Origin of the sequence: Allofournierella massiliensis (assembly GCF_964241245.1) — a bacterium.
Classification (GTDB): Bacteria; Bacillota; Clostridia; order Oscillospirales; family Ruminococcaceae; genus Allofournierella; species Allofournierella massiliensis.
This window is the reverse complement of sequence record NZ_CAXSWZ010000004.1, coordinates 55,098-111,946: the sequence shown is the minus strand read 5'-3', so window position 1 is coordinate 111,946 and position 56,849 is coordinate 55,098. Positions and strand designations below refer to the sequence as shown.

56 protein-coding genes, 1 tRNA gene and 1 riboswitch (1 of these 58 only partly in view) are annotated in these 56,849 nt (G+C 55.5%); of the genes, 14 read left to right on the top strand and 43 right to left on the bottom strand.

Annotation, left to right across the window (positions count from 1 at the left end; genetic code table 11):
• Positions 1-159 precede the first annotated feature (159 nt).
• The 7 genes from ACESYO_RS03730 to ACESYO_RS03700 all read right to left on the bottom strand — a co-directional run bounded on the left by ACESYO_RS03730 (position 160) and on the right by ACESYO_RS03700 (position 10,786).
• Positions 160-2,721: an ABC transporter permease gene (locus ACESYO_RS03730; protein ID WP_373209534.1), complete on the bottom strand. Its 2,562-nt coding sequence runs from the start codon at positions 2,719-2,721 to the stop codon at positions 160-162.
• Positions 2,722-2,727: 6 nt separating this feature from the next.
• Positions 2,728-3,399 (bottom strand): ABC transporter ATP-binding protein, encoded by a 672-nt coding sequence (locus tag ACESYO_RS03725; RefSeq protein ID WP_373209535.1) that lies wholly within the window; start codon positions 3,397-3,399, stop codon positions 2,728-2,730.
• Positions 3,400-3,532: 133 nt separating this feature from the next.
• Entirely contained in the window at positions 3,533-4,480 is a 948-nt protein-coding gene (locus ACESYO_RS03720; protein ID WP_058962931.1) for a sensor histidine kinase, read from the bottom strand.
• Positions 4,473-5,159 carry a response regulator transcription factor gene (locus ACESYO_RS03715; RefSeq protein ID WP_058962930.1) on the bottom strand — a complete coding sequence of 229 codons (687 nt, stop codon included), beginning with the start codon at positions 5,157-5,159 and terminating at the stop codon, positions 4,473-4,475. Before ACESYO_RS03715 ends, ACESYO_RS03720 begins: the two co-directional genes overlap by 8 nt.
• Before the next feature lie 19 nt (positions 5,160-5,178).
• Positions 5,179-8,019, bottom strand: a complete 2,841-nt coding sequence (uvrA, locus tag ACESYO_RS03710) for an excinuclease ABC subunit UvrA (protein ID WP_373209536.1) — start codon at positions 8,017-8,019, stop codon at positions 5,179-5,181.
• 3 nt (positions 8,020-8,022) lie between these two features.
• Complete coding sequence (uvrB, locus tag ACESYO_RS03705; RefSeq protein ID WP_058962928.1) at positions 8,023-10,038, bottom strand: excinuclease ABC subunit UvrB; 2,016 nt, start codon at positions 10,036-10,038, stop codon at positions 8,023-8,025.
• A gap of 52 nt (positions 10,039-10,090) precedes the next feature.
• Positions 10,091-10,786 (bottom strand): JAB domain-containing protein, encoded by a 696-nt coding sequence (locus tag ACESYO_RS03700; RefSeq protein WP_270913181.1) that lies wholly within the window; start codon positions 10,784-10,786, stop codon positions 10,091-10,093.
• A gap of 95 nt (positions 10,787-10,881) precedes the next feature.
• Here ACESYO_RS03700 and ACESYO_RS03695 point away from each other — a divergent pair, with 95 nt between their 5' ends.
• Positions 10,882-11,847 (top strand): RluA family pseudouridine synthase, encoded by a 966-nt coding sequence (locus tag ACESYO_RS03695; protein WP_058962926.1) that lies wholly within the window; start codon positions 10,882-10,884, stop codon positions 11,845-11,847.
• Positions 11,848-12,124: 277 nt separating this feature from the next.
• Here ACESYO_RS03695 and ACESYO_RS03690 read toward each other — a convergent pair whose 3' ends face one another.
• From ACESYO_RS03690 to ACESYO_RS03645, 10 genes are all read right to left on the bottom strand, one after another.
• Positions 12,125-16,411 (bottom strand): PolC-type DNA polymerase III, encoded by a 4,287-nt coding sequence (locus ACESYO_RS03690; protein ID WP_373209537.1) that lies wholly within the window; start codon positions 16,409-16,411, stop codon positions 12,125-12,127.
• Between the two features lie 326 nt (positions 16,412-16,737).
• Entirely contained in the window at positions 16,738-17,781 is a 1,044-nt protein-coding gene (ispG, locus tag ACESYO_RS03685) for a flavodoxin-dependent (E)-4-hydroxy-3-methylbut-2-enyl-diphosphate synthase (RefSeq protein WP_270913184.1), read from the bottom strand.
• A 20-nt stretch (positions 17,782-17,801) separates the two neighbouring features.
• Positions 17,802-18,881 (bottom strand): RIP metalloprotease RseP, encoded by a 1,080-nt coding sequence (gene rseP / locus ACESYO_RS03680; RefSeq protein WP_373209538.1) that lies wholly within the window; start codon positions 18,879-18,881, stop codon positions 17,802-17,804.
• A gap of 23 nt (positions 18,882-18,904) precedes the next feature.
• Positions 18,905-20,056 (bottom strand): 1-deoxy-D-xylulose-5-phosphate reductoisomerase, encoded by a 1,152-nt coding sequence (locus ACESYO_RS03675; protein ID WP_373209539.1) that lies wholly within the window; start codon positions 20,054-20,056, stop codon positions 18,905-18,907.
• A 17-nt stretch (positions 20,057-20,073) separates the two neighbouring features.
• A complete protein-coding gene (locus tag ACESYO_RS03670; RefSeq protein ID WP_276871970.1) occupies positions 20,074-20,946 on the bottom strand; it encodes a phosphatidate cytidylyltransferase in 873 nt (290 codons plus the stop codon).
• Positions 20,947-20,975: 29 nt separating this feature from the next.
• Positions 20,976-21,689, bottom strand: a complete 714-nt coding sequence (gene uppS, locus ACESYO_RS03665) for a polyprenyl diphosphate synthase (protein WP_317407186.1) — start codon at positions 21,687-21,689, stop codon at positions 20,976-20,978.
• A gap of 78 nt (positions 21,690-21,767) precedes the next feature.
• Complete coding sequence (gene frr / locus ACESYO_RS03660) at positions 21,768-22,322, bottom strand: ribosome recycling factor (protein WP_373209540.1); 555 nt, start codon at positions 22,320-22,322, stop codon at positions 21,768-21,770.
• A 108-nt stretch (positions 22,323-22,430) separates the two neighbouring features.
• Positions 22,431-23,141: a UMP kinase gene (gene pyrH, locus ACESYO_RS03655; protein ID WP_373209541.1), complete on the bottom strand. Its 711-nt coding sequence runs from the start codon at positions 23,139-23,141 to the stop codon at positions 22,431-22,433.
• Between the two features lie 116 nt (positions 23,142-23,257).
• Positions 23,258-24,139: a sensor histidine kinase gene (locus tag ACESYO_RS03650; protein WP_373209542.1), complete on the bottom strand. Its 882-nt coding sequence runs from the start codon at positions 24,137-24,139 to the stop codon at positions 23,258-23,260.
• Positions 24,108-24,896, bottom strand: coding sequence for a response regulator (locus ACESYO_RS03645; RefSeq protein ID WP_373209543.1), 789 nt, complete (start codon positions 24,894-24,896; stop codon positions 24,108-24,110). Before ACESYO_RS03645 ends, ACESYO_RS03650 begins: the two co-directional genes overlap by 32 nt.
• Before the next feature lie 258 nt (positions 24,897-25,154).
• On the opposite strand from ACESYO_RS03645, the gene ACESYO_RS03640 reads away from it, so the two are divergent.
• The gene (locus ACESYO_RS03640; protein ID WP_058962917.1) at positions 25,155-25,988 is read left to right on the top strand and encodes a TrmH family RNA methyltransferase; all 834 of its coding nucleotides are present in this window, start codon (positions 25,155-25,157) and stop codon (positions 25,986-25,988) included.
• A gap of 20 nt (positions 25,989-26,008) precedes the next feature.
• On the opposite strand, the gene ACESYO_RS03635 is transcribed toward ACESYO_RS03640, so the two are convergent.
• Positions 26,009-26,179: a hypothetical protein gene (locus ACESYO_RS03635; protein ID WP_373209544.1), complete on the bottom strand. Its 171-nt coding sequence runs from the start codon at positions 26,177-26,179 to the stop codon at positions 26,009-26,011.
• A gap of 53 nt (positions 26,180-26,232) precedes the next feature.
• Between ACESYO_RS03635 and ACESYO_RS03630 the strand changes: the two genes are divergently transcribed.
• Positions 26,233-26,309, top strand: a tRNA-Ala gene (locus ACESYO_RS03630).
• A 46-nt stretch (positions 26,310-26,355) separates the two neighbouring features.
• Here the strand turns inward: ACESYO_RS03630 and ACESYO_RS03625 are convergent.
• From ACESYO_RS03625 to ACESYO_RS03605, 5 genes are all read right to left on the bottom strand, one after another.
• The gene (locus ACESYO_RS03625; protein ID WP_373209545.1) at positions 26,356-27,879 is read right to left on the bottom strand and encodes a recombinase family protein; all 1,524 of its coding nucleotides are present in this window, start codon (positions 27,877-27,879) and stop codon (positions 26,356-26,358) included.
• A 193-nt stretch (positions 27,880-28,072) separates the two neighbouring features.
• Positions 28,073-28,270 (bottom strand): hypothetical protein, encoded by a 198-nt coding sequence (locus tag ACESYO_RS03620; protein WP_373209546.1) that lies wholly within the window; start codon positions 28,268-28,270, stop codon positions 28,073-28,075.
• Between the two features lie 14 nt (positions 28,271-28,284).
• Positions 28,285-29,649: a relaxase/mobilization nuclease domain-containing protein gene (locus ACESYO_RS03615; protein WP_373209547.1), complete on the bottom strand. Its 1,365-nt coding sequence runs from the start codon at positions 29,647-29,649 to the stop codon at positions 28,285-28,287.
• Positions 29,650-29,652: 3 nt separating this feature from the next.
• Entirely contained in the window at positions 29,653-29,964 is a 312-nt protein-coding gene (locus ACESYO_RS03610; RefSeq protein ID WP_373209548.1) for a plasmid mobilization protein, read from the bottom strand.
• A gap of 201 nt (positions 29,965-30,165) precedes the next feature.
• Positions 30,166-31,242, bottom strand: coding sequence for an AAA family ATPase (locus ACESYO_RS03605; RefSeq protein ID WP_373209549.1), 1,077 nt, complete (start codon positions 31,240-31,242; stop codon positions 30,166-30,168).
• Between the two features lie 122 nt (positions 31,243-31,364).
• Here ACESYO_RS03605 and ACESYO_RS03600 point away from each other — a divergent pair, with 122 nt between their 5' ends.
• Together ACESYO_RS03600 and ACESYO_RS03595 are read left to right on the top strand one after the other, a co-directional pair.
• Positions 31,365-34,394, top strand: a complete 3,030-nt coding sequence (locus tag ACESYO_RS03600; RefSeq protein ID WP_373209550.1) for an RNA dependent RNA polymerase — start codon at positions 31,365-31,367, stop codon at positions 34,392-34,394.
• Positions 34,384-35,256, top strand: a complete 873-nt coding sequence (locus tag ACESYO_RS03595; RefSeq protein ID WP_373209551.1) for a hypothetical protein — start codon at positions 34,384-34,386, stop codon at positions 35,254-35,256. Before ACESYO_RS03600 ends, ACESYO_RS03595 begins: the two co-directional genes overlap by 11 nt.
• A gap of 8 nt (positions 35,257-35,264) precedes the next feature.
• Here ACESYO_RS03595 and ACESYO_RS03590 read toward each other — a convergent pair whose 3' ends face one another.
• The 11 genes from ACESYO_RS03590 to ACESYO_RS03540 all read right to left on the bottom strand — a co-directional run bounded on the left by ACESYO_RS03590 (position 35,265) and on the right by ACESYO_RS03540 (position 42,791).
• Positions 35,265-35,555 (bottom strand): DUF6809 family protein, encoded by a 291-nt coding sequence (locus ACESYO_RS03590; protein ID WP_337944597.1) that lies wholly within the window; start codon positions 35,553-35,555, stop codon positions 35,265-35,267.
• A 91-nt stretch (positions 35,556-35,646) separates the two neighbouring features.
• On the bottom strand, positions 35,647-36,327 hold the full coding sequence (locus ACESYO_RS03585) for an MAE_28990/MAE_18760 family HEPN-like nuclease (RefSeq protein ID WP_373209552.1): 681 nt from the start codon (positions 36,325-36,327) through the stop codon (positions 35,647-35,649).
• A complete protein-coding gene (locus tag ACESYO_RS03580) occupies positions 36,327-37,376 on the bottom strand; it encodes a DUF262 domain-containing protein (RefSeq protein ID WP_373209553.1) in 1,050 nt (349 codons plus the stop codon). Before ACESYO_RS03580 ends, ACESYO_RS03585 begins: the two co-directional genes overlap by 1 nt.
• Positions 37,376-38,425 carry a DNA cytosine methyltransferase gene (locus ACESYO_RS03575; RefSeq protein WP_373209554.1) on the bottom strand — a complete coding sequence of 350 codons (1,050 nt, stop codon included), beginning with the start codon at positions 38,423-38,425 and terminating at the stop codon, positions 37,376-37,378. The genes ACESYO_RS03580 and ACESYO_RS03575 overlap by 1 nt, the downstream gene beginning before the upstream one ends.
• Positions 38,426-38,427: 2 nt before the next feature.
• The gene (locus ACESYO_RS03570; protein ID WP_373209555.1) at positions 38,428-38,871 is read right to left on the bottom strand and encodes a very short patch repair endonuclease; all 444 of its coding nucleotides are present in this window, start codon (positions 38,869-38,871) and stop codon (positions 38,428-38,430) included.
• Positions 38,872-38,877: 6 nt separating this feature from the next.
• Positions 38,878-39,813, bottom strand: a complete 936-nt coding sequence (locus ACESYO_RS03565) for a DUF4928 family protein (RefSeq protein WP_087181409.1) — start codon at positions 39,811-39,813, stop codon at positions 38,878-38,880.
• A complete protein-coding gene (locus ACESYO_RS03560) occupies positions 39,806-40,894 on the bottom strand; it encodes a DNA cytosine methyltransferase (RefSeq protein WP_373209556.1) in 1,089 nt (362 codons plus the stop codon). The genes ACESYO_RS03565 and ACESYO_RS03560 overlap by 8 nt, the downstream gene beginning before the upstream one ends.
• Positions 40,872-41,081 carry a DNA-binding protein gene (locus ACESYO_RS03555; RefSeq protein WP_082382827.1) on the bottom strand — a complete coding sequence of 70 codons (210 nt, stop codon included), beginning with the start codon at positions 41,079-41,081 and terminating at the stop codon, positions 40,872-40,874. The genes ACESYO_RS03560 and ACESYO_RS03555 overlap by 23 nt, the downstream gene beginning before the upstream one ends.
• A gap of 147 nt (positions 41,082-41,228) precedes the next feature.
• Positions 41,229-41,438, bottom strand: a complete 210-nt coding sequence (locus ACESYO_RS03550; protein WP_373211198.1) for a hypothetical protein — start codon at positions 41,436-41,438, stop codon at positions 41,229-41,231.
• A gap of 35 nt (positions 41,439-41,473) precedes the next feature.
• On the bottom strand, positions 41,474-41,665 hold the full coding sequence (locus ACESYO_RS03545; protein ID WP_373209557.1) for a PF20097 family protein: 192 nt from the start codon (positions 41,663-41,665) through the stop codon (positions 41,474-41,476).
• A gap of 256 nt (positions 41,666-41,921) precedes the next feature.
• Positions 41,922-42,791, bottom strand: a complete 870-nt coding sequence (locus ACESYO_RS03540) for a LysR family transcriptional regulator (RefSeq protein ID WP_373209558.1) — start codon at positions 42,789-42,791, stop codon at positions 41,922-41,924.
• Positions 42,792-42,962: 171 nt separating this feature from the next.
• On the opposite strand from ACESYO_RS03540, the gene ACESYO_RS03535 reads away from it, so the two are divergent.
• A complete protein-coding gene (locus ACESYO_RS03535) occupies positions 42,963-43,814 on the top strand; it encodes an aldo/keto reductase (RefSeq protein WP_373209559.1) in 852 nt (283 codons plus the stop codon).
• 49 nt (positions 43,815-43,863) lie between these two features.
• On the opposite strand, the gene ACESYO_RS03530 is transcribed toward ACESYO_RS03535, so the two are convergent.
• From ACESYO_RS03530 to ACESYO_RS03515, 4 genes are all read right to left on the bottom strand, one after another.
• Positions 43,864-44,745, bottom strand: a complete 882-nt coding sequence (locus ACESYO_RS03530; protein WP_373209560.1) for a GNAT family N-acetyltransferase — start codon at positions 44,743-44,745, stop codon at positions 43,864-43,866.
• Positions 44,746-44,808: 63 nt separating this feature from the next.
• Positions 44,809-45,111, bottom strand: coding sequence for a hypothetical protein (locus tag ACESYO_RS03525; protein ID WP_373209561.1), 303 nt, complete (start codon positions 45,109-45,111; stop codon positions 44,809-44,811).
• Entirely contained in the window at positions 45,108-45,392 is a 285-nt protein-coding gene (locus ACESYO_RS03520) for a hypothetical protein (protein ID WP_132587331.1), read from the bottom strand. Before ACESYO_RS03520 ends, ACESYO_RS03525 begins: the two co-directional genes overlap by 4 nt.
• 57 nt (positions 45,393-45,449) lie before the next feature.
• Positions 45,450-46,220 (bottom strand): SDR family NAD(P)-dependent oxidoreductase, encoded by a 771-nt coding sequence (locus tag ACESYO_RS03515; protein WP_087183955.1) that lies wholly within the window; start codon positions 46,218-46,220, stop codon positions 45,450-45,452.
• A 143-nt stretch (positions 46,221-46,363) separates the two neighbouring features.
• Between ACESYO_RS03515 and ACESYO_RS03510 the strand changes: the two genes are divergently transcribed.
• Complete coding sequence (locus ACESYO_RS03510; protein ID WP_373209562.1) at positions 46,364-47,266, top strand: LysR family transcriptional regulator; 903 nt, start codon at positions 46,364-46,366, stop codon at positions 47,264-47,266.
• A 65-nt stretch (positions 47,267-47,331) separates the two neighbouring features.
• On the opposite strand, the gene ACESYO_RS03505 is transcribed toward ACESYO_RS03510, so the two are convergent.
• From ACESYO_RS03505 to ACESYO_RS03490, 4 genes are all read right to left on the bottom strand, one after another.
• Positions 47,332-48,423, bottom strand: coding sequence for an aldo/keto reductase (locus ACESYO_RS03505; RefSeq protein WP_058962910.1), 1,092 nt, complete (start codon positions 48,421-48,423; stop codon positions 47,332-47,334).
• A 69-nt stretch (positions 48,424-48,492) separates the two neighbouring features.
• On the bottom strand, positions 48,493-49,215 hold the full coding sequence (locus tag ACESYO_RS03500; RefSeq protein WP_373209563.1) for a carboxymuconolactone decarboxylase family protein: 723 nt from the start codon (positions 49,213-49,215) through the stop codon (positions 48,493-48,495).
• 3 nt (positions 49,216-49,218) lie between these two features.
• Entirely contained in the window at positions 49,219-49,584 is a 366-nt protein-coding gene (locus ACESYO_RS03495; RefSeq protein WP_058963080.1) for a MerR family transcriptional regulator, read from the bottom strand.
• An 82-nt stretch (positions 49,585-49,666) separates the two neighbouring features.
• Positions 49,667-50,554: a LysR family transcriptional regulator gene (locus ACESYO_RS03490; protein WP_058962908.1), complete on the bottom strand. Its 888-nt coding sequence runs from the start codon at positions 50,552-50,554 to the stop codon at positions 49,667-49,669.
• A 160-nt stretch (positions 50,555-50,714) separates the two neighbouring features.
• Between ACESYO_RS03490 and ACESYO_RS03485 the strand changes: the two genes are divergently transcribed.
• The 7 genes from ACESYO_RS03485 (at position 50,715) to ACESYO_RS03455 (ending at position 56,616) form a co-directional block, all read left to right on the top strand.
• Positions 50,715-51,173 carry a low molecular weight protein-tyrosine-phosphatase gene (locus ACESYO_RS03485; RefSeq protein ID WP_373209564.1) on the top strand — a complete coding sequence of 153 codons (459 nt, stop codon included), beginning with the start codon at positions 50,715-50,717 and terminating at the stop codon, positions 51,171-51,173.
• A gap of 61 nt (positions 51,174-51,234) precedes the next feature.
• A riboswitch (TPP riboswitch) is annotated at positions 51,235-51,334 on the top strand.
• 117 nt (positions 51,335-51,451) lie between these two features.
• The gene (locus tag ACESYO_RS03480) at positions 51,452-52,084 is read left to right on the top strand and encodes a YkoF family thiamine/hydroxymethylpyrimidine-binding protein (protein ID WP_058962906.1); all 633 of its coding nucleotides are present in this window, start codon (positions 51,452-51,454) and stop codon (positions 52,082-52,084) included.
• 44 nt (positions 52,085-52,128) lie between these two features.
• On the top strand, positions 52,129-52,731 hold the full coding sequence (locus tag ACESYO_RS03475; RefSeq protein ID WP_058962905.1) for an ECF transporter S component: 603 nt from the start codon (positions 52,129-52,131) through the stop codon (positions 52,729-52,731).
• On the top strand, positions 52,724-54,181 hold the full coding sequence (locus ACESYO_RS03470) for an ABC transporter ATP-binding protein (RefSeq protein WP_373209565.1): 1,458 nt from the start codon (positions 52,724-52,726) through the stop codon (positions 54,179-54,181). Before ACESYO_RS03475 ends, ACESYO_RS03470 begins: the two co-directional genes overlap by 8 nt.
• A complete protein-coding gene (locus tag ACESYO_RS03465; protein WP_058962903.1) occupies positions 54,169-54,885 on the top strand; it encodes an energy-coupling factor transporter transmembrane component T family protein in 717 nt (238 codons plus the stop codon). Before ACESYO_RS03470 ends, ACESYO_RS03465 begins: the two co-directional genes overlap by 13 nt.
• A 16-nt stretch (positions 54,886-54,901) precedes the next feature.
• Positions 54,902-56,128 carry a radical SAM protein gene (locus ACESYO_RS03460; protein ID WP_058962902.1) on the top strand — a complete coding sequence of 409 codons (1,227 nt, stop codon included), beginning with the start codon at positions 54,902-54,904 and terminating at the stop codon, positions 56,126-56,128.
• Between the two features lie 2 nt (positions 56,129-56,130).
• Positions 56,131-56,616, top strand: a complete 486-nt coding sequence (locus ACESYO_RS03455) for a hypothetical protein (RefSeq protein ID WP_058962901.1) — start codon at positions 56,131-56,133, stop codon at positions 56,614-56,616.
• Between the two features lie 106 nt (positions 56,617-56,722).
• On the opposite strand, the gene ACESYO_RS03450 is transcribed toward ACESYO_RS03455, so the two are convergent.
• Positions 56,723-56,849, bottom strand: the 3' portion of a protein-coding gene (locus ACESYO_RS03450; protein ID WP_132587330.1) for a hypothetical protein. The gene runs 68 nt beyond the window's last position; only the last 127 of its 195 coding nucleotides appear in the window; its start codon lies beyond the right edge, outside the window; the stop codon is at positions 56,723-56,725.

Genomic DNA, 56,849 nt, shown 5'->3' with positions numbered 1-56,849 from the left:
TGGTTTTGGGATTTTGCTCGTTTACGAGCCGTAGGGCAAGAAATGCAGATGGCAGAATTTTTCGTGGCCCCTTAAGGGGCTTTGCTAGTATAATGCCCTTATAGGGCTTACTCAAACCACCGGCTAAGCCGGTGGTTTTGATTTCTATGGTGATTTTGATCATTCCGCCTGTCGCATCCGCTCCACCACCGGCTGCCCGGCGCCGAAGTGCAGGGCCAGCCGCGGAACCGCGATTCCCAGCAGCACCAGCACAGGAATCGCAGCTAAAAGCGGCCAGATCACAAACCGATAGCTGGTGAAGAACAGGCCGTCCACCAGGGGCTTTACGCACAGCAGTGAGACTCCGACCCCCACGGCCAGACTGCAAAGGATCGTGAACAGGGCATAACAGCTGCCCTCCAGTGCAACCATCGTCTGAAGCTGTCGCCTGGTCATACCGATGGCCTCCAGCATGGCAAATTCCCGCCTGCGGGTCACAATGCCCGTGAGGATAGAGTTAATAAAATTCAACACACCGATCAGCCCGATCACCAGCGAGAGCGAGCCGCCCACCGCCATGAACAGGAACCGTATTCCAGAGTATTCCTGAATGTACCCGTCCCGGGAACGGTAATCCATCAGCGGGTCAATCTGCGTGGTGTAGAGGTTCAGGTATTGCTCCATGGCGTCCACCGATTCCGGCTCCACCGCAAAGGCATAGTTCATCTTGTTGGCGGTGTTGCACATTCCCGCATACACATCCGCTGTGGTGTAATAGACAAATTCGGAAAAGCTGGCCTGCGCCGTCTCGCAGTAATAGGCGGGGTTGATCACCGAAAGAATGGTGAAGGTATGCCGTGCGCCGTCTGCATCGTACAGAGTGACCACGTCACCCACTTTGTGGCGCTGGTCCGGCTCCAGTTTGCCCTCGTCGTTCACCTGTCCAGCAAACAGAATGTATTCGCCGGTGGAGAGCTTCTGCCGGATCGTTTCCGGGTCGCGCTCCCCTTCCATTATCTGCAGATTATCCAGAATGAAATCATCCGCCCCGTAGATCACCGTGAAGGGATTTTTCGCATCGTCCACTGCCTGCGGCCGGTTTCTCCCGTCATTCCGGCAGGGTTTTCCTTCTGCATCCCAGATGGTATCCTCCGGCCACTGATACTCCTCCGCCCAGGAATAGATGTCGCACCAGATCGCGCCGCCCTGCACAAAGCCCTCCTGCGCCTGCACATTGGCGATCAGTGCATCGCTCACCGCGTCTTCGCCGTCCAGCGCCCGGAAGGAGTCGATTCCCCAATAGCGGGCGTTGGCCACAACAAAATCTGTTTTGATAAAACGGGCCAGATATTTGTCCATGTCAAAGCTGCCTGTCAGCGTGAACACACTGTTCATGAGCACCAGCGAAAGACTCATGGATAGAATGACCAACACAGCTCGGCGCTTGTTGCGCCCCACATTGGACAGGGCCATCCGCCAGAGCTTTCCCCCGCTGGTAGAACGCTTTGCCTTTTTCGCCGTTTTCCCGTTTCCTTCGGTATAGCGGGCAGCCTCCACCGGGGAAACCTTTGCGGCAAGCCGGGCAGGCTTGCGCATACTCAGCAGCACGGTGATCACCGAAAAGGCCGCAGCCCCCAGAAAGACCGCCGGGTTCAGGGCCAGCTTGACCTCGTCCACCGTGTTGGTCATCTGCAAAATGAGCGGTGTGAATGCCGTGCCCAGCAAAAAGCCCAGTACCAGCCCCACGGGGATGCCAAACCCGCACATCACAAGCGCCTGACGGCGCAGAATCCGCCGGATCTGTTTTGCGGTGGTCCCGATGGTTTTCAGCAGGCCATAGTAGCGGATGTCCTGCATGACGGAAATCTGAAAGATGTTATAAATGATCAGATACCCGGTGAGCATGATCAGCAGAAGAAGCCCCGCAACCGCGCCGATGCTGGTCCAGTCGGTGATTCCGGCGCCCACATAGGCCCAGTTCTCGTTCCATTCCACCTCTTCGGCAAGGCCCGCCTTTTCGGCCATGGCCCGCAGCTTGCCGCTGATGTTAATACCATTGGAAAAGGTCACATCACACTGGATGAGCCCCACCTGACTGCCGATCTGCTCGCTTGCCTCGGCCAGTTCATCGGCATGCTCCGTGAGATAGGCCTCACTCACAATTCCGAAGCCCGTGTTCATGATGTCACTGTATCCGAACCAGCCCACCAGTGTGAACTGGCGCTCGATCACCGGCTGATCGTAGCCCATCTTCAGCTGCAGCGTGATGGTCTGCCCCTCCTCCGGGGTGATTCCCAACAGCTCCAGACTGCGCTCGTCCATGGCAATCTCATTCGCTGCCTGAGGCGCGCGGCCGCCGGTCAGCTGGCAGAACCGGCGCTCGTAGGCATCCGGCTGCTGATACCACAGCTCCAGATGACGCTTTAAAAACTCCGAATTTTCCACCTCATAGGCACAGATGATGTTCCGATCCAGAATGATTCCCGCCGGGGCTGCCTGCTTAAGCCGGTCGAACTGTTCCTGGGTAAGATCCTTGAAGGTACCGTGGGCGCTGCCGCCGGACTGAAGCATGGTACTGTACTGGAACGAAGTGATCAGATTGCCGCCGATGGAAAACACACTGGTGAACAGAACGGTGGTGAGCATAATCGCCAGAATGGCAATCAGATTGCGGCCCCGGTTTGCCCGGAAGCTCTTGTCCGCCAGGCGATGCAGGGCCTTTCGATTGTTGATCTTCAGCACGGCTCATCACCGCCCTTCCCGGATGCGGCCATCCTCAATGCGCACAATCCGGTCCGCCAGCTGGGCAATCTCCTCGTTGTGGGTGATCATTACAATGGTCTGCCCGAACCGCTCACTGGTCACCCGAAGCAGGCTCAGCACATCCTGGCTGGTTTTGGAATCCAGATTGCCGGTGGGCTCATCCGCCAAAAGAATGGCAGGCTTCGTGGCCAGCGCCCGGGCAATGGCCACCCGCTGCTGCTGGCCGCCGGAAAGCTGGCCGGGCAGGCTTTGGAGCTTGTTTTCCAGCCCCAGTGTGGCGATGATCCGGCTCACGAAGGCCCGGTCCACCCGGTTTCCGTCCAGCTCGATGGGCAGCACGATGTTCTCGTATACGTTCAGTACCGGCACCAGATTGTAGCTTTGAAATACAAAGCCGATCTTCCTGCGGCGGAAGATGGTAAGCGCATCCTTTTTCAGCTGGAAGATATCCTTGCCCTCCACCAGCACCTTGCCGCTGGTGGGTTCATCCAGCCCGCCCAGCATGTGCAGCAGGGTGGATTTTCCGCTGCCGCTGGTGCCCACAATGGCCACGAACTCCCCTTCCGCCACGGTCAGGTCCACTCCGTCCAGGGCGCGCACCTGGGTTTCGCCCTCGCCGTAGTATTTTTTCAGCGCTCTTGTTTCCAGAACGTTCATTCCTCCAAAACCTCCCGATAAAAATAGTCTGTGCGGCAAAGAATGCGCAAGCGCGCTTTTCTTTACAGCACAGACTATACCAGACGATGCTTACCGCACCCTTACAAACAGCGGAGCAAATCGAACAGTTCTGTCACATTTGCGCTTCCAGAGGCAGATACAGCGAAAATTCGCTGCCCCTGCCCGGCTCCGACGCCAGTTTGATGTAGCCACCCTGTTGGGCGGCAATCTGCCTTGCCAGTGCAAGGCCTACCCCGACTCCAGGGCTCTTTGCCGCAGCATGGCCCCGGTAAAACCGCTGGAATACTGCTGCCTGCTCTTTCTCCGGAATGCCGGGGCCGTCGTCTTTCACTGCGATGCGGCAGAACATGGCATACTGCTCACAGGCAATGGAAACATGCCCGCCCGCCGGGGTGTACTTGATGGCGTTATCCACCAGATTGCCCACTGCTTCCTGCGTCCACTTTCGGTCAAAGCAGGCCGAAACGCCGGCAGGCTCAATGTGCAGTGACACTCCCTTTTGCTCTGCCGCAGGCCGGAAGGAATGTTCCAGCGCCCGCAGCAATGGTTCCAGAGGTTGAACCTCGGCCACAGGCTGAACGACCCCGCTTTCCAGCCGGGACAGCTTGACCAGCGCCTCGATCAGAAACCGGAGCTTTTCCGCCTCGGTATTGATCTGGCCCAGCATGGGGCGGGCAGCGGCAGGCAGCGGCTGCTCGTCCAGCAGCTGCCCATAGAGCAGGATATTTGCCAGCGGGGTTTTGGTCTGATGGGAAATATCCCCAATCAGAGATTTGATGCGCCCCCGATCCTCCTCGATTGACTTGCGGGAGAGCTGACTGGAGCGGAGAAAGCGGCTCAGCTTTTCCTCCAGCCGGGAAAGCCGGGCTTCGCTGTAATTTCTCTGCTCAAAGCTGCCCGCAATGGCCTGCTCCAGCATCTGCTCCAAACGACGCATGGTGCGCCGGGTGTACCAGCCATAGACGGCCACACAAATACCGGCTGCCACAACTATAAGCGCGCACAATCCCAGCAGCAGAGCCAGCTGCCCGGGAGTGACGCCGAAAAGCCAGTCATTCATCACCGTTCCCCTTCCAGATATAGCCCACACCGTAGACCGTCTGGATATAACGGGGGCTGCGCGGGTCATCCTCCAGCTTGGCGCGCAGGCGGCGCACCGCTACCGACAGGGTGTTTTCGTCCACAAATTCGCCGCCGTCCCATACCTGATCCAGCAGAGTGTCCCGGGGAACAATCTGCCCCCGGTTTTTCACCAGCAGCTGCAACAGACGCTGTTCCGTGCGGCTGAGCACAACTTCAACACCCTGCTTTTCAAACCGGAGCCGGGCGAAATCAAACCGGAAGGGACCGATCTCCACCAGCTCCGGCCCGGCAGGCACGCGGCGGCGCAGCGCGGCGGTAACCCTTGCCCGCAGTACTGCAAGGCTGAAGGGCTTGGTGATATAGTCATCGCCACCTGCTTCCAGCGCCGCCACCTCGCTGTATTCGGTATCGTTGGCAGTGAGAAAAAGCACCGGAACCGGATCCCGCCGGTCGCGCAGCTGGCGGCAAAGCTCCAGCCCATTGCCGTCCGGCAGACCCAGATCCAGAAGAATCAGGGAGAACACCCTCGTCTGTAATGCCCGCCGGGCCTCGGCCAGCGTGGCGCAGCGAACAAACTCATAGGGCTGCTGGCTGAATGCGAGAGCAATGCCCTCGCTCAGCGCCGCATCGTCCTCCACCAACAGAATGGTTTCCATGGAATTCCTCTTTGCTTTCTTATTCGGTCACCCGGTCCCGCTCCAGAATGGGGCCCAGGTAGTTACCGGTGTAGGAGGCAGGCACCTTGGCCACCTCTTCCGGGGTGCCGGTGGCCACGATGGTGCCGCCCTCGTCGCCGCCTTCGGGGCCCAGATCAATGATATAATCTGCCCGCTTGATGATGTCCAGATTGTGCTCGATGATGACCACGGTGTTGCCCGCGTCCACCAGACGATCCAGTACGGTGATGAGCTTGTGCACGTCCGCCACATGCAGGCCGGTGCTGGGCTCGTCCAGTACATACACAGTCTGGCCGGTCTCCCGCTTGGCCAGCTCCAGCGCCAGCTTTACACGCTGAGCCTCGCCGCCAGACAGAGTGGTGGCACTCTGGCCCAGCTTGATATAGCCCAGGCCCACGTCCAGCAGGGTCTGCAGCTTGCGGTGAATGCGGGGAATGTTGGCAAAGAAGGTGCAGGCCTCCTCCACCGTCATGTCCAGCACATCGGCAATGCTCTTGTCCTTGTATTTTACCTCAAGGGTTTCCCGGTTGTAGCGGGCGCCCTTACACACCTCACAGGGCACGAAGATATCCGGCAAAAAGTGCATCTCGATCTGCACAATGCCGTCGCCCTCACAGGCTTCGCAGCGGCCGCCCTTCACGTTGAAGCTGAACCGGCCGGGGCCGTAGCCGCGCATCTTGGCGTCCTGGGTCTGGGCAAACACGTTGCGGATATCGGTGAACACGCCGGTGTAGGTGGCCGGGTTAGAACGGGGTGTGCGGCCGATGGGTGCCTGGTCGATGCCGATGACCTTATCCACGTTTTCCAGGCCCTTGATCTCCTTGTATTTGCCGGGGCGGCGCTTGGCGCCGTTCAGCTCCATGGCCAGGGCCTTGTAGAAGATCTCGTTGATCAGGCTGGACTTGCCGCTGCCGGATACACCGGTCACGCAGATCATCTTGCCCAGCGGGATATCCACATTCACATTTTTCAGGTTGTTCTCGGCCGCGCCCACGATGCGCAGCTTTTTGCCGTTACCCTTACGGCGGGTGGCAGGCACCTCGATTCGTTTACGGCCGGACAGATACGCGCCGGTGATGCTGCGGGGGGCTTTGCAGATATCCTCCACCGAACCCTCGGCCACAACCTCGCCGCCGTGTACGCCTGCGCCGGGGCCAATATCCACGATATAGTCTGCCTGGCGCATGGTGTCCTCATCGTGCTCCACCACCACCAGTGTGTTGCCCAGATCCCGCAGACGCTTGAGGGTGGCAATCAGCTTGTCGTTGTCCCGCTGGTGCAGACCGATGCTGGGCTCGTCCAGCACATAGAGCACGCCGGTGAGGGCGCTGCCGATCTGGGTGGCCAGCCGGATGCGCTGGCTCTCGCCGCCGGACAAACCGGACGCACCACGGGAAAGGGTCAGGTAATCCAGACCCACGCTCTGCAAAAAGCCCAACCGCTCACGCACCTCTTTCAGGATGCCGTCGCCGATGCGGTGCTCCTGATCGGTCAACTGGATGTCGTTGATGAAGTTCAGCTCCTGACGCACACTCATCTCGCACAGGTCGCTGATGTTCACCCCGCCCACGGTAACCGCCAGACTGGTGGGCTTGAGCCGCTTGCCGTGGCAGTCCGGGCATTCCACGCCGTTCATCACGGTGGCGATCTCTTCCTTCATCCACTCGCTGCTGGTCTCCCGGAAGCGGCGTTCCAGATTGTTCACAATGCCCTCGAATTCGTTCAGGTAACGGCCGGAACCGAACTCGTTTTCCCGGTGCATCTCGATGCGTTCACCGCCGGTGCCGTAAAGAATGGCATTCACCGCCTCGGCGCTCATTTCCTTGATGGGGGTATCCAGCGTGAAGCCGTACTTTTTGCCCAGGCCCTTGTAATACATCTCGCTGATCGAACCCTCAGCGTAGTACCAGCCGCTGGCCTTGATGGCGCCCTCCCGGATGGACAGGTCCTTGTTGGGGATGATCAGCTCCGGGTCCACCCGCATGAAGGTGCCCAGACCGGTGCAGCGTTCGCAGGCGCCGAAGGGGTTGTTGAAGCTGAACATGCGGGGCTCCAGCTCGTCGATGGAGATACCGTGGTCCGGGCAGGCATAGCTCTGGCTGAACTGCATCTCTTCCCCGCCGCTCACGTCGATGGTCACCAGACCACCGGTGAGGGCGATGGCCGTTTCCAGCGAATCCGCCAGTCGGCTCTGCACGGTGTCGTTGATGACCAGACGGTCCACCACGATCTCCACCGTGTGCTTTTTGTTCTTTTCCAAACTGATCTCTTCGTCCAGATCATAGAGGTTGCCGTCGATGCGTACGCGGGCGTAGCCGCCCCGCCGGGCGGCCTCCAGCTCCTTCTGCTGGGTGCCCTTGCGGCCCCGTACCACCGGGGCCAGCACCTGGAACTTGGTGCCCTTGGGCAGCGCCAGAATGGCGTCCACCATCTGATCCACCGTCTGCTGGCTGATCACCCGGCCGCAGATGGGGCAATGAGGCACGCCGATGCGGGCGTACAAAAGGCGCAGATAGTCGTAAATTTCGGTTACGGTACCCACGGTGGACCGGGGGTTCCGGTTGGTGGTTTTCTGGTCGATGGAGATGGCCGGCGAAAGGCCCTGAATGTCGTCCACATCCGGCTTTTCCATCTGGCCCAGGAACTGACGGGCGTAGCTGGAAAGACTCTCCATATAACGGCGCTGGCCGTCCGCATAAATGGTATCGAAGGCCAGGCTGGACTTGCCGCTGCCGGACAGGCCGGTCATCACGATCAGCTTGTCCCGCGGGATGGTCAGGTTTACATTTTTCAGGTTGTGCTCGCGGGCACCCTTGATGACGATCTTATCGTTATTCAATGCTCAGAACTTTCCTTTCCTCTTTTTCGGCTTTGCTTCCGGGGTATCATCACTGGGATTCTCGCCCCGGCGCAGCTTTTCAATGCGGTCACGCAGGAAGGCCGCGTGCTCGAATTCCAGCAGCTTGGCCGCCTCCTTCATCTCGCGGGTCAGGCGGGTGATCAGCTGCTCCCGCTCCGCCTTGCTCATGCGGCGGGTACCAAGCTTCGCGTTCTCCTTGTGGTCGCTGATTTCAATGCTGTCACGGATGCTCTTCACGATGGTTTTCGGAGTGATACCGTGGGCCTCGTTGTAGGCCATCTGGATAGAGCGGCGGCGCTCGGTCTCGGTGATGGCCTTCTCCATGCTGGGAGTGACCTCATCCGCATACATGATTACGATGCCTTCCGCATTTCGGGCGGCACGGCCGATGGTCTGCACCAGACTGGTCTCGCTGCGCAAAAAGCCTTCCTTGTCCGCGTCCAGAATCGCCACCAGCGATACCTCCGGCAGGTCCAGGCCCTCGCGCAGCAGGTTGATGCCCACGATCACGTCGATGGTGCCGGTACGCAGGTCCTTGATCAGCTCCATCCGCTCGAAGGTATCCACCTCGTGGTGCATATATTTGACCTTGACCCCGTGCTCGGTGAGGAAGTCGGTCAGGTCCTCAGCCATCTTCTTGGTCAGGGTAGTCACCAGCACCCGCTCGTTCCGGGCGGTGCGCTGGTTGATCTCGCCCAGCAGATCCTCGATCTGGCCCTCCACCGGCTTGACGATGATCTGGGGGTCCAACAGGCCGGTGGGGCGGATCACCTGCTCGGCCACCCGCACGCTGTGCTCCCGCTCATATTCGCCGGGCGTTGCACTCACGAACACGATCTGGTTCAGCTTGCTTTCCACCTCCTCGAATTTGAGGGGGCGGTTGTCAAAGGCGGAAGGCAGACGGAAACCGAAATCCACCAGAGTTTTCTTGCGGGCATAGTCACCGCCGTACATGGCCCGCAGCTGGGGCAGCATCACATGGCTCTCGTCCACAAACAGCAAAAAGTCCTTGGGGAAATAGTCCAGCAGCGTGGTGGGGGTGGAGCCGGGCGCACGGCCGGAAAGCACCGCGGAATAGTTCTCGATGCCCTTGCACATGCCCACTTCCTGCAGCATCTCCATATCATAGTTGGTGCGCTGGGCAATGCGCTGGGCCTCCAGCAGCTTGCCCTCCTCGGTGAACTTCTTCACCTGCCGGTCCATCTCTTCCCGGATGCTCACAAGGCCCGCCTGCATCTTTTCCGGGGAAACGATGTAATGGCTGGCCGGGAAGATGGCCACGTGCTTGACCACGTTTTTTCGCTCGCCGGTGAGGGGGTTCATCTCGCTGATGCGATCGATCTCGTCCCCGAAGAATTCCACCCGGATGGCCACGTCGTTCATATAGGCTAGGTTGATCTCCACCGTGTCGCCCCGAACCCGGAACTTGTTGCGCACGAAGTTGATGTCGTTGCGCTCGTATTGCAGCTTCACCAGCCGTTTGCACAGCTCGTCCCGGTCCATCTGCATGCCGGGGCGCAGGCTGATGACCATGCTCCGGTAGTCGATGGGGTCGCCCAGGCTGTAGATGCAGGACACACTGGCCACGATGATCACATCCCGCCGCTCGGACAAAGCCGCTGTGGCGGAATGGCGCAGCCGGTCGATTTCGTCATTGATGGCGCTGTCCTTTTCGATGTAGGTATCGGTGGACGGGATATACGCCTCGGGCTGGTAGTAGTCGTAGTAGGAGACGAAATATTCCACCGCGTTCTCCGGGAAGAACTCCCGGAACTCGGTGCAAAGCTGGGCCGCCAGGGTCTTGTTATGGGCCAGCACCAGTGTGGGCCGGTTGACCTTGGCAATCACGTTGGCCATGGTAAAAGTTTTGCCGCTGCCGGTCACACCCAGCAGGGTCTGGGCCTTATCGCCGTTCAGGATGCCTTGGGCCAGTGTTTCAATGGCCTGGGGCTGGTCGCCCGTTGGCTGATAGGGTGCTACAAGTTTAAACTGATCCATTCGATCATCCTTTCTGTTCGCGGGTAGAACCGCGGGTTTTCTGCCGGCCGCCTCAGGTAAACAGGCTCTGGAATCGGTCGCTCTGCCGCAGGGAAATATACCCATCCGGCGCAACGATCACATGGTCCACCAGCTTCAGACCCAGTGTCCCCAGCTTCTGGCGGATCTGGCTGGTCAGATTCATATCTTCCCGGGAGGGCAGCGCAAAGCCTCTGGGATGGTTGTGAGCCAGCACCAATTGGGTGGCCCCCAGGGTGATCATCCGGCTGCTGAGTACGTTCACAAACACCGACGAGGCGTTCACCGTGCCCTCAAAACACTTTTCCACCTTGAGAATATGATTGCGGTCGTCCAGATACATGGCGTAGACCTGCTCCACCCGAGCGCCGTAAAACAGCGACTCCATGTGTTCGCCGATCTCTTCCAGGCTTTTCACGGTGCGCACCGGACGGGTTTTGTGCTGGTGGTAGCGCCGGTCCACCGCCAGAAACAGGCGGATCAGCCGGGCGGTAGCCGGGCCCACGCCCTCCACCTGAGTGAGTTCCTGCTCACTGGCCTCCAGCACCCGGTCCAGCCCACCGAAATGATCCATCAGCGCGTGGGCAATCGGGTTCACATCCTTGCGGGGAATGGCATGAAACAGGATGTATTCCAGCACCTCATGATCGGAAAAGCCATCGAAGCCGGTCTCTTCAAACCGCTTACGCATCCGCTGGCGGTGGTTTGCGTGAATCTGCTGCTGCGCCATTCCCTGTTCCCCGTTCCCTTCAAAGTTACGCTTTACGCGCTATTCTTTATATTATATACTATTTACAGGTTATTGGAAAGAGAGGAACCTTTTGAATGAAACGCTTTACCGCGGGCACCAATGAGGAAGGCGTGCGCCTTTCCCGTTTTGTGCAAAACGTTACTGTTAATCTGCCCAACAGCTTGCTGTACAAGAGCTTTCGGAACAAACGCATCAAGGTAAACGGCAAAAAAGCCGACGCAGATTACCGCATTCATGCCGGGGATGTGCTGGAGCTTTATATCAACGACGAGTTCTTTTCCGCTGCTCCTGCGCCCAAGGCACCGGCCCGCCGTCAGCCGCCGGTTCAGGTGGTCTACGAGGACGAGAATCTGGCGGTGCTGTACAAGCCCGCTCACCTGCTCTGCCACTCGGATCGCACCGGCGACGCCAATCTGGTGGATGCCTTCACCGCTTATCTTACCCAGAAAGGCGAATATATTGCCGGGCAGGAGCACACCTTTGCCCCTGCGCTGTGCAACCGGCTGGACCGGGGCACCGAGGGTCTGGTGGTGGCCGCAAAGAATTACGCCGCTTTGCGGGACATGAACGAGATCATCCGCACCGATCTGGTGCGCAAGGAGTACCTGACCATCACTTTCGGCAAGCCGCCCAAGGGCCGCCACACCGCCTGGCTGCGCCACAATGAATCCAACAACAAGGTGCAGGTCCGTGCCGACGCTGCCGAGGGCTTCAAAGAGATCATCACCGAGGTGACTCCGGAAAAGGTAATTGGCCCCTTCACCCTCTGTCGCATCGGGCTGGTGACCGGCCGCACCCATCAGATTCGCGCTCATCTGGCGTTTCTGGGTGCACCAGTGCTGGGCGACATCAAATACGGCAACCGGAAGTGGAACGAAAAGGCCGGCCTGAAGACCCAGGCCCTGTGTGCAGTACAACTGACTTTCGGCCAGATCCCGGAGGAAAGCTTGCTGCATTACCTGAGCGGCAAGCAGATCCGTTTGGAGCAGCCTCAGATCCTGACCACCTTCAACGACCTGGCCAAGCTGGGGCCCCGGTGAATTCTTTCGGCAGTCAGGCTGCATATTCTTGCATTTTGCCTGTTCTGGCCACTGTTTTCCCCTGCTTTGCAGAGAATAAGGCTTCTTGATATTCGATTTTTGAAAAAGATTTTCACGCCCGTCACATTTGGTGTCGGGCGTTTTGTTTTTCCTCTTTCCTTTAAGACATAAGAAAAAGAGCGAAACACGTTCGTGAAACGCGTTTCGCTCTTTTGTTTGAACTGCCTTCCCCGGCATACACGCATCAAAGAAAGCGCAGACCGCAGGAAGTAAAGAATCAGAAGAAGCTCACCTGGCTTGTATCCGGCAGGCCGCCCAGAGCACCTACATTTTTCAGGTTCTCCATCACAGCGCTGGAAACGCCGGTGGCCTGCTGAAGCTCCTCGATGGACAGGTATTCCTGCCCGTTGATGGTGGCCCTCTCCAGCGCAACGGCAGCGGACTCACCCACGCCCTTCAGAGAGGCGAAGGGCAGACGGACCTTGTCATCCTCCACCACATACTGGGTGGCCCGACTCTTGCCCAGCTGAATGGGCAAAAACTCATAGCCGCGGGCCAGCATCTCGTTCACCAATTGCAGCGAAACCTGAATGTCTTCGTCCTTGGCTTTCCGCTCTTCCCGCAGGCGGGCGTTTACTTCTTTCAAATGCTGCTGGGCTACCTTCACACCACCCACCGCAGCTTCGTAGTCGATGTCGTCGCCGCGGACGGTGAAGTAGGTGGCGTAAAATGCCTGGGGATGGTACACCTTGAACCACATCAGCCGGATGGCCGCAATCAGATAGGCCACGGCGTGAGCCTTGGGGAACATGTACTTGATCTTGCGGCAGGAATCCATGTACCAGTCCGGCACACCGCACTCCTTCATGGTCTCCTCTGCCCCCGGCGGGAAGCCGCCCTTTGCCACCTTGCCCTTTCGGGTCAGCTCCATGATGTTGAAGGCCAGTTTGGGCTCCAGACCCTTGTGCAACAGGTAGGTCATGATGCTGTCACGACAGCCGATCACGTCGGAAATGGTGCACACGCCGTCCTTGATCAGGTCCTGGGCGTTGCCGTTCCAAACGTCGGTGCCGTGGGATAGGCCGGAAATCTGAATCAGGTCGCTGAAGTTCTTCGGCTGGGCTTCAATGAGCATCTGCCGCACGAAGGGGGTGCCCAGCTCCGGAATGCCGAAGGTACCGGTCTGGCTGTCGATCTGCTCCGGGGTGACCCCCAGTGCTTCGGTGGATACCAGCAGGCTGATCACCTTGGTATCGTTCATGGGCACCTTTTCCATGGGGATGCCGGTCATGTTCTCCAGATACTTGTACATAGTGGGAACATCGTGACCCAGCTCGTCCAGCTTGAGCAAGGTATCATGGAGGTATTTGAATTCGAAGTGGGTGGTAAGCACACCCTTTTCCTTATCGTCGGCGGGATGCTGGATGGGACAGAAGTCCTGGATCTCGTGCACATCCGGCACGACCACCATGCCGCCCGGGTGCTGGCCGGTGGTACGCTTTACGCCGGTGCAGCCCTGGTTGAGCCGGTTCTCCTCCGCACGGTTCACAATGCGGCCCCGCTCCTCCAGATATTTTTTCACATAACCGTAGGCAGTCTTATCCTGCAGACCGGACACAGTGCCCGCCTTGAACACGAACTCCTTGCCGAACAGCTCCTCGGTATACCGGTGCACATAGCTCTGGTACTCGCCGGAGAAGTTCAGGTCGATATCAGGCTCCTTGTCGCCGTCGAAGCCCAGGAAGGTCTCGAAGGGAATGTCATGGCCGTCCACGATCAGAGGCGCGCCGCAGCAGGGGCAGTTTTTGTCCGGCAGGTCGAAGCCGTCGGCCACGCTGCCATCGGTGATAAACTCGCTGTACTGGCAGTTGGGGCACAGGTAATGGGGCGGCAAGCTGTTCACCTCGGAAATTCCCGAGAAATGGGCCACCGCAGAGGAGCCAACCGAACCACGGCTGCCCACCTGGTACCCATTTTGGTTTGAAAAGGCAACCAGCTTTACAGCAATTACATACAGAACCGCAAAGCCGTGGCCGCAAATGGAATCCAGTTCCCGCTGCAAACGAGCCCGCACCAGCTCCGGCAAGGGGTCGCCGTAATGCTTTTTGGCGGTGTTCCAGGTGGCGTCGCGCAGCTGCTGCTCGGCGCCCTCGATGGAAGGCGGGAAGGTCCCTTTGGGAATGGCCCGCACTCCCCCGTCCACCATATCGGCAATCTTGTTGGGGTTGGTTACCACGATCTCAAAGGCCTTTTCCTTGGGCAGATAGTTGAACTGATTGAGCATATCCTCGGTGGTGCGATAGTACAGCGGCGCCTGATTATCCGCATCCTTGAAGCCGTTGCCGGCCTGCAACACCGCCCGGTAGACCGAGTCCTCCGGGTCCTGGAAATGAACGTCGCCGGTAGCCACCACCGGCTTGTTCAGCACCTCGCCCAGCTTGATGATGGTGCGGTTGAAATCCTGAATCTTGTCCATGGAGTCCACCAGATGCTCCCGCACCATGTATTCGTTGTTGCCCAGAGGCTGAACCTCCAGAAAATCGTAATATTCCGCGATCTGGCACAGCTTTTCGAAGCTCTGACCCTCCACAACAGCTCTGTAAAGCTCACCAGCTTCACAGGCAGAGCCAATCAAAAGTCCGTCCCGATACTTGTTCAGAATGCTGCGCGGAACGCGGGGCTTCTTGAAGAAGTAGTTGGTGTGGGCCTCGCTGACGATCTTGTACAGGTTTTTCAGGCCCACCTGATTGCGCACCAGAATAATCAGGTGGTAATACTTCTTTTTGATTACCTCTTTGTTGCCGCCGCCCAGACCAATGTTAATATCCTCCAGCCGCTCGATCTTCTTTTCTACCAGATCCTCCAGCATCTTGCAGAAGATTTTGGCAAGGGCCATGGCATCGTCCACCGCCCGGTGATGATTGAAAGGCTCGATCTCCAGATGGTCGTTGATGGTATCCAGCTTATAGTTACGCAGGCCCGGATACAGATTCTGGGCCATGGGCAGGGTATCGATGTAGGCGTTGTCCAGCTCGATGCCCGCCCGCTTTGCTGCAATGTGCATGAAGCGCATGTCGAACTTGTGGGCGTTGTGTGCGATGAGCACCCGGCCCTTTGCAAATTCCGCAAACATACGCACCGCCTCGTCCGGCGTGGGAGCATCCGCCACCATGCTGTCGTTGATGCCGGTGAGCTCCACGATCTTGGGCGGGATGGGCTTGCCCGGATTTACAAAGGTTCCGAACGTCTCGGTAATCTGACCGTTCTCCACCACTACCGCGCCGATCTCGGTGAGGAACTCGGTGTTGGGGTCCAGACCGGTGGTTTCGGTATCATACACCACAAAGCTGCCACTCATGGGGCCGGTTGCCTCGCCGTACAGCACCGGGATCATGTCGTCCACAAAGTAGGCTTCCACGCCGTAGATCACCTTGAAATCCGGATCACTTTTGCGGATGGCATCCGCTGCCAGCATCGCTTCCGGGAAGCCCTGCACCACACCGTGATCAGTGATGGCAATGGCCCGGTGACCCATGCGGTGTGCGGTGCGTACGATCTCGCCCGGGTCACAGAAGCCGTCCATGCTGCTGAGCTTGGTGTGCAGATGCAGCTCCACCCGCTTCTGGGGAGCGTTGTCCTCCCGCTTGCGGCGCTCCACCTGAAGCACATCGTAGGGATAGACCACATAATCGTGCTCGTATTTATCATAGGTGCATTCGCCCTTAAGCACCAGGGTAGTGCCCTTTTTCAGCTCCTCCCACTTGCTGAAGTCCTCCCCTTCCCGACTGCGAAGCTTCAGGTTGATGGAGCCGGTGTAGTCGGTGATGGAAACGATGTAGCTCTTCTGGAAGTTGCCTTTGACCTCCACCGCGAACACGTCGCCCCAGATCATCACGCGGCCACCATCGCCGCCCAGATCTTTCAGCGGGGTCAGTTCACCGGGCTTGAAGTTTTTGCCGTGGAACAGCTTGACCGGCTTGTCGGTCAGATCCAGGCCGGGGATCTTGATGGGCGGCAGGCCCTTCTTCTCCTCGAACTTCACGGTGGGCACCTTCTTCAGTACCTTCTTCTCCCATTCCTCCACGGTGGCAGTCTTACCGGTCTGGGCAAGCTCCACCCGAGGCAGAGTTCCGGTGCGCTGCTCGATGCGCTGAGCCAGCGCCTGGGGGAATTGAATTTCCTCCAGAATCTTTTTGCCCACCTTGATGTGCAGCCGGATGGTCTGGCCCTCAATGTCAATGGCGGCATGGTCCAGAAAGCCGTTGACCGGATAATCCTCGTCCCGCAGTTCACCGATCAGCTTCTGGATACTCTCCGGCGTGATGGTCTCGTAGGGGAAACTGTTCTGGATCTCCACCTGAAAGCCATCGAACAAAGGGATGAGCGAGGTGCACAGGCGGTCACACAGGCTCACCGGCAACGGCGCACCGCTGCGTAGGTGGATTCGGATCTTCCGGCTCAGGCGCAGCATCTCCACATGCTCCACCAGCACCCCTGCAAAACAGCGGGCAAAGGTCTCGTCCACCGTGAACTGGGGCCACAGTTGTGTTACCAAAGGTTTCAATGGAATTTGTCTCCTTATTTCAACAATCAAAACCACCGGCTTAGCCGGTGGTTTGAGTAAGCCCTATAAGGGCATTATACTAGCAAAGCCCCTTAAGGGGCCACGAAAAATTCTGCCATCTGCATTTCTTGCCCTACGGCTCGTAAACGAGCAAAATCCCAAAACCATATTTTCTCTCTATATGGTAGGCAATTAGTTTGTCATCTCGCTTCGCTCGCAAACTAAATGCTAAAGCAAGTAATTCGCACCAGCGTAGCTGGTGGTTGCTTTACACTCAAAGCAATGCCTGCGGGCAGGAAACTCCCGCCCGCAGGCTCAAATAAGCATCACAGCTTATAGATCTCGTCCACCAGCTGTCCCACGATGTCGCCCCGCAGCATCCGGATCTTTTCGCCCCGGATGAACAGCAGCGCCTCGTCCTTGCCGCCGGCAATGCCGATATCCGCCTCCCGGGCCTCACCGGGGCCGTTTACCACGCAGCCCATCACGGCCACCTTGATGGGCTTTTTGTAGCCCTTCAGGCGCTTCTCCACCTCGTCGGCAATCTTGGCCACCTGAATGTTGGTGCGGCCGCAGGTGGGGCAGCTTATGATTTCCGGGCCGCCCACCGCATGACCGGCAGCACGCAAAATATCGTAACCAGCCTGCACTTCCTTCTCCGGGTCATCGGTCAGGGAAACGCGCAGGGTATCACCGATGCCCTCCAGCAGCAGGCCGCCAATACCCATACCGGACTTGATCAGGCCCATGCGGTAGGTACCGGCCTCGGTAACACCCACATGCAGCGGATAATCGCACTTCTCACTGAGCAGACGGTAGGCCTGCATCATGGTGGGCACATTGCTGGATTTAATGGAGATTACAATGTTGTTGAAATCGTGCTTTTCCAGCAGGGCCACATGATACATAGCGCTTTCCACCAGAGCCTCCGGCACCGGCGCACCATACTTGGCCAGAATCTCCTTTTCCAGGCTGCCCGCATTCACGCCGATGCGGATGGGGATGTTCTTAGCATTGCAGGCCCGGGCCACCGCGCGCACATTTTCGTCCGCACCGATGTTGCCGGGATTAATGCGAATCTTGTCCACGCCCGCGTCCACGCAAGCCAGCGCAATCTTGTAGTTGAAATGGATATCTGCCACAAAAGGCACATCCACCGCATTTTTCACTGCTTCTACAATGCGCACGTCCTCCAGACTGGGAACGCTGGCACGCAGAATCTGGCAGCCGGCTTCCACCACCCGCTTTGCCTGGGCCACGTTGCCCGGGATATCCGCCACGGGCACGTTCAGCATAGTCTGAACTGCCACCGGATTGTGGCCGCCGATCACCAGGTTGCCGATTTTCACTTCACGTTTGACCTTACGCATGATTGATTATCCTCCTGCTTTTAAAACAGACGAACGATATCGTTGAATGTGGCAAAAATCATAATCCCGAACAAGAAGCACATGCCTGCCGCATTCACCAGAATTTCGAATTTCTTGGGCACCGGCCGCCGGAAAATCCCCTCCAGCGCCAGGAAAACCAGCTTGCCGCCGTCCAGAGCGGGCACCGGCAGCAGGTTGAATACACCCAGGTTTACGGTGAGCAATGCCAGCATGGACAACACCTCGGCCACGCCCATGCTTGCTGCCTGCCCGATGGCGGATGCAATGCCCACCGGGCCGGAAAGCTCATTCACACTCACCCGGCCTACCACCAGGTCGATCAGTGAACGGAAGACCAGCCGAGCATAGAACAGGGTGTAATTGAAGGCCTGCGACACCACGGTTTTCACATTCTTTTCCAGGGCGTAGACCTTGAAGCCGATGTTCATGGTAACGGAATCGCCGTTTTCCACCAGCTCAAAGCCCACGTTATCCAGCGGAATGATCTCACCATTCCGCTTCACAGTCAGGCCTGCGCTTTGATCCGGGGTACGCTGCAGTTCATACAGCACATCGTTCATTACAAAGCAGTGATGACCGTTCACCGCCAGGATCTCGTCGCCCACCTGCAGGCCAGCCGCCTGCACCGGAGAGCCCTCTTCCACAAAACCCACCGTTTTGCTGGCAACGGGATCGCCGAACGCCAGCATAAGCAGAAGCACCAGAAAGCCCAGGATCAGGTTCATTATCGCACCGGCCGCCACCACGATGATCCGTTTCCAGACCTTTACCTGGGGGAAGGGCAAGCCTTTGGGCTGCTCCTCCACCGGGTCAAGCTCCTTCAGCGCATCGCCGGTCTCCGGCTCTTCCAGCTCCTCATCCTCCCCTTCCATGCTCACATAACCGCCAATGGGCAATGCACGCACGCTGTAACGGGTGCCGCCCCGCACCGTGGTGAACAGAGCAGGCCCCATGCCGATGGAAAATTCATTCACCTGAATCCCGGCCTTTTTGGCACAGACAAAGTGCCCCAGCTCGTGGATCATAACCACCAGGCCAAAAATTAGTACCGAAATAATCAGGGTAAGGATTGTTGCCATGTGCGAATAATCTCTCTTTCTTGTTAGATGTGGCTCAGTACAAACTGCCGGGCCATGCGGTCACACTCATACACATCGTCCAGCGTATAGCTGCCGCCAAAGGAATCGCTGTCTACCACAGCCTCCACCAGTCGGCCAATGTCCAAAAAGCCGATCTTGTCCTCCAGGAACAGCCGGACAGCTTCTTCGTTGGCACCGTTGGCGGCACAGGGGCCCAGACCGCCCTTGGCGATTGCCTTTTTGCAGGCTGCCAGGCAACGGAAGGTCTCCTCGTCCGCCACGTCAAAGGTAATGGATTTGAGCTGGGTGAAATCCAGCTCGGGTGCGCAGCCCGGGAACCGATCCGGCCAGGTGAGCGCATACTGGATGGGAATGCGCATATCCGGCACGCCCAGCTGAGCCAGAATGGAATTATCACTGAACTGCACCATGGAATGGATGATGCTCTGACGCTGCACCACCACCTGAATCTTCTCCGGCGGCAGGCCGAACAGCCAGACCGCCTCGATCAGCTCCAGGCCCTTGTTCATCAGGGTGGCGGAGTCGATGGTGATTTTGGCACCCATATTCCAGTTGGGGTGCTTCAGAGCATCTGCCCGGGTCTTGCCCGCCAGCTCTTCCCTCTTCATCCCGAAGAAGGGGCCACCGGAGGCAGTGAGTAAAATCTTGGTGAGTGTCTTGGCAGAATGGGCATCCTGCAGGCACTGGAAGATGGCGGAGTGCTCGCTGTCCACCGGGAGCAGCTTGGTGCCATGCTTGGCAGCAGCTTCGGTGACCAGATGACCGCCGGTGACCAGGCTTTCCTTGTTGGCCAGGGCCACATCATGCCCGTTTTCCAGAGCAGCCAGGGTTGCACCCAGGCCTGCAATGCCCACCACTGCATTGAGCACAACGTCCGGGCCTTCCATTTTAGCCAGCTCCACAATGCCCTCTGCACCGCGCAAAAGTTTGGGTGCGCCGGCTACGCCGCCCAGACGGGCAGCCAGCTGGTCACAGGCATCCGGATTTGCAACCGCCACATAGGCGGGATGGAACTCCTCAATCTGCTTGAGCAGCAGATCCACATTGGAGTTTGCTGCCAGTGCATACACTTCATAGCCCTGTGCGCGGGCCACATCCAGGCTCTGGGTACCGATGGAACCGGTAGACCCTAGCAATGTCAGTTTTTTAGCCATTTTTCGCTCCTCGTTTCTCAGAAAAACGTCGTGGTGAACCAGACCAGCAGAGCAGCGGCCGGCGCAATAAAGGTGACGCTGTCAAACCGGTCCATGATGCCGCCATGGCCCGGGAAGATGGTGCCGTAGTCCTTAATGGCGCACTGGCGCTTGACCGCACTGGCGAACAGATCGCCCAGAATGCCCAGCAGCGAGCAGGCCATACCAAGGATAAACACCACCAGATAGCTGACCGCGCTGGCAGACATGCGCTCCAACAGCAGGCAAGCCTTGCCCCCTGCCAGATGGACCGAAAGTGCCTGAGCAGCTAGGGTGCACAGCACCCCCAGCACGCCGGAACCCAGCACACCGCCGATGGCGCCCTCAATGGTCTTGTGGGGGCTGACCACCGGGGCCAGCTTGTGCTTGCCGAAGTAGCGACCGGCAAAATAAGCTGCACTGTCGCCGCCCCAGGCAAAGCACAGAATCATCATAATCAGATAGATGGACTCAAACTGGTTGTTCAGATGATTTTTGATGAACACGATGGAGTAGAAACAGGCAATCATCAGCCCGCTGAACACCACCATGCCTCCCAGTTTCGCGGCGCTCAAGGTTCGGTTATGCCACAACAGACATACCGCCAGATACACCGCCAGCAGATAGCTGCCGGGAACCAGCAACGCCTCTGCCGCAGGCACATGAGAGAACATTACCAGAAAAGTATACGGGATAAATGCGATAAAAATGTGTGTTTCTTTTTCGCCCAATGCGAACGCTTTGTAAATTTCGTGAACGGCAATGATGGCGATCAGAGCGACCACGGCTTCAAACACAAGAGTGTTGAACATCAGCATGACCACGGCCAGAACGCAAAGGCCCACCGCAGCAGTTATGATCCTTGTTTTCACAACAGGCTTTTCCTTTCTTTCCGCAATGCTCAGATCCCGCCAAAGCGACGACTGCGCCGATTGAATTCCTGAATCGCCAGATCCAGATCAGCACGGGTAAAATCCGGCCAGAGAACGTCCATCTCCACCAGCTCCGAGTAAGCAGCCTGCCACAGCATAAAGTTGGACAGCCGCTTCTCGCCGCTGGGCCGCAGAATGAAATCCGGATCCTTCTGGCCACAGGTGTACATGTGCGCACTCATCAGATCCTCGGTAATCTCCTCCGGTTGAAGCTCACCGTTCTTCACCTTTTCTGCCAGAATGCGCGCCGCACGCACAATCTCCTGCCGGCCGCCGTAGTTCACCGCAATGTTCAGCGTCATACCGGTATTATGGGCCGTTTTGGTTTCAATCTCATTCATCAGCTTCTGGTGCTTGGGCTCCAGTGCGCTGCGGTCGCCCAGAAAGACAACCCGGTTGTTTTCCTTCTCGTAATCAAAGGCCTTGATGAGATATTCCCCAAACAGCTTCATGATTGCACCCACTTCTTCGTAGGGGCGCTTCCAGTTTTCGGTGGAAAAGGCATAGAAGGTGACCGACTCCACCCCAATGGAATTGCAGTAGCGGGTAATATCCTGAAAAACCTCCGCACCCTTTTTATGGCCGGCGGTTCGGGGCAGGCCCCGCTTTTTGGCCCAACGGCCGTTGCCATCCATAATGATGCCAATGCTGAGCCCTTTTGCAAAATTTTCCGGTTGTGGCATAAGCGCAAATCTCTCCTGTTACAAAGTGGTGCCGCGCGCAAAGCTCGCACGCGGCACATAATTTTTGTTGCCCGGGGATCAGATCTCCATGATCTCCCTGTTCTTGGCCTCGCAGTCCTTGTCGATCTGCTTGACGAACTTGTCGGTGATCTTCTGCATCTCTTCTTCCAGATTCTTCTGGTCGTCCTCGGTGATCTCGCTGTTCTTTTTCAGGCTCTTGAATTTGTCCATGGCCTCACGGCGCACGTTGCGCACCGCAACCTTGGTCTCCTCGCCCAGCTTCTGCACGTCCTTGGTCAGCTGGCGGCGGCGCTCTTCGGTGGGAGCGGGGAACACCAGACGGATCACACGGCCGTCGTTGGTGGGGTTGATGCCAATGTCGCTGACCAGCAGGGCATGCTCGATGGGATGAATCAGAGAGGTATCCCAGGGAGTAATGGTCAGAATGCGGGCTTCTGCCACAGCCACAGCAGCCACCTGATTGATGGGAGTGGGGGTGCCGTAGTAGTCCACTGCCACGCGGTCCAGAATGGCGGGATTGGCGCGGCCGGCGCGAATTGCAGCCAGCTCCTTGCCCAGATGGTAAATGGCGCCGTTCATCTTGTCTTCATAGGGCTTGGTGTAAGTGCTCATGTGTTATACTCCTTTTCTTCGGCCCGAAGCCGAATCCTTTGTGCTCTTTGATTTTCCGGCAGCTGTGTGCGGCCGGTTGCAGCGCGGCTTTACGCAACGGCCGTGCTGTTACTCCTCCACAACCAGGGTACCAACGGCTTCGCCGCGCACCGCTCTGGCAATGTTGTCCAGATCCTTCAGATCGAACACCAGAATCGGGAGCTTGTTCTCCCGGCAGAGGGTGGCCGCAGTACCGTCCATTACGGCCAGGTTCTTTTCCAGCACCTCGGTGAAGGTAAGCTGGTCGTATTTTACGGCATCCGCGTATTTTTTCGGGTCTTTGTCGTACACGCCGTCCACCATGGTGGCCTTGAACATCACGTCGCAGCCTGTTTCAATGGCACGCAGCGCACTGGCAGTATCCGTGGAGAAGAGCGGGTTGCCGGTGCCGCCGCCGAACAGAACCACGTTGCCGGCCTCCATGCTCTCCACCGCGCGGTCACGGGTGAACACAGAAGCCACCTGAGGCATCACAATCGAGGTCTGGACCTGCGCGGGAACACCCAGCTGCCGGAGCTGATCCGCCACTGCAAGGCAATTCATCACGGTTGCGAGCATGCCGATCTTATCGGCGCAGGTGCGCTCCATGCTGCCGCTGGAACGGCCGCGCCAGAAGTTACCACCGCCCACAACCAGGCCGATCTGTACGCCCAGATCATATGCCTGCTTGATGCCGCAGCAGATGGCCTCCATGGTGGGTTCATCGAACCCGGTGCCCTTGCTGCCCGCCAGTGCCTCCCCGCTGACCTTCAATAAAATACGCTTGTATTTTGTATCCAAAACCAATACACCGCCTGATCCATATTATATTTGTTCCTATTTTACAATAAAACATATTTCTTGTAAACAATAAACAAAAAATAATGCCGGGGAAAACCTTCCCCGGCGTAACACTTTTATCTGCTTTCCTGTTCCTCATCCGTGATCTTGCGGGCCTGCCATACACCCAGCTCCGCCAGAACGCGGCTTCGCTGCACAGAGCCCTGCCAGCCACACGCATCGCTTCGAAACGTGGGCTCGTCCGCCGGCCCTGCCTGCAGCTGCGCCGACGCAAACGGGATCCAAACACAGGCTTTTGTCCCCTGCTGTGAGCTGCTCAGCTCCAGCTTCCAGCCCATGGCCTGCGTATACATGTGTACCAGGTAAAGGCCCAGTCCCGCACCGGCGGCAGCCCCCTCACCCATGGGATCATACTGCCCCACAAAGGCCTCGAACAGATGCTCCTTCACCCAGTCGGGCAGGCCCGGGCCCTGATCTTCCACCGTGAGGACCAGCGATGTTTCCCCCGGCTGAAGCGACACCTTCACCACCTGACCCCGTTCGCTGCACAGCACCGCATTGGTCACCAGATGCAACAGGATCTTATCGGCCCAGTCGCTGTCTGCCGGAAGAAAGAGCGGCTTTTCCAGGCCGCATTCCCATTCCAGAGAGACACCGTAAAGCTTAGCGCCATTGGCCAGCAGCGCCATCGCTTCCCCGTACTGACTTTTCAGGTCCAGAGACTCCATGCGCGGCACCAGCGTTCCCCGCTCCGCCTGCAGCAGGTCCTGCAGATTTTCCGCCACCCGGCTCAACCGCAGCGTGCTCTGATCAATGTTTTCAAACACCCAGCCCAGCTGCCCGCAGGCCTGCGGAGACTCCTTATCCATCGCCTGCCGCAAAAGACCGCTGGAGGCACGAATCGCCGACAACGCCTGATAAATTTCATGTGAGAGGCCGGAGCACAGCGCGCCCCGCTGATTCTGTTCAAACAGTTGTTGTTCCAGGCTCTTGTTCATAAACGTCGTTCAAACCTTCCTGCAAGGATTCCGACCAGACACGATCTGCCAACCATCCAAGAAACGGCTTCATTTTCTGGTAGGGGGCAGGGATCTTTCCCTCCTTTTTCAGCTGAAGGAGCACCCGATGGATCCCGCTTTCCACCGCTTTGACCGCCACACCGTGGTAGCGCGCCACGTCCGGCAGAACGCTTTTCATCTGGGGAACCTGCCCGCAGCTGATCAGACGCAGCCATTCCTGCAGGCAGCCACCCAGATACCAGTACCCTTCCATTGTATCAGAGATGCCAAGTGCACGCAGCTGGCGATGAATGCTCTTGTCCAGCGGCGTGACCTGCGGCAGGCGGCGCACCGGAGAAAACATGTTCAGCGCCAACAGCAGATCGTCCGGATCGTATGGCTCTATCATATAATAATCCACACAGTTTGACAAGTGACCCTGTTCCACCAGCTCGATGTAGCGGGCCGGGCCGGTCAGGATCACGCGCAGGCGCTGGTCGGTACATTCCTGCTCCATCTGCCGCAGAAAGCGCACGGTGTCCATATCCTGCAGATAGCAACCCAGCAGAACAAGGTCCACCTGGGGGCCACTTTTCAAAAAGCGCAGGGCACTGCGCCCGGTCTGAAAGGAATTCACAACCTGATAACCGTTCATATTCAGCAGGCAGTTCAGGGTTTGCAGCATAATGGGGTCGGCATAAACCAACACGATGTTTTTCACTGCCTCCCGCACCTGTTCTCGATTGCCTTTTTCCACGTAAAACTTCCCACCATTTATCTTTTTCCTGCCCAATGCGGTACTGTGCAGTGCCTTTGGCCGCTTGGGCGTATCATTGCCTAATATAATAGTAGCGAAATATGTCATACCGTGCAACAGGTTTTATTCTTCGTTTTACTTCGCCTGGCGCTGCAGCTGCCGGCATGATATAATAGAACCATTCTGAGCAAGAAAAGCGACCGAAACCGGCATGCTTTTCTGCATCATCCACCCTGCAATACAAGTGAGTATTATAATATGAATAAAATTATCGAAATTACCGATTTGAATTTTCCTGAACTGGATGTGTACGCCCGGCTGACCGAAGCCCAGCTGAGAACCCGGATGGAAACCGAACGCGGCGTTTTCATCGCCGAAAGCCCGAAGGTGATTGAGTTGGCCTTAAATGCAGGCTGTGTTCCCCTTTCCTTTTTGATGGAGAGGCGACATCTGCAGGGCCAGGGTGCCCCGCTGATGGAGCGCTGCCCCGGGATACCGGTTTACACCGCTGACCGGGATGTACTGGCCAGCCTTACCGGCTATGCTCTCACCCGGGGAATTCTGTGCGCCATGCAGCGCCCCGAACTCCAGAAGGCCGAAGCGCTTCTCGATGGTTCGCGGCGGATTGCTGTACTGGAAGGCATTGTGGACTCCACCAATATGGGCGCGATTTTCCGCTCGGCTGCCGCCCTTGGTATGGATGCAGTCCTGCTCACTCCCACCTGCTGCGATCCGCTGTGCCGCCGGGCGGTACGGGTCAGCATGGGTACCATCTTTCAGGTACCCTGGGCGCGTATTGGAGATTGCCCTGCGGATTGGCCTGAGGCGGGCATGGAACTGCTGCACCGGCATGGTTTTGCCACAGCAGCGATGGCGCTGGATGAGCGGGCGATCTCCATCGATGACCCACGGCTGCAGCAGGAAGAAAAGCTGGCTGTTCTGCTGGGCACCGAAGGCGACGGGCTGAGTCATCAGACCATTGCCCGTTGTGATTACACTGTAATGATTCCCATGGAACACGGTGTGGACTCGCTGAATGTTGCCGCCGCCAGTGCTGTAGCATTCTGGCAGCTGCGTCTTCGCCGAAGTTGATTTCTTCGGCCAGAGCATTTTCAAACAGCTTCTTTGCGTTTGAACTGCTCTGGCCGGAAAATCAAAAACGTGCTCGATTTTTTACTTTTGGGTATTGACTTTTCAAAAAAATAGAGTAAAATATGAAAAGTAAGCTTGGCATGGGCCTGTAGCTCAGTTGGGAGCGCAAAGGGTTCGGTTTTCTGCCACATCTATAATTTCATATTGCTTTATTCTTCTGTTCCGCTTTTGGAACTGTTGATTTGGGCCCGTAGCTCAGTCTGGGAGAGCGTACGGTTCGCATCCGTAAGGTCGAGGGTTCGATCCCCTTCGGGTCCACCACACTCGGGAGATCTCGTTTTGAGATCTCCCGAGTTTTTTCATGTTTTCAGGATGCACGATAGTACACACTCTTGTCCCCTTCCGGATACAGGAAGTCGAAGAACTGTGTGACGCTGATTTTAAATTCCACTTCGATTTCAAAGTTCCTCCCGATATTCACCCGCTCAATGAGCTGCCGCAGGATCATCTTCTTTCCCTCGATACTACTCCCCGCATACAGGTCGGCCCAGGACATAATCTTGTCATACTCCTTTTGGACGGCAACGGCAGAGCTCTTCAGATCAGCCGCTTTTTCCTTGGTCTGTTCCAATTCCTGTGTCAGCGCCGCCAGTTTGCTTCGGGTGTCCTCTATCATCTCGCCGAGGATGTCCGCTCCAAAACTGCCAGTCCCATTGATGGTCTTGATGATCTCTTTCTTGTAGCTCTCCAGCTCCCGTTCTGCGGAGGCATGGAGTTTCTCCAGATTCGCCACCGAACTGTTTGCCAGTTGGAGTTCTTTTTCCCGCTGCTTTTGAATGAGCTGGCTCCTGGGTGCAGTCTTCATCCGCTCAAAGAGTTGGATGACGATCTTATCAATAATGCCGTCCAGTTTCTCGCCGGAGTATCCGGTCTGACCGTCACAGTCCTGAGGATGGCGGATCTTGTAGTGGCAGGCATATCGGATATGAGTTTCCCGTTTGGGCTCACCCTTGGCGCGTCTGCCGCTGCTGGTGGTCAGCACCAGCTTGGAACCGCAGTGGGCGCAGTAGACCATCCCGGAGAGCAGCGCCTTCCCCTTGGAGTTAAAGGGCACCTCATTGTGGTGCATTGTCCTGGCCTCCATCAGCTCCTGTGCCCGCTCATACAGATCCAGTGGAACGATTTGCAGCTCCGGAAAGATTTCTGAGCGTGTTTCCCCACTGCGCAGGATTCCAACATACATGATGTTCTTCAGCATTTTGATGATGGTGGTATTGGCGAAGTTGGTTCCCTTTCGATTGAGATAGCCGTTGTTATATAACCACCGGGACAACCGCTGTGCGCCGAACCCCTCATAGACATATTTTTCAAAGATGATGCGCACCACCGCAGCTTCATCCGGGTCAACCAGAATCTCGTTGACTTCGTGATTCTTTTTATTGAAGCGCCCCTGCTTTTCCAGGCGGTATCCATAGGGAACGATCCCGCCGCGGAACCTCCCCTCCTGCACGATTTGTGACAGACGTGTCTTTGTTCGTGCGGAGGTTTTGAGGCTCTCACCGGAGGCCTGCCAGTAACGGATGTAGTTCAGCAGTTTATCGATATGATCGTCCATCTTCTGCTGCCCTTCCATTGCGCTCCACACTTCGATTCCGTTGCGGATGAACCACTCCACCACGAAGGGCGTCTCATCGTCCCGCCGCCCCAGGCGATCGAACATGAACACCAGCAGGATGTCAAACTTCCGTTCCTCGGCGTCCTGGCGGATCTCCTGAATGGCGTCGCGGTCAGCGGCAGCCACCTTGAAACCCGAGACACCTTTTTCCGCAAATTCTTTGATGATCGTCCATCCCTGACTTTCCGCAAATTCACGGCAGTATTGTTTCTGCATCGGGATATCATCTTTTTCTACCTGCCCTTTGGTAGAGACTCGATAGAGGCAGTATACTCTCTTGTTTTTTTCCATGATTGCACCTTGTCCTTTCTGGCGTAGGACTGCGGTGCATATGGTTTGCTGTTCATTCAGTTGTCAAGGTTCATATGCACACACAGTATCCCACACCACTGGTAAAAAGTCTACTGAATCAAGCAGGCTTGTTCAGATTTTCAAAGTCCTGCGCCATCAACAGGGTCTGCTCAATTTCAGATACTGTATCAGGCTGTGTAATGGTGTTTTTGAAACGGAGGGCAACAATTAATCCTTCCACTTCCATCGTGATATATTCTGTTGGCTCAGAGTATCGGGGATGCTCCCGATCATACATCGCCTGCTGATAACTCATGTAATCATCCTCCTTTACATGGTCTGCTGCCAAGTTTGTTCTTCTTCGTGGTCGTCCTCGGCGTGGCCTTGGGCGATTTTCTTTTGTCGTTCTTTCCGGAGGGCCTTGCTGTCTGCGTGGTAGTGCGTGGTGGTGGCGTCCTTCACGGGAGCAGGCCCCTGGCCGCGCTCCAGAGCGTGTCCAAGCTGGACCACACCACCCACAGCACCAGCCCAGTCAGCGCCAGGGCCACCAGTCCCAACAGCAAACTGGTCCATGAAATGTACGGCAGACTCGGTCTGGGCAGCCTGATGCTGGGCAGAGAAAAACGCTTCTCGCTCTGTTTCCCAGCCTGTTCGCTCATCTGCTCCAGATGCTTCACTACTTTCAGCAGCTCCTCCATCTGCGTCCGTGTCGGGAGCTGCGCCAGTAGTTCGCTGATCTTCTTCAGATAGCCGGTCTGTCTCTCGGTGTGGTACCCCAGTGTGTATAGGCTGCTCAGCAGTTTCTCCCACTCCGCTTTCGTGGGATGCACTTCGAGGGACGTTGTCGGCTCCTGCGCCGGAGGCTGCGTAGTCTGTACCATCTGCGCGGGACGGTTCTTTTCCAACAGCTCGTCCATAGATAATTTCTTCTCTGATCCTGAATTCATATTCCATATTCTCCTTCAGATATTTGTCCCCGAACAGCAGGCGGTCACGGCACTGCCAGCCGCTGGGTGTGGTGTAGGTGATGTTCCGCCGGGAGGTTTCCCAGCGTACCTTGTAGCCCTCGCTCTCCATCAGCGCAATAAACTCCGCACGATTAGAGGCGTGAAGCATACAGTCATTGATGATATTCATGAGCTGCAGTTTTTTGCTCTGGCCACGGGCGGCCGTGTGATACTCGCCGATGGACATTGTCTTAGTCTTCTCTTTCCTGTTCGTGGGGTTGAACACAGGGAGAGAAAACTCCATGCAGACTTGATCGTTGCGCTGCCGCAGTTCTTGGAGTTGCTCCTTTGCGATGTGCAGTTTCTTTCCCGTATCGAAGTTGACGGAGTTGATGAGAAAGTGCGAATGGATGTGTTCCCGATCTGTGTGGGTGCAGACCAGAACCTCGTATCCCTCATAGTACTCAGCCAGCTTCAGTGCCGCCGCATGAGCGGTGACCGGGTCGACCGCTTCGCCTTTCGGGAAGCTCTGCACCATGTGGTAGAACAGCACGCCGTCAGTCTTGTGATGCAGCCGCCTGGTGGTCATGAAGTCCGCATAGACCGATTCTGGCTGGCAGTTGATGCCTGTGACCAACTGCTGCCCCTCGAACTCAGTTTTCTTGTCCTGCATGGTGTATCGCATCACGGCTCCCATGCATCCGGTGGTCTGGCCCCGCTTGTAATTGGTGAAGCTGATAATCGCCATTCCTCACCACCGCTTTCGTTCCAAGATCAACCGGACAGCAGTACAGAGTTCGGAGAACGCCTGGCGTACACCGTCCAAGTTGATCACCGTGATACGTCCCATGTGCGCCAGGGTGACAAGCTGATTCAGATTTCTGCCAATGGACTTCAGCTCCTTGAGCACTTCTTTCAGTCCATCGATGACCACCACCTGCTTTCCCAGACAGCAGGCCGTCACATAATCGCTCATGGACATCCCGGAGCGTTTCGCCAATTCCTTGATGGCCTCCCGGTCTGCGGATGCCATCCGGGTGCTGAACTTGATATCTTTTTTCATGTGGTTTCCTCCAGTCTTTTGTAAAAATGGGGTGTGGGGCAGCGCCCCGCAAACAAGCGGAAGGCGGGCGGCGGCTGTGCCGTTGACCAGACAAACGCGATGCTGGCCACCTCCAAGGAGGTGATTCTCCCGCACCGAACGCCCGCACTCCTCCTTTGGCCACAAGCGGCCCAACACGGCGTTTTTTTGCCTTGCGGGAGTTTACTCGCCGCACCTGGAAACTGCCCGCAAATCGCCGCACAGCGCCTCGACAGGGTCGATAGGGACGATTTCTCCGGCACCCTCCAAATCGACACTATCGGCACGGCGCAACTCAATCACTCGCTTTCCGTTGCTTCGGCGAACCGTTGCCTGAATTCCGTTTTTTCTTAGGGCCTCAATGCTTTGCAGGATCATCCTTGAAATCTTTTTGGGCGTTACCCCTTCAGACTTATCAGGGTCGATCTTTTCGGAGAGCTCCGTGGGAGTGCCGATAAATATTGTTCTGCTGCTCATAAATGCAGAGAGGAGAACGACGATCCGATCCTCACGCAGCACGGGTTCTTCTCTGCTGTCCGAAACCAGTTCCCACACATTTTCCTCGCTGCGACGAAGCTCCAGCTCCCGGTATTCGATGTCCCGGCCCACGCAGGTCAGTCTGGCCCTGCCGCTGCCCCGCTTTTCTTCCACCAGTGTGAAGCTGGAATCCACTGCACCGCTGATAGCGGTGGTGCCAGAGATCCGATGGAACACATCTTCCGCCTTTTCTTTCCGCAGATGGTGGATGAGCAGGATGGCAATGCCGTGCTTGTCCGCCAGCCGCTTGAGCACAGATAGATCCCGGTAGTCATTGGCGTAGGTGGCGTCGTGGATCGGACGGACCATCTGCAGGGTGTCAATGATGACCAGCACGGTGTCGGGGTGTGCGGCGATAAATGCGTCCACCTGTTCCTCCAACCCTTGGCCGATGTGGGCGCACTCGGTACAGAAGTGGACGCTGTCTGGTGCATCCTCCGTGATTTCAAAGAGCCGATTCTGGATGCGGAGGACGGAATCCTCCAGACAGAGATAGAGGGTGGTGCCCTGCTTGGTGGTCATGTTCCAGACCGGTTCTCCCTTGGCAACTGTCACCGCCAGCCATAGAGCAAGCCAGGACTTGCCCACCTTTGGTGAGCCAGCCAGGATGTGCAGACCCTGAGAGATCAGGGTATCCACCACAAAATTGGGCGGCTCCAGCGGACGATCCATCAGGGTTCTGCCGTCCACTGTGATCAGGGGATGGTTCATTTTGTTGTTCATGTTTGGTACCTCCATTTCAAGAATTTGAATACAAAAAGCTCCCACCTCAAAAGAAGTGGGAGTAGTATTCATTTTGATTTTGAAATGGTCTGTGGTAGAATAGAGCAAACGGAGGTGAGCCAATGACGACCTATCAGATCTACGAACTCTCTGCCCGGGCGGTGATGAGTTACGCCACGGAGCAAGACGGCGTTTACACCTTTGCTCTGAACCGCAGCGCCACCGAGCACTGCAAGGTACCGGGCGCCAAGCACGAGCAGGACAGCTGCGCCATGTTCCATCAGCTGATGTACCAACTCCACGGAAACAGATGGCGGGAGCGTGGCGAGGAGAAAGTCACAGCGCTTTCCGATGTACTGTTCTATATGGACTTCGCCGGGATCTTTGACCGGCGTGGAACCGGAAGGACGCAGCAGGCCCGCCGGGAGAAGGCCAGAGACATGTTCCGCCCCGAGGGGATCACTCTGGATTTCGGCAGCGGCCCACACCGCTATGTGGCTTTTGAACGCTCCGCCAGCATGAGCCGCCAGTCCCGGCTCTCCTTCATCCGGGCGGATCTGTATGAACCCATGCGCCAGCGGATCATGCTGAACATGGAACTGGATCGCTGCCAGCTCAGTAAACTCTACGCCTACAACGGTCTCATGTTCTCCAGTGGAACCCGGGTGGACGGCATCCGCATTGACAAAAAACACCGGGTCATCGTCATAGACAATCCAACCAAGAGAGTGGAGCGAGCCTCCGTCATCACCCTGCGAGAAGGCAGAGAGCCGGGAACCTTTTACCGGGCAGATACACTGGAAGATCTGGACATCACCTGCTTTGATGGCGTGGGCCTCATTTCCAAAGAGTACGCATATGTGGTGGACAAGACTTGCTGCGGCAGTCACACTCACACCTCCTTCCAGATCCGGATGCCCTACATCAAGGGGATGCTCCATCAGGTGGATTTCAAGGACTTCTTGAAGAGAAGCGGTACCCAGAGCATTGTGGACATCTGGGGCAAGGCGCACCCTGTCCGCAGTGTGGACATCATCCTTACCCGCAGTCAGTTCAAGGCGTATGGCTGGCTGCGGGAGAACGGTATGACCTGGGAGGACTATTGGGACGCCTTTCGGGACTACAACCACGCCCTGTACATCACCAACCTGAGTAAGACGGAGCCAGAGAAACTGGTAGAACTCAATTATCAATTTCTCTCCACCCTCTCCATTCAGCCGGAGGAGTTCCGCCCCGCCGACCTGCCGGAGGGCTGGGACCACAGTCCAGCGGATGATCCACGGCAATGGCTGACCAAGGCCACCGAGACGGCCTACTATAACTTTCGTGCCAATGAAGCATATCAGCAGGAATACTTTCGCCGGGGCCTGAACCAACCCAAGGGGAGCCGCGCGCACATTATGGCCCGGGTGCTGGAGAAAAACCCGAAGTTTATCCGCGAGCCTATTTACGTGGAACAGCTGGACGGACAGGCCCGGAAGATCCTCCGAGGCTACGCCGTTGGGCGGTTGCTGGTGTCAGGGGACAACCGTTTTCTCTCCGGTGATCTGTTGGAACTGCTGCGGCAGTTAATTGCGCCCCGTGTGTTCCAGTTGCCCGGCGAGCGGGACTTCTGCAATCAGGTGATGGGAGACTTCTTTGCGGAGGACAGCTTCTTTGCGCCTGGCGCGGCCTATGACCACGAGGACAGCTGCACTCTGCTCCGCAATCCCCACATCGCCCGGAACGAGGAATTGCAGCTGTCGGTGTATCCGGGGGGAGACGCACTGCGCCAGCATTACCTGGGCCACCTCACCGATGTGGTCATGGTGTCCGCTAACAGTTTGGCGGCGGAGCGGCTGGGGGGTGCGGACTATGACGGCGACCTTATCAAGACCATTGCCGATCCCATCCTGAACCGCTGTGTGAAGCGGAACTATGATTACGATGTCCATCAGCAGCTCTCCAACAACGCCAACCTGCCCCTGCTGAAAATTCCATCCCTGTCCGCACCCAAGTCCGACACCAACGACTGGCAGGCTCGTTTTCAGACGGTGGAGAACACCTTTGCCGCCCGCATTGGACAGATCTGCAACGCCGCCCTGGATCGCAGCGTCATCGCCTACAACGATCACGCCGACCCAGAGGAGCGCAAGCGATACCGCCGGGACTTGGAAGCCTTGGCCATCTATAGTGGGCTGGAGATCGATGCGGCCAAGACCGGTGTGCGGCCCAACCTGGATGAATTTCTGGGCGGACGGAAGGTAAAGCGCACTCCTTTCCTCCAGTACAAATATCTGTTGGAGCGCGCGGAGGAGCGCCGCCGCGCCTGGTATGAGCCCACCCACCGGGAGCGGCTGGAGGCCTTCTTTGCTGGGATCAACTGGGACACGGTGGACTCCCCGGTGGAGCGATTGCCCTGGCTGGCCCGCCAGTTGGAGCGCAACACGCCGAAAGTTCAGGAGAAACCGGCAAAGGACGGCGAACTATTCACCTTCGCCCAGGAGCGAAACTGGAAAAAGCATTTGGATGAGAACATTCTTTCTTCTGTTTCTGCCTTGCTGTGGGACTACGAGCACTGTCTCTCCCGCATCCGGGCCTGCCGTGCCCCCGCCAAGGGACAGCAGCGGAAAACGGACATTGACCGCATCCTCTACGCCAGAGGACAGGAGGAGGTTTGCGACAGCGATGAACTGTACGCCTTCTTTCAGCAGCTTTCCCCGGGGCGTATCACCGCGCTGCGAAAGGAAATCGTAGAACAGCAGTGGCACCTCATGACAGAAGAACAGAGAGAAACATTTCTGCGGGAGCATCTGCCGGAGGCGGCAGACTACTACGATCTCCTGACCGACTTCCGCCACGGCGGGTTCCGTCTGCTGGGAGATCTGGTCTGTGATATGGACGATCTGGCGACAGCCCGGGAACGGAAGCAGCTCCGCCGCCCGGCGGATTCCCCGGCCTTCCAGAAGATGATGGAGGCCTATCTGTCTGCCCCCTTCAGCGGCAACGAGCGGGCCGTGGTGTCCAAGGTCTGCCGCAAGCTGCTGGACAAGATCGTCCGGCCCAGCCTGGCGGTACCCTATGTGGTGGCTCTGGGTAAGCGGAACCTGCTGTGGGATCTGCTGCCGGACCACATTGAGGAACATGTTCTGGAGGTGGACCATGCTGAATGAGTGGAAGGAATTTCAGGACTACACCGGTGCAGTAGACTACACCGTCCGGAACAAGCAGGACACCACCTACTTGGGCCGCTTTACCTTCGACACCATCCTGGACTTTGAGGGACTCAACCGGGTGCTGACCATCCTGGCAAGAGGATTTCTGTTTCATAGCGAGAATGGCAGCCCAGCCGAAGCGCCCCGGGAGCGCATCGACTATGCCAAGCGGGGCCTGTGCGCCTGGTGCAGTGTGCCGGACAGTAAAAAAGCTACGCCTCGGGAGGCGTGGCAGTTTGGCAATGATTTCGGAAAACTCCATGGGGAGTTTCCCAGCCTTGTGGAGGAAAACGGCAGCGGATGGTTTCATAGGCATGTACATCGGGTGGCAGCCTTTTTGCGGGAAAACCCGGAGAAGGTATCCAGCAGTGCCCAGAAGAAGTGTGCCGCCATTGAAAAAGGCTTTAACCAGGCCTGGCGGGACAAGGTGATTCAAATGCAGGTCCCTCTGTTTGCTCCCACCACCAAGGGACAGTGGGGATTGCGGTTTGACAGCTGTCTGGCCCAGGCTTTGGAACTGGGGCCACTCCGCAGCGAGGAACCCGAACTGCCACCCGAGATGGTGGATCAGCTCCGCAGCCTTACGCCCAAAGGCGTTCCCTTGGATATTGTCACAACACTGGTGTCCTACTACCTTGTCAACAAGCCGGAGGATTCCGACTGGGTGCTGCTGCCGGTGGCCAACTTTGACGCGTACTTCGGCACCACCAGCTTTGGGCGGAAGTATCTCAAGCAGATTCCGGAGACTATTTTGGAGCGCTCCGAGACTGGCTTTGGACTGTGCCGGTATCGGCTGGGCGACACCCTTGCCATTAAGTAGGGATAGAATCAGGCATCCACCTCCGCTTTTTCTTCCGGAGATGGATGCCTGTCCATTTCAAAGTGATTCAGTTCATATGCCAGTTCCCACGCCAATTTAAACCCGCAAAGGAAACTGTCCACGGAGCGTTCCTCTGCAATCAGGCCCTGTGCGTCCATGATTCGGAGCACCAGTTTTCTCTCGGGTTTTTCCAGGCGCTCAATGAGTTGCCGGTGACAAGTTTCGATTTCCTGCTCAGCCTCTGACATGGGTAAAGCGGTATACAATCTGTCATACAGTAGCTTCAGTGTGTTGTTCATGCGTCTCGCCTCCTTGTAGCAAGACACAATAGCACACGTAAGCAAAAATAGCCAGCCTTTTATGAATATTTCCGATGAAATAGTGGTATTTTCAAAGTTTATATTGTTGCTCATCGTAATATTTTTTCATGCCAGTTAAAAGCCCTTTCAAAAATAGGACTGTTTCTTTTTTTATATCAATAAGCTGATCAATACTATAATCTCTGCCGCATTCTGCAAAGGACAAGGTCCCATGAGCAAGATCGTTTCGTCTTTCCTTTACTGTCTCAAGAACAATACCACCTCGGCTTCCTTCTTCAGCACTAAATCTGATTCCATGCTCATTGCATACATTCCGTATTTGTTGTGCGTCAAGGTTTCCACTAATGGCTGTGGCTTTTCTATCTAATTCAATTATCTCTCCATTAAGTATAGAATTAATAATTTCAAGCGCTTTGCTCTTGTATGAGTTAAAATGAGCTTGCTGATCATATACCTGCATGAATTTATATGCAAACCAAATATCCTTGATTTCTTTCCTAACTCCAGAATAAGTAAGACCTTCCTGTTTAACTTTATCGTATATCTCAAGGATCCCCCCCATTACGGTTGATTCCACCAGGTTGTAGATCATGAGCAAAGTATTGGCTTTTAATATTTTTATAAATTCTTCATTAAAATAGTGAGTATCGGTAGCGTGTCCAATAGAGCCCCTGTCTAATTCCTTTATCGCTTCGAAATACAAGTCAATTTCTTGAACACGCTCATCAAACATATCAAAAATAGCTTGCATTAATCAGCACCTTCAAGAAGCATATTTTTTACATAAAGAATGCGTCCGCTTACCCTTACAGGGGAATTACTGGCATGGGTAGTTGTATGGCGTTTGAACTCCTCCGAATCAAGCCATTCCATCGACTGAGGAACCAAGTCAGGCTTTTCACGCAAGGCCAATGCGACTCCAACAGAGATAGCTTCAAAGCGAACTCTTGGTGTAGATTTGGCCCGTGAAGTCTTCGCGAAACCAAATGGGAAGTATTTTTTTACAAAACTGAGCATTCGATCAAATTCTGTTTTCATTTTTTCGCCGTCAAAAGAATCTTTTGTGCTCTCAATGTAATCATCTAAAAAACTATCAACGCGATGATTAAACTCCTGATAATGGTCTAAAAATGCAAAGAATCTAATCACCAATTCCAACTGCTCATACCGTTTTTTCATAGTATCGCTTATAGGACACACTTCTTTGAATACATCGTCTTCAGTGCATGACATTAAGAAATCCATAAATGGACCCCTAAAACTCCCTCGACGGACTTCGCTTGGCTTAGCCTCTCTTCCTGTTGTGTTAATTCTGTTGAATATTTCCTGCCGGATTTCCAATGAAGTATCATCAGACAACACAATTACTCGCATATTGGTTTTATCAAATTTCTTGCGAAAATAGGCTGGTACATCGTTGTAGGAAAAGCCGTTTAATGAATTAAGTTTTTTCAGACCAGATAAAACTAAGTCGCCAGACATAAACTCTTCCATAGCTTGAGTTCGCTGCGCTCCGTCAATTATCTCACAACGGCCATCTTCAGTATCAGAAAAGAACATGAGCGGTATAGGTAGTCCTAAAAGAATTGACTCTACAAATCGATTTTTGTCCGCCTCATTCCAAATATACTGTCGTTGATATTCGTCGGGAATATAAAACTCATCAGACCTAAATTGTTGGATTAAGAAGTCTATCGTATAATCGCGTGTGTTATAGTCAATTTCTTTCCTCAATTTGCTAATTTGCTCTTCAGCAGCAACTTTTTGCGCCTCGCTAATAGTGACCTGCTTAGTAGACATTATCTCACCCCCATGTTATTTAAGTGATCCATAATGCTAAGTCCTATTGCTCGCCCCAATTCTACAGGGACGGCATTGCCTATGTGTACGCCGATACTTCGATTGGTCTCAAAATGTTCGGGATCAAGGAATTGATACTCCGGTGGAAAGGATTGCAATAATGCGCCTTCACGCATAGAGAGAGCTCGATTTTGTTCAGGATGCCCAAAGCGACCATTTCCATACCCATAGTACTGGGTAGTAATTGTCGGCGATGGCTTATCCCATTCCATACGACCATATACTGCACGATACCCTTTACCAGAAGCTTTTTTGTGACAAGGTAATTTTAAATCATCATCCCAATCTTTCCATGATCCACCTGGCACTGATTGCCGAATTCTTCGTCTATTTGTTTGCGATAATCGACTGGCTCTATGAAGAGGGTCGTCAGGATCGACTGCACCATCTTCAAGATATGGTAAGTTTCCAATTGCATCTCTAACCGTTAAATAATGTTCCTCGTCAAATAACGAAGGAATCAATTCTATATTTCCAAGCCTTGATGCCAAAAGAACCAATCGTCGCCTGCTTTGTGGAACGCCATAGTCAGCGCAGTTAACGATTTTCCAGCAGCAATGGTACTGTAGTTCTTGTAACTTGCTAATGAAGTCGTTAAAAACTGGTTCGTGGGACAGTTGCGGAACATTTTCCATAGATACTATTTCCGGAAGTACGGCTTCAACTAAATTGGCAAAGTAGTATAGCAGCCGCCATTTATCGTCCTTCTTACCGTTTTTATTGTATCTAAGCGAATATGTGGAAAACGGTTGACATGGGGCACATCCCACAAGTATTTTTGTAGTTCCTTCAGGAAAGTAGTTTTCTAATTCATCGCTTGCAAGTTGAGTAACATCGCGCAAAACAAATCGTGCACGATTATTATGTTCATATGCAAATTTGCATGAATTTTCAACATCAACACCTACAACTACAGGAACCCCTGCGAGTTCCAATCCGTGGGTGAGACCGCCTACACCACAAAATAAGTCTACCGCTGCAACCGGCATAACTATGGTTCCTCCTTGGACATAAGGGTTCTTTCACTATTTAACAAGCTTAATAGTTTCTCACTTAAGAACTCTTCATTTTTCTTCTTCAACTCGCACTCCCAAATCCACAATACAATCCAGCCTCTTGCCTTAAATAGTGCGGTTACCTCTTGGTCATGCTTCATATTCCGTTCACGTTTCTTCTGCCAATATTCCTGATGGTCGGCGGGACGTGTATTCCGACAATCATGTCCGTGCCAGAAGCAACCATCCACAAACACAGCGATCTTTTCCTTGGGAAATACAAAATCGGGATGTCCCTTTACTTGATAGTTTCTTCGCCAGCCTGTGATTCCGTTATGCTTGAATATTTCAATCAAACGCAGTTCAGTGGACTTATTCTTTTTGGACTTGACCTGTCGCATGATGTCGGACCGTTTTTCCGCATCGAAAATATCCGCCACTACAAATCACCTGGCTTCAAACTCTATGCGGAGACTGGGATCTGTTTCTGCCTCCAGCACAATTTTGTTGTATCGGTCGATTATTCCGGAGAGAGTAGAGTTTCGCCTTGTCTCGTCGAAAAGGCTATGCTCATAAACGTTAGCAGATAAAAACTGCTGAACATCCCATACCTCTACGCGTCCGGCCAATCCAGCGTCTTCGGCAAGATTAAGAGCGGTATGTACGCGCTCAAAAATCGTGATAATGACGGGACGGCAACCAGCGCGGAGATTAGCCTTGCATTTTTCAATCAGCAAGGCGCCAGGCATGGTCGTACAATGGATGACCGTACTGCCGATGACAAAATCGCCGTTGCGATCCGTGGGACCATCGGCAACGGATGCCCCGTGAATTTCGAAAGAGTTTTCCGGCATGATCAAACAAAGCTTCGCCGCGACAAGATGCTGCAACACAGTACCGAGATACTGTGTACCGGGATTTTGACTCTGGCGTTTTTTCGCCTGCTCAAACAGTTCATCCAGATTTGCTCCGATAGTTTTAGACGTGTCTGCAGTCAGAACGAACGGCTGATTTCTAAAGTATTCACGCACCTGCTCGGCCCAAAAGTCCTCGATCACGGAAAAATCCACGGATTCTTCTGCATTCCATTCGTTCAAAAAGTCCACGTACTTAATCATCAGGCCCATGCTACCCCGGCTGGTTCTCCCGCCTTCGGAGGACAACTGTTGGGTAATGCCGTGTTCTTTTAGTATCTTTTTCAGATTGGCTCCACCAAGCCCGGCAACCTGCCCTTTACTGCTCGTCTGGAAGTCATCTGGATTCAGCGGAAAGTCCTTATCTTTCACCATACGGGTAAATTGTACGACCAAAGACAGGGGCCCCTTCGTGGTGATATGGTTTTCAGATTGAAACGCTTTCAGGCGTTCTTCAGGACTAATCATCGTATACAGCCTCCGCAATTTTTGTCAGGAAACGCTCTCCTATAAACCGTGCGACCGGTGCGGCCACGGCATCACCCATCGCTTTATATCCGTCGTTATAGCTACCCGGAAGTAGAAAACTGTCTGGTGCCCCCATCAGTCTGGCAGCTTCGCGCACGGTCAAGAGACGCGCGTGAGTCTGGCCGTTCTTCTTGACCACCAGATACTGCTTACTACTCCCGCCTTCTGGCGTTCGCAAGCAACCCGCAATCCCATCAAAACGCAGCTCCAACTGCTGTGTTCCGTTTCTCGTCCTACGATAGCCTGTGGCGTATACGGCATCGTGCGCACGCAATTTTGCTTGATGCCGCTCGGGAACCAGCCGTAAAACGTCATCTTTATCAAATGGCGCGCTGTCCTCCACAATATCTTTAAGAGACACAACACGGCGCGGAGGTTTTTCTGTATACCACCACACCCAGCCCGGCAGTTCGTGGCCCAGTTGTATCGCTGCATTATTATGTAGCCAGCATGGTTCATCCCCAACTAATTCCTTTGGAATAGAACAGTCTTCTTGTACAGCAATAATGAACACCCTCGGTCGGGATTGGGGCACAAAATGGGAAGCATTCAGCAAGATGGCCCCGCAACGATATCCTCGCTCTACGAGCGCCAGATGAAGAACACGGTAATTGTCACCACCGTTTGTAGACAGCAATCCCGCCACATTCTCCAACAAAAGAATCTTAGGTTTTTCGTCCATCTCGTCCAGTACCCGTAGCCATTCCCAAACCAAGCCACTGCGGGACGCATGGATTCCGCCAATAGAACCAGCCAGAGACAAATCCTGACAAGGAAAACTGGCCCAGGAGAGGTGAGCGAAAGGTAAGTTGCTCCCCCTGATATTCTTGATGTCGTCCAGCACAAACCGCTCACGCCCAAAATTAGCCTCATAAACGGCGGCCTTCTGTTCGCTGATATCATTTGCCCAAACGGGAGAGAACATTTCTCTTAGACCATACGCAACAAGACCACTGCCAGCAAAAAACTCATGCATCGTCCAAGGTGCGGAAGATAAATCAATATTCTGTTTTTGATACATGGTGCTTTTGAGAATCATTTCTTTCCCTACCTTGTCCTCTTTTATCAGTTGTCGGTTTTTCTGCATTGTCTGGAATAATCCAAATCCGACTCATGCGCGCCGCCCCAGCAACTCGGTTTTCTTTGCACAAAATTTGAACTTGTCGGGGGGTCACGCCCCATTTTTCAGCAGCTTCTTGCACTGTCATATATCCGTTCACTTGTGACACCTCAAAGTTTCTCTTATGGGCTTACACTCAATTATTATTAGTATATTCGTTTGAACGAAATTAAGCAAGACCATTTGAGCAAAAAGTTATCCCCACATCAGTGCCCATTTGTAGCAAAACGCCGCGTCACAAGTCGATAGAAAAAGCCATTACAAATTTTTGTTTCTGCAAATGCTGTATAATCAATTTTTGGCATACCATACACCGCAGTCCGTTGGCAGAAAACTTACCACTTTGCGAGAGCGCTGCGTTCGCATCGCAGAGGTCAAGGGTTCGAATCCCTCCAGGTCCACCAGAAAAGGTCGTGAAATCGTTGATTTCACGACCTTTTTTCAACTAATAAGCGATATCTTCGGGTCTGTGTTCGTTACCTATTTATCATCCACTATGATTTTTTTGCATTTCTCACAGCGGTATGCGGTGACCCTGTAGCCATTCAATTTTGCCACGAGACCGCCCTCATCATTCAGACGGTGGCGATGCGATTCGCTCTGCCACCATAATGCCCCACGGCTGCACACTTTGCCCTGTATCATTTCTGCTCCGCAAAATGGACAATTCATTACAATACCGCTCCCTTCCAAATTCGTATGGATCAGTTTCAGTATAGCATATTGCTACATGATTTGCCACAGAAGGCAAGGGCATCACACCCACTGCTGCTCAATCTCCGAAATGCTTTGGCCTCTATAGTGTTTCGATGTTCCAACAGTAAACACCGCAGTTTCGGCTGTGGTGTTTTTTATTTCGTTTAAGGCCCGCTCTTTGCCGAAGAGCGGGCCTTTTTCAGAAGCATAAGGAACATTAACTTTTTCACCCTTACAGCGGTTCTTTACGGAAGCGTTTTTCCTTAAGGCGAGTGATGAGCTCACGGAATTTTTCCTGTTCCTGCACCATACACACAAAATAATAAGTGGTTTGAAAGTCCCGATCCTCAATGGGAATCACCACCTTATTCACAGCCTGCGTCCGGTGAGAAAAGGCATCTGTAACAAAGCACGGAAACGCCCCCAGCCCTGCAAGATCCCCAAAGGCATCCCATTCGTTCATGAAAAGGAAATGCGCCTCGGGCAGCTTTTCCCGGCAAACCTGCGCCCAAAAGCCGATCTCAGAATAGAGCAGAAGGTTCTGGTTGGCCAGGTAGCTCGCATGAATAACCGGCAGCATTGCCAGAGAGTGCCCCGCAGGCACCAGCAGGCTGAGATGCTCCTCCCGGTAAGGGAAGCAAAACAGTGCATCATCCTCGGGTGGCTTCTGGTGGGTAACCACAATCTGATATTCCCCCTGGCGAAGTCCCTCCAGCAGCGCCCCATCCGTATCCCTCAACTCCGCAGAAACGGTGATTTCACCATATAGTTCCCGCAGCAGTGGCCTCAGATCCTGAATGGGAACCGGCGCACAGGCCCCCAGGCTGATGCTTTGCCGGGAGCGTTCGGCCAGCCTTACCCGCTCGGCCAGCTCCTCTGCTGCAGAAAGAACCTTTCGGGCCTGCTCCACAGCAATCCATCCTGTCTCATTCAGCACAATGCGGTTTTTCTGCCGGACAAAAAGCTTCCCCTGCAATTCTTCTTCCAGCGCCTGCATGGTCCGGCTCAGAGAAGGCTGCGAAAGGTGTAACACCTCCGCTGCCTTAGAGAGCGTACCGTATTCCGCAAAGGCCACCAGCTGTCGCAGTTGCTCCAATTCCATCCATAACACTCCCCTTTTGCTCCATTATAACAAAGTGTTCCATCCGCAGCAATCCAGTATTCGTTTATCGAATACTGCTATGTGAAACCAATTCTGTACTTTGATATCCTCTGCCGGTATAATAGGTTTCAGAACCATCAACTATGTTAAATCCGAATGGAGTGTGTGAAAATGGATTATGTAACCTTGAACAACGGTGTAAAAATGCCTTTAGAGGGATTTGGCGTTTTCCAGGTACCAGACCCGGTTCAGTGCGAGCAGGCAGTGCTGGATGCCATTGCCAGCGGCTACCGCCTCATTGACACGGCGGCGGCCTATATGAACGAGAAAGCCGTGGGTGCCGCCATCGCCAAGTGCGGCGTTCCCCGTGAGGAGCTGTTCATTACCACCAAACTGTGGGTTCAGGATGCAAGTTATGAGGCGGCAAAAAAAGCCATTCAGACTTCTCTGGCCAATCTGGGTCTGGATTATCTGGATCTGTATCTGATCCACCAGCCGGTGGGCGATTACATCGGCGCTTGGCGGGCAATGGAGGAGGCATACCAGGAAGGCCGCCTGCGGGCCATCGGCGTAAGCAATTTCAACGCTGCCCGGTTGCTGGACTTCTGCGAATCCGTAACCGTAAAGCCTGCTGTGGACCAGGTTGAGATTCATCCCTTCTTCCATCAGAAAGAAGCTATGAAAGTCATGGCGGACTATGGGGTGATTCCCGAAGCATGGGGCCCCTTTGCAGAAGGACAATTCGGGCTTTTCACGAATCCTGTATTGACCGAAATCGGCCGTTCCCACGGCAAAACTGCTGCTCAGGTAGCGCTGCGCTGGAACATTCAGCGAGGTGTTGTGGTCATCCCGAAAACCGTACACAAAAATCGCATGGAGCAAAATTTTGATATCTGGGATTTTGCCTTAACCCCCGAAGAGATGGAACGAATTGACGCTTTGGACACCGGACGCAGTGGCATTGTGGACCATAACAGTCCAGCGTTCATCCGGATGCTTCACAATCTGAAAATTCACGAATGAGCCAAACGGCAGACACAGCATCTCATTTTTATCCTGGATACCCTGCAGATCACAAAAGGAGCCAAAGCGTTTGCTTCGGCTCCTTTTTGTACTTCTTATGGAACGATCCGCTTTTCCATTTCGAATTGTCTTGCCACCTCTTTGAAGCCGAGCCGGCCGAACAATTCCAGAATCGCCCGTTCCCTGCATCAATATTTTTCACTGTGACTGAACCATAGCGCATAAGCAGGTTTCGTAGAATCGCTTCCAGATCCTCAATGTTTTGGCACCCCATCTGGATGATCCTCCTATCCGCCTTTGCATAAACACAATATGCGGGCGCCACTTCTCTTTTTACAAATGCCACTCCATATAGTTCCGGATTATGCCGGATAACATCATCCGAATGTTCATAGGAAGGAAGCGGATAGTAGCCACCGGCTTCTCTCTGAAAAGGGAATGGTTCATAATTTGTAAATTCCACAGTCTGCGAAGCCGAAGAGGTCGGGCAGAAATCATCCACCCGCAGCACAACAAACTCCCTGCAAATCGAAAAGCCGACCTTCTGATACAGTGCAATTGCCTTTTCATTTTGCTGCAGCACCTCCAGACAGCAGGCCTCCACGCCCTGACGTCTGGCTTCCTGCTCTGCAAATGAAAAGAGGTTTGTAAAGACCTTTTTTCCTCGATGCTCCGGAATAACACCTGCAGCCACATCAAACAGCACGGTTTTTCCTCGGTAAATGCCCCGGGAATGAAGGAGCGCCCCCACCATCTGCTCTCCCTGGAACGCAGCGAAGGACAACTTCTCATCCACTCTGCTTGCTTTGCAGATTCCGGCAAGTGCAGACTCATTCAGCCGGACTGGAAGATAGTAATCCGAAAAAGCCAGATTCAGGCATTCCGCCAGTTCGACAAGAGGCAGCCCTTCAATCGGTTCGTATCGGTACATTTCTTTTCCTCCCGTTTGTATCACAGGCAGCTTTTCGGCTGCAGCTGCATGAAAAACCAGCGCTCATCCTTGATTACATTTTTGCTGCAGGTGGCCCCGGCAATCCTCTTTTCGACTGTAGGAAATACCGGCATCGGTCAGCGACTGCAGAATCCCCACCGAAGCGCTGTTGTCCGAAGAGTCGGAGCCGGTGCCACCGAAAATGGGATTGGTGGATGCCCAGCCGAACACATTCAGATTGGTGGTATCCGTCAGCGGCAAAACGCCGTTGTTCTCAAGAAGGACCATGCCCTCCTCACCGACCTCTTTGATTACCGCCTTGCTGTTTGCAATCGACTCCTCGCTCACCTGAGCTCGGGTGTTCATGATGGGCGAAAGATTGTTATAAAGCGGACCAAAACACATAATGTTGACGATAATGGCCACGGCCAGAACCCAGGCAAGTCCCGCGCTCCAGCACACCACGTGACGCGTTCCTTTTTTATCAGAAAATGGGCAGCCACCATAACAATGATAGCCACTGCCAACAGTCCGATGATGGTATAGATATAGCCGCTGAGCATGTTCACGTAGGTCTGCACATCGGTTGTGCTGACGCCCATTGATGTGAAGATTGGTGTCAGCAGATCAATCAGCAGTTGAATCATTCAAATTGCCTCCGTTTTTGTTTTTTCGCTGTTGCTTCTGCAGCGTGCTGCCGCTGTTTACAGGAATGCACCGTTGCAGACCTGGATCACCTGGCCCTTGACGTGACGTCCCATTTTGCTGGCCAGGAACAGGCAGGCATAGGCCTGGTCTATGGGGTCACACTCTGGGCCGGGGAAATACACAAAATGCCCGCTGTGCTCCAACATCTTTGCACCGCCGGGCTGCTCCCCGGCCTTGTTGGCGATGTGGGCCGGGGTCACCGTGGCGCCGGGAGCCACCGCATTGCAGCGAATGTTGGTGTCGATGAGCCGCATAGCCACATTCTTGGTCAGTGTGTTCAGCGCGCCCTTGGTGGAGGTATAGGTAGCTCCACAGAAGGGCCGCTCGCCGTTCACGGAGGAGATATTGATGATGACACCATCGTTTTTAGGCATAAAGATTTTCAGAGCCTCGCGGATATAGCGCATGGGACCGCCCAGGTTCGTGTTCATCACCAGCAGCATCCAGTCATCATCGGTCTCGTCAATCATCTTCTGTTCACCGATTCCCGCGTTGTTGATGAGGATATCCACATCCCCAAACTCGCGCAGAGCGGTCTCAAACACCCGCTGTGTATCCTCGGTGGAGCAGACATCCGCCACTACACCCACTGCGCGGCCGCCTTTGGCGCGAATGCCCTGCACCACCTCATCCAGCTTTTCCTGCCCTCTGGCCGTAAGCACTACGGCAGCGCCTTCCTCGGCAAACAACTCTGCCATGGTCTGACCCATACCATAACTGGCGCCGGTAATGATGGCTACCTTTCCTTTCAACATTTCCTTTTCCAATACAACAACCTCCTTTGTTGGTCCTGATCTCTGGCTTCATTATAAAGCGGCAGAAATGCTATATCAAATACTTATATTTGATGCATTTTCATAATTGAAAATTATAGAATTTTCAATTATACTGGAACCAGGAGGTGGTGAACATGGAGCTTCGCGTGCTGCAATACTTTTTGGCGGTAGCCCGGGAACAGAATATTTCCTCGGCTGCAGAATCGCTGCATCTTTCTCAGCCTACCCTTTCCACCCAATTAAAGGCGCTGGAAAACGAGCTGGGCAAGCAGCTGCTGATTCGGGGAACCAAGGGCTCCCGCAAGGTGCTGCTGACTGAGGAGGGCATGCTTTTGCGCAAACGGGCGGAGGAAATTCTGGAGCTGGTTCGAATGACGGAAAGCGAGATTTCCCTGTCCAACGAGGTGGTTGCCGGGGACGTATACATCGGCACGGGCGAATCGGACCTGATCCGCATTTTTGCCAGAGCCGCCCGGCGTATACAGGAACGCTACCCGGACATTCACTATCACATCCTCAGCGGAAATGCAGATTTCGTTCAGGAGCATCTGGACCGGGGGCTGATCGACTTCGGTGTGGTTTACAGCCCGGTGGACACCAACGTTTACAGTACCATCAAGATCCCCGTTCACGATACATGGGGTGTTTTGATGCGCAGGGACTCTCCACTGGCTGCAAAAGATGTGATTCAACCGCAGGATCTGCTGGACAAGCCGCTCATTCTTTCCGCCCAGAAAACCGACGACTGGCCCATATCCAACTGGTTCGGGCATGATATCACAAAGCTGAACGTAGTGGCTACCTACAATCTGGTATTTAATGCCTCTCTGCTGGTGGAGGAAGGGCTTGGCTATGCGGTTTGCTTCGACAAGCTGATCAATGTGAGCGGAGACAGCAATCTATGTTTCCGCCCCCTTTCTCCCATGATTGAAGCAAAAGCCTCCATCATCTGGAAACGTTATCAGGTTCTGTCCAAAGCAGCCGAGTGCTTTTTGAATGAACTGAAGCAGGAGATGGGCCTGTCCACCGAAATATAAGAAAAACGCCTGTGTCCGGCAGAAAGCTGCCGCAACACAGGCATTTTTGTTTGTTCTGTAAGTGCTCAACCGAAATAGGAGGCAATCTCCTGCATGCGGGCCATCTGATCCACCTGGAAGGGGCACCGGCTGTTGCAGTGGCCGCACTGTATGCAGTCCCCTGCGCCCAGCTCCAGGCCATGGTAATGCTCTGCGGCCATGGAATCCCCGTTCCGGGCCAGATCGTAGTACTTGTTCACCAGGCCCACATCAATTCCCACCGGGCAGGGCTTGCAGTGGTTGCAGTAAACACATTTGCCCACCGCATCCGCCGGGCTGAAAGAGCCGATCACAGAGTAGTCCCGCTCCGGCTCCGAGGCGCAGAAAAAGCCCAGCAGATGCTCGGCCTGCTCCACGCTGCTCATACCCGGCAGCACCGTAATGACCCCGGGCCGGTCCAGTGCGTACTGCATGCACTGGTACTGGGTCAGCGCCTGACCAAAGGGCGAGAGCGAAGCGTCCAGCAGCTGACCACCGGAGAAGGGCTTCATCACTGCGATGCCGATGCCTTCCGCCTCACAGCGCCGGTAGATAGCCGTGCGCTCCTCCACCGAGCCTTTGGCATACTCGCCCTTCTGGTAATCATAGCCCGGATTCACCGAGAACATCAGCATATCCACCGGCGCCTCGTCCAGCACCCGCTGAATGGTAGACGGGGTATGGGAGGAAAGGCCAATGTGCCGTACCACACCCTGCTGTTTCAATTGCAGCAGGTAGGCATAGGCCCCATTGTCCTGGTATTCCTGCCAGTCGGACAGCTCGTCGATACAATGGATGAAGCCATAGTCGATGTAGTCCGTATGCAGTCGGGTCAGCTGCCAGTCGATGCTGCGCTTGATGGCTTCCTCATCGGTGGTCCATCCATAGGTGCCGGTGTGATAATCGGCACCAAAATGCACCTGATACATCACGTTTTTGCGCACGTCGGCAAGGGCCGCGCCAAAGTATGGGAAGGTTTTCCCCTCCGCCGTTGCCAGATCGAAATAATTCACGCCACCCTCATAGGCCCGGCGGATTGTGGCGACTGCATCCGCCTCATTCGCCTGGGCAATATAGGAGGTACCGAACCCCAGCGTGCTGATTCGATCACCCGTTCGTTTGTTGATTCTGTATTCCATTCGCTGCCCTCTCCTTCGTCGCTGCAGGCGGCCACACTTCGGCCACCCCGTCCGGCTCTGCCTGATGGCTCAGGCGAGGCTGTTGTACTGGTCGTCGTTCACCGGCTCCAGCCATTCGTTAGAAGCTCCCGGTGCGGGGATCTCAATGGCAATGTGGGTGAACCATTCATCCGCCGCGGCGCCGTGCCAGTGCTTGACCTCCGGTGCAATATAGACCACATCGCCCGGATGCAGCTTGCGGGCAGGCTGCTCCCATTCCTGATACCAGCCCTCGCCATCGGTACAGAGCAGGATCTGCCCTCCCTTGTGATGAATGTGCCAGTTGTTGCGGCAGCGAGGCTCGAAGGTCACGTTGCACACTTTCACGCCCTCGGCATTCAGTGGATTCAGATAGCTGTTGCCGATGAAATACTGCGCATAGGCAGTGTTGGGCTGACCGAGGCCGAACAGAGAATCCGAGGGATCAGCCTTCTCCTCAGCATAGATTTCCCGCACCATGGGGAAAACCGCCCAGGCGTTGGGCCAACCCACATAAAAGGCGATGTGGGTGATGATCTCCACCATTTCGGTTTTGGTCACGCCATGATTTTTTGCATTCTGGATATGATATTTCAGGGAATTGTCGGTGATACCCTTGGATACCAGTGCCACCACGGTGATCATGGAACGATCCCGCAGCGACAGCTTATCCTCCCGGGACCATACCTCGCCGAACAGCACATCGTCGTTGAGCTGGGCAAATTTGGGCGCAAGGTCGCCCAGTCCGTTTCTTCCTGCCGTTTGTTTGATCATTGATCACTTGCCTCCTGTTCCTGCTTGTGTTTTTCGAATCTCGTGGCGCAGATAATCCAGACGCTGGAGCTGCCGCTCCTTGAAGTGGATCTCGTCCAGGGCCGCGGCCCGCTTTTTTTCCAGCATACGAAGGCGCTCGGCTCCGGTGGCCTCGCCCTCCAGCAGCAGCCGCATGTAAGTCTCCACTTCCTCTGTGCAAAAGCCGATATCGTGCAGGGTCATGATGACGCTCAGACGTTCCAGATCGGAATCGTCGTACTGCCAGGCACCCATCACCTTTTTGACCGCTCCGCACAATCCCCAACTCTCGTATTCCCGCAGAATATTCATGGGAATCTGATATCGCTCGCTTGCCTCCTGAATGGTCATACGCCGCCCTCCAAAAAACAAAATGTAGATGCCCTGGCCGGACATCTACATTGTAAATCGCTTTCAGATCACTGTCTAATACTTATTTTGAAGTTTCAGAAATAGCAAAAAGGCATTTTTTAATATGTTCCAGCAGTGCAGCCACCGCAGGCGGAAAGGTCTCGGTCTTTTTCCAGGCCAGAACCGTACTAGACTCCAGCGCGGGCGACAGGGGCAGAAAGCGCAGTCCCTCATAGCTGCAGCGGAGCCGGATGGTCAGAAACGCTCCCATCCCCTCTCGAGCCAGAAGGGTCATGTTGTAGGGCAGGTTGCCGGTGGCCGCCACCTGCATCTGCTGGGCATAGGGACCCATCCAATGCTCCAGCTCTTTCTGAATCATCTCACGGCGGGTAAAGATCAGGGGCACCTGCGCAAGATCCTCTGCAGTGACACACTCCTTTTGCGCCAATGGATAATCCTCCGGCACATGTACGCCCCATTGCTCCTTCACCGGCAGGCGAATGAAGTCGTATTTGCTGATGTCCACCGGTTCCAGCAGCAGGGCCAGATCCAGCATGCCGTCTTCGATCCGCTCCTTGGTGTTGTCGGCGTTGCCACTGTACAGCTGATAAGTCACCTGAGGATGAAGCGCCTGGAAAGAGGCCAGCCACCCGGCCAGAAGATGCATGCCCTCCAGGTCGCCGCTGCCGATGGAGATTACACCTCGCAGCTCCGGCTCCCGGCGGAATTCCTGCACAGTTTTGTCCGCCAGATCCACCAGCTCCTGTGCCCGGCGGCGCAGCAGCATGCCATCGTTGGTCAGAATAATCCGGTGGCGGCTTCGCTCAAACAGCTTAACCCCCAGCTCCTCCTCCAGCTGCATCAGCTGACGGGAAAGGGTGGGCTGGGTCAGATGGAGCAGCGCCGCCGCTTTTGTAATGTTTTCCTCCCGAGCCACGGCCAGGAAGTATTTGAGCACTCGAAGATCCATGATTTTGCCCCCTCCTCTTTTCAACATCCTATCACGGAACCGCCGGGCAGACAAGGGCAGCTTCCTTTGCCGCAGGGTTTTACATTTTACGCAAAGCAGGTTACAATAGGTCCATAAAACAGCGAAAACGCAAAATTTCCCCGGAAAGGATTATTGTGCTATGACCAGAATACTTTTTGTGTGCTTAGGCAACATCTGCCGCAGCCCCATGGCCGAATATGTGATGCGGGACCTGGTGCGCCAGGCCGGGCTGGAGGACCAGATTCAGGTGGCCTCCGCCGCTACCAGCCGGGAGGAGCTGGGCAACCCGGTGTATCCCCCCGCCCGCCGCAAGCTGGCGGAGCACGGCATTGCCTGCGAGGGCCATGCCGCCCGTCAGATGACTGCCGCAGACTATGACCGGTTCGACCTGCTGATCGGTATGGATCAGAACAACCTGCGGAATATGAACCGCATCTGCGGCGGTGATCCGCAGCATAAGCTGCGCATGCTGATGGATTACACCGACCGCCCAGGCGAGGTGGCAGACCCTTGGTACACCGGCGATTTTGAGCGCACCTGGCAGGATGTGCTGGCCGGCTGCCAGGGCCTGCTGGCGCAGCTGGAGAGCGGGGACTGAATTGCCCCGCTTGACAGCACTTTCCTCCGGTGTTATAGTAAATAGCGAAATTTGAATAGTTTTGGAATTCTGGGGGGACTCTTCGGAGTTGAGAAGGTAAAACCTGACCCCACGAACCTGATCTGGTTCATACCAGCGTAGGGAAGCAATTCTGAAGCCCCGGTTCTGCCCGCCTGTTTCAGTGCGAGCACCGAGACCTTGCAGTAAAAGGGATGCTTTTCCAGGTGAAAGGCATCCCTTTTTCTTTTATATTTCTTGCAAAGGAAGGAATCATTGCTATGGAAAACAACACCTGCTGCGGATGCAGCCGGCCGGACCTGCCCTGGGCGGGCCGCGGCACCAATCTGGATATCTCCGGCTGCCGTTTCTCGCTCTACCCCATGGACTCGAACTTTGTGCCCATCATTTTGGGCGCGCTGGAAAAGACCGACACCTCGGCGGTGTGGAGCCAGTCGGACGCACTTTCCACCGTTTACCGCGGACGCCTGCCCTACGTGGTGGACGCGGTGGAGGGTCTGTTCGTAAACGCATGGCAGCCCACCGTTCACATGGCACTGGAGGGCCAGTTCTCCAAGGGCTGCCCCGGTGACACCGACGGGGACAGCCTGCTCACCCGGGAAGGCCCCGGTCCCAATGCACAGACCATCGCCGGCGCCCACTTCCCGGTGCTGTGCAAACTGGCACTGTATCCCATGGGCGTGAGCGACTACATCGACCGCATTGCCGAGGTCTGGCACATGGCAGAGGATGCCGGTCTGAATCCCACCAGCGTTCATTATGCCACCCGCATCAACGGCGATGTACAGGCAGTGTTTGACTATCTGCATGCGGTCTGCCGCCACATGGAGCAAACGGTTCCCCATTACATTCTGCATTTCACCCTCTCGGTGAACAGCCCCACGGCGGAATGATTCCTCATTATTCAAAAACAGCAATTAAGGAGTTGGAACAACCAATGAAACAGAAAGAATCAAGCTATTCCTGGAAACTGCAGGACATTATTTTTGTGGCCATGCTGTGTGTGGTATTCGGCGTGGTTTATCTGGCAGGCGTTTACCTGATCTCGCCTCTGACCGCCATCTTTGCCCCTCTGGGTGTTTCGCTGCTGGGCACCGAGATGATTTTCGGTATCTGGTTTATGGCTGCCACCCTGGCCGCCTACATTCTGCAGAAGCCCGGCGCAGCCATCATTGCTGAGGTTCTGGCCTCCCTGATCGAGGTGCTGCTGGGCAATATGTACGGTCCTATGGTAATCGTGGCGGGTATCGTACAGGGCGCGGGCGCTGAGCTGGTGTTCGCTGCCTGGCGCTACAAGCGGTTCGACCGCACCACCATGTACCTGGCCTCTGTGGGCTGCACTATCACCGGCTTTTTGTGGAGTTTCGTGCGCTCCAACTATCTGGCCATTGCACCCCAGCTGCTGGTGGTATACTTTGTGGTACGCCTGATCAGCTCCTTTATCTTCTCCGGCGTGCTGTGCAAGCTGATGGGCGACAGTCTGGCCCGCACCGGTCTGCTGAAGAGCTATGCCCTGGGCCGGGCCATGCGGGATGAGTAAGCCGGTGCTCAGCTGCCGGGACCTGACCTTCCGCTATCAGAAGGAGGATGTGTTCCGGCAGCTCTCCTTTGCCATTCAGCCCGGGGAGGCTGTGCTTCTGATGGGGCCTTCCGGCTGCGGCAAAAGCAGTCTGGCCTACTGCCTGGCCGGGCTTTACCCTGCCTACGCGGGAACTCTGAGCGGCGAAATTCTTCTTGAGGGTAAGCCTCTGGAGGATTACCCGCTGGCCCAGCGAGCCCGGGGTGTGTCCATCCTGTTCCAGAACCCGGACGATCAGTTCTGCATGGACCGGGTGGATCACGAAATCCTGTTTGCGCTGGAAAACATCAACTATCCGGGCGATCTGCGTGCCCGCACCCGGGAGCTGCTGGCACTGGTGGGTCTGGAGGATGTGGAGCATCATCTGATTCACACCCTGTCCGGCGGAATGAAACAGAAGCTGGCGCTAGCCACCGCCCTTGCCACCGAGGCAAAGCTGCTCATTCTGGACGAGCCCTTTGCCAATCTGGACCCCGGCTCCTGCGCTGATCTCTCGATGAAGCTGGCTCAGCTGAACCGGCAGGGGCTTTCCCTCTTTGTTGTGGACCACCGGCCGGATTACTGGCTGCCTTTTTTAAGCCGCATTCTGCTGATGGACAAAAGCGGCAACCTTTTGCCGGAAAGCATTCTTCCGGAGGAGCTGCAGGCCCACCGGGAGCTGTTCCGGGAACGTGGCCTGTTTGTGGACGACAGCTGGCTGGAGGGCCAGTCTCCCGCGCCTCTGCCCCAGCCGGAGGAATCCATGGTGCAGGCAAAAGACCTGCGGCTGCTGCAGGGCAAAACCACGGTGGCCGAGCATCTGAGTTTTGACTTTCCCCGAGGCGGCATTACCGCGCTGGTGGGGCGAAACGGCAGCGGCAAAACCACCCTGCTCACCTGCCTTGCCGGGGCCGGACGCTGCAAGGGCAGCCTGAAAGTAAACGGCGCTGCGGGGCTGGTGTTCCAGAATCCCCGGTTCCAGTTTTTGAGCCTGACCGTGGAGGATGAGGTTTTGACCACCCTGCGGGGACTGGAGCCCAAAGCCGAAGAGCAAGCCCTGCGCCAGAAGGCCCGGGCACTGCTGGAGGAATTTGACCTGCTGGCCTGGCGCAAGCACTCCCCCTATGAACTGAGTCAGGGGCAGCAGCGGCGACTGGCTCTGCTGGCCATGCTGGCGGGCAACCGGCCGCTTCTTTTGCTGGACGAACCCACCTATGCACAGGACGAACGGGCCACTCAATTCATCATGGAGCTGCTGCGCCGCCGCATTGATCAGGGTCTCACCGCCGTGATTGCCACCCATGATCTGGCGCTGGCCCGCTGCTTTGCCAACCGGATCTATTTGCTGGAGGACGGCCGCATGCAGCTGCTCAGCCCGGAACAGCTGGACCAATATACCGAGGAAAGGAGCCATGCCCCATGCGCGCTTTGAATCCCGCCTACAAGCTGCTCACCCTGATCATTGCTTCGCTGATGCTCTCGGTCACCTACAACACCCGACTGGATCTGGTGGTGGCAGGCTGCTGCCTGGTGGTAACTCTATGCACCCCGCGGGTGGATCGGAAATTTCTGTTCATCTCGCTCACACCGTTTCTCATCGCTGCCTTCGGCATGTTCATGACCGGCCTGCTGTTCCCCAGTCAGGCGGCTGCACAAGGGGTGGAGACCGCTGTATTCGGCCAGCGGGTGATCTACGCCAGCTCGCTGAAAAGTGCCTGCCAGCTGGCCGCCCGGGTGCTGGCCTTCGGCGGCCTGGGCATGCTGTTCGCGTTTACCACCGAGCCAATGGAGCTGATTATGAGCCTGATGCAGCAGTTCCATCTGCCCCCGAAATTTGCCTATGGCATTCTGGCTGCCTATCATTTCTTCCCGGTGGTGCGTAGCGAGTTCGGCACCGTGGGCGTGGCACTGCGGGTTCGCGGTGTAAAGGCAACACCCTTTTCACCAAAACGAATCCTCCCCATGCTGGTTCACGCACTGGAACGTTCCCAAAGTCTCGCCATGGCTATGGAGTCCCGAGGGTTCCAGAATGATGCGCCCCGGGCTGTGGCCTTCCGGGTACGGTTCGGCTGGGCGGATATCGCCTTTCTGATCGGTTTGCCCGCCGCACTTCTGGTCGGGCTCTGGCTTTTATAACCACAGGAGCAATGCAATGAATCATACAAAACAAGCGGAGCTGGCCCAGCTGCAGGCGGCCCGCTACCCAAACTTTTCCCCTTTTGTGCTGCTGAAGCTGAGCATGATCCGTTACGGGGCAGTGCTCACCCCCGCCGCGCTGGAGAAAATTCAAGGCTCCATTTACGCCTTTTCCAGCGACACTGCCTTTGACATCCGTTTTTCCGGCCGCAAGGCCTGTACTGCCGTGCCCGGACCGATTCTGCTGCGGGACGGCACCTTCGTTTACATCAACTACGGCGACCCTTATGAGGACCCCTACCAGATCGACTGGGAGGGCGGGCTGTTTTTGCTGAAGGAGGGCAACACGCTGATCGATGTGATCGACTTTGTGCCCCGGCCCGAATTTTACGGCAAAATCACCAGCCTCGGCACTCCCATGGCCGCAGTGGCAGACGTACGCGGCCAGAAGCTGATTCTGAACGCCTTCCAGCGCTGCCGCTTCTGGGAGGGCGGCCACCAATGTGGCTTCTGTGCCTTTTTCACCGGCGGACAGAGCCGGGGTGAGGTGAACTGCCAGGATGTGCGGGAAACCATTCAGGAGGCGCTCAAAGAGCCGGGTCGTTTTTCCGAGATCAGTCTGTCTGGTGGATCGGATTTTTCCGGCGAACCGCCCTTTTCCTGTGAGGTGGACCGGTACATCCGGGTCCTGCAGGCCATCGGGGAAAACTTCACCGGCCGCTTCCCCTGCCAGTTGATGGCACCTGCCTATCCCAAACAGCAGCTGGAACGCATCTGGCGCGAGACCGGCATCACCTCCTATGCGCCCAACATCGAGGTCTGGGGCAAGGCTCTGTTTCAGGAGCTCTGCCCCGGCAAAGAGCAATGGGTCGGCTATGAGGAATGGATTCGCCGCACGTTGGACGCGGTAGAGGTATTCGGGCGCGGCAAGGTGTGCACCCAGGTTGTTGCCGGTGTGGAGCTGGCCGCAAAGAACGGCTTTTCCGATGTGGAGGCCGCGCTGGAATCCAATTTTGAGGCCTGTGAGTTTTTCGCCAGCCACGGAGTGAACTTTTTGTGCACCATCTGGCGCCCGCACCGGGCCACCCGGCTGGGTTACCGGCCCATGCCGCCGCTGGAATACTATGTGCGGCTGGCCGAAGGGCTGCACAGCATCCGTAAAGCGCATGGACTTTACAATACAAATGACGACTATAAGCACTGCGGGAACCACCCGGACAGTGAACTGGAAAGGGGTGATTGAGGATGGAACTACCGATTTTCACCCCACTTTCGTCTGAAACAGCTGCCCTCCTGCCTGTATGGGACAATGCGGTGGCACAGGCGCAGGATCTGGAGGGTTCGCTGTCATTTTCCTGTCCCGTGGTGGCCAGCCAGAATGGCGCCACACTCTTACTGGGCCTTGCCCAGGAACGGACCGCCGCCGGACGCGCACTGGTACGGGCACTCTGGTTCGATCAGCCGGTGACTCTGTGGCTGCCGGGTAAGACCGACTGGCTTCAGCTGACTGCCCGGGCCTGGAAGTGCCACATCACCGGCCCGGTGTTCCGGGAGCTTCTGGAGCAGGCACGCCGCCGGGACCCCGCCGCTGACCTTGCCGTCGTATGGGAGCTGCTGCCCACGGCGCAAAGCTCCTCTTCCCAGCCGCCTCAGCCGGTGGACTGCCCCCTTCTGCGGGAGGCAGAAATTCATCTGGAGCTGCTGCGGCCTGCGGAAGTTGATGAACAGTAATACAAAAAGACAGGCGCTCTGCCCGGTGTATCTGACCGGGTGGAGCGCCTGTTTTTTGACTGAGGCAGCCGTTTGCCTCCGGCTTTTTGCAGGGGACAGAAATCGGCTACTTTTTGTTTCTTTTCCGACTGCGGAAAAAGGCGCAAATTCCTGCGCCGCTCACGCCGCTTCCATGCGATATCGCAGCGGTGTTTTCCGTCTCTTTTTTTACCGCCTTAATGGTGATGCTGCAA

Coding starts and splice junctions, on each gene's coding strand:
- ACESYO_RS03725 (WP_373209535.1), bottom strand. CDS start 3,399: ATGAACGTTCTGGAAACAAGAGCGCTGAAAAAATACTACGGCGAGGGC.
- ACESYO_RS03720 (WP_058962931.1), bottom strand. CDS start 4,480: ATGAATGACTGGCTTTTCGGCGTCACTCCCGGGCAGCTGGCTCTGCTG.
- ACESYO_RS03715 (WP_058962930.1), bottom strand. CDS start 5,159: ATGGAAACCATTCTGTTGGTGGAGGACGATGCGGCGCTGAGCGAGGGC.
- uvrB (WP_058962928.1), bottom strand. CDS start 10,038: ATGGATCAGTTTAAACTTGTAGCACCCTATCAGCCAACGGGCGACCAG.
- ACESYO_RS03700 (WP_270913181.1), bottom strand. CDS start 10,786: ATGGCGCAGCAGCAGATTCACGCAAACCACCGCCAGCGGATGCGTAAG.
- ACESYO_RS03695 (WP_058962926.1), top strand. CDS start 10,882: ATGAAACGCTTTACCGCGGGCACCAATGAGGAAGGCGTGCGCCTTTCC.
- ispG (WP_270913184.1), bottom strand. CDS start 17,781: ATGCGTAAGGTCAAACGTGAAGTGAAAATCGGCAACCTGGTGATCGGC.
- rseP (WP_373209538.1), bottom strand. CDS start 18,881: ATGGCAACAATCCTTACCCTGATTATTTCGGTACTAATTTTTGGCCTG.
- ACESYO_RS03675 (WP_373209539.1), bottom strand. CDS start 20,056: ATGGCTAAAAAACTGACATTGCTAGGGTCTACCGGTTCCATCGGTACC.
- uppS (WP_317407186.1), bottom strand. CDS start 21,689: ATGCCACAACCGGAAAATTTTGCAAAAGGGCTCAGCATTGGCATCATT.
- frr (WP_373209540.1), bottom strand. CDS start 22,322: ATGAGCACTTACACCAAGCCCTATGAAGACAAGATGAACGGCGCCATT.
- ACESYO_RS03650 (WP_373209542.1), bottom strand. CDS start 24,139: ATGAACAAGAGCCTGGAACAACAACTGTTTGAACAGAATCAGCGGGGC.
- ACESYO_RS03640 (WP_058962917.1), top strand. CDS start 25,155: ATGAATAAAATTATCGAAATTACCGATTTGAATTTTCCTGAACTGGAT.
- ACESYO_RS03635 (WP_373209544.1), bottom strand. CDS start 26,179: ATGTGGCAGAAAACCGAACCCTTTGCGCTCCCAACTGAGCTACAGGCC.
- ACESYO_RS03625 (WP_373209545.1), bottom strand. CDS start 27,879: ATGCAGAAACAATACTGCCGTGAATTTGCGGAAAGTCAGGGATGGACG.
- ACESYO_RS03620 (WP_373209546.1), bottom strand. CDS start 28,270: ATGAGTTATCAGCAGGCGATGTATGATCGGGAGCATCCCCGATACTCT.
- ACESYO_RS03615 (WP_373209547.1), bottom strand. CDS start 29,649: ATGGCGATTATCAGCTTCACCAATTACAAGCGGGGCCAGACCACCGGA.
- ACESYO_RS03610 (WP_373209548.1), bottom strand. CDS start 29,964: ATGAAAAAAGATATCAAGTTCAGCACCCGGATGGCATCCGCAGACCGG.
- ACESYO_RS03605 (WP_373209549.1), bottom strand. CDS start 31,242: ATGAACAACAAAATGAACCATCCCCTGATCACAGTGGACGGCAGAACC.
- ACESYO_RS03600 (WP_373209550.1), top strand. CDS start 31,365: ATGACGACCTATCAGATCTACGAACTCTCTGCCCGGGCGGTGATGAGT.
- ACESYO_RS03595 (WP_373209551.1), top strand. CDS start 34,384: ATGCTGAATGAGTGGAAGGAATTTCAGGACTACACCGGTGCAGTAGAC.
- ACESYO_RS03590 (WP_337944597.1), bottom strand. CDS start 35,555: ATGAACAACACACTGAAGCTACTGTATGACAGATTGTATACCGCTTTA.
- ACESYO_RS03585 (WP_373209552.1), bottom strand. CDS start 36,327: ATGCAAGCTATTTTTGATATGTTTGATGAGCGTGTTCAAGAAATTGAC.
- ACESYO_RS03580 (WP_373209553.1), bottom strand. CDS start 37,376: ATGTCTACTAAGCAGGTCACTATTAGCGAGGCGCAAAAAGTTGCTGCT.
- ACESYO_RS03575 (WP_373209554.1), bottom strand. CDS start 38,425: ATGCCGGTTGCAGCGGTAGACTTATTTTGTGGTGTAGGCGGTCTCACC.
- ACESYO_RS03565 (WP_087181409.1), bottom strand. CDS start 39,813: ATGATTAGTCCTGAAGAACGCCTGAAAGCGTTTCAATCTGAAAACCAT.
- ACESYO_RS03560 (WP_373209556.1), bottom strand. CDS start 40,894: ATGTATCAAAAACAGAATATTGATTTATCTTCCGCACCTTGGACGATG.
- ACESYO_RS03555 (WP_082382827.1), bottom strand. CDS start 41,081: ATGACAGTGCAAGAAGCTGCTGAAAAATGGGGCGTGACCCCCCGACAA.
- ACESYO_RS03545 (WP_373209557.1), bottom strand. CDS start 41,665: ATGAATTGTCCATTTTGCGGAGCAGAAATGATACAGGGCAAAGTGTGC.
- ACESYO_RS03540 (WP_373209558.1), bottom strand. CDS start 42,791: ATGGAATTGGAGCAACTGCGACAGCTGGTGGCCTTTGCGGAATACGGT.
- ACESYO_RS03535 (WP_373209559.1), top strand. CDS start 42,963: ATGGATTATGTAACCTTGAACAACGGTGTAAAAATGCCTTTAGAGGGA.
- ACESYO_RS03530 (WP_373209560.1), bottom strand. CDS start 44,745: ATGTACCGATACGAACCGATTGAAGGGCTGCCTCTTGTCGAACTGGCG.
- ACESYO_RS03525 (WP_373209561.1), bottom strand. CDS start 45,111: ATGAACACCCGAGCTCAGGTGAGCGAGGAGTCGATTGCAAACAGCAAG.
- ACESYO_RS03520 (WP_132587331.1), bottom strand. CDS start 45,392: ATGATTCAACTGCTGATTGATCTGCTGACACCAATCTTCACATCAATG.
- ACESYO_RS03510 (WP_373209562.1), top strand. CDS start 46,364: ATGGAGCTTCGCGTGCTGCAATACTTTTTGGCGGTAGCCCGGGAACAG.
- ACESYO_RS03505 (WP_058962910.1), bottom strand. CDS start 48,423: ATGGAATACAGAATCAACAAACGAACGGGTGATCGAATCAGCACGCTG.
- ACESYO_RS03500 (WP_373209563.1), bottom strand. CDS start 49,215: ATGATCAAACAAACGGCAGGAAGAAACGGACTGGGCGACCTTGCGCCC.
- ACESYO_RS03495 (WP_058963080.1), bottom strand. CDS start 49,584: ATGACCATTCAGGAGGCAAGCGAGCGATATCAGATTCCCATGAATATT.
- ACESYO_RS03490 (WP_058962908.1), bottom strand. CDS start 50,554: ATGGATCTTCGAGTGCTCAAATACTTCCTGGCCGTGGCTCGGGAGGAA.
- ACESYO_RS03485 (WP_373209564.1), top strand. CDS start 50,715: ATGACCAGAATACTTTTTGTGTGCTTAGGCAACATCTGCCGCAGCCCC.
- ACESYO_RS03480 (WP_058962906.1), top strand. CDS start 51,452: ATGGAAAACAACACCTGCTGCGGATGCAGCCGGCCGGACCTGCCCTGG.
- ACESYO_RS03475 (WP_058962905.1), top strand. CDS start 52,129: ATGAAACAGAAAGAATCAAGCTATTCCTGGAAACTGCAGGACATTATT.
- ACESYO_RS03470 (WP_373209565.1), top strand. CDS start 52,724: ATGAGTAAGCCGGTGCTCAGCTGCCGGGACCTGACCTTCCGCTATCAG.
- ACESYO_RS03465 (WP_058962903.1), top strand. CDS start 54,169: ATGCGCGCTTTGAATCCCGCCTACAAGCTGCTCACCCTGATCATTGCT.
- ACESYO_RS03460 (WP_058962902.1), top strand. CDS start 54,902: ATGAATCATACAAAACAAGCGGAGCTGGCCCAGCTGCAGGCGGCCCGC.
- ACESYO_RS03455 (WP_058962901.1), top strand. CDS start 56,131: ATGGAACTACCGATTTTCACCCCACTTTCGTCTGAAACAGCTGCCCTC.